Genomic DNA, 55958 nt, shown 5'->3' with positions numbered 1-55958 from the left:
CCAGCTCATCATGGACGAGGTCGCCGACTACTTCTCCCTCACCGTCGAGGACCTGTGCTCGCCGTCGCGCAGCCGCCAACTGGTCACCGCACGGCAGATCGCGATGTACCTCACGCGTGAACTGACGGACCTGTCGTTGCCCCGCATCGGCAAGGCCTTCGGTGGACGTGACCACACCACCGTGATGCACGCCAAGTCGAAGATCGCCGGCCTCATGCAGGAACGCCGGGCCATCTACGACCAGGTGCAGGAGCTCACCAACCGCATCAAGACGCGGGCGCGCCGCCCATGAGCCGTCCACAGTTTCCACAGGACGGTGTGGAAAACCCGTGGACGGCCCTCGGGACGAGCTGTGCACCGGGCGTGGACGACCGTGCCCGACGCGTGGACAGCGTGGGGGCGGTGGTCGCCAAGCACTGGGGACGACCGGTGGACCGTCGGTGGAGAATGCCGCGGCGCGGTGGAAGCACACGCCTGTCATTGCTCGACCTGGGGATGGACGTACCGGTCGTCCCCAGTGGAACCACAACCCGGAAACCGGGTCTGACCTGCACGAACAGCTCATCATCCACACTTTCCACACCCCCTACGACGGACACGAGATCTCTCTGTTCTCTCACGTCTTTCATCAGCGGTGTGCACAACTGCACGGGTAGAGAGGAAGCCACGTGAAGCTGCGTGCCGAGCGAGCCGAGTTCGCCGAGGCCGTGTCCTGGGCCACCCGCACCGTCGGGGCCAGGGTCACGCTGCCGGCGTTGTCGGGAGTCCTGCTCGAGGCCGCCGACGGACGCCTGACCTGTCGTGCCACCGACCTCGAGGTGGCGGCCGAGATCTCGATCCCCGTGCAGATCGACCAGCCGGGACGGGTGCTGCTCCCGGGGAGGTTGCTGTCGCAACTGGTGGCGCGCTTCCCGGACGCGCCGGTGCAGGTCACCGGTGAGCCCGACCGGGTCGAGATCACCTGCGGTCGTGCGACCTTCCGCGTGCGCGGGATGCAGGCCGAGGACTTCCCGACCCTGGCGCAGCCGGCCGAGGACGCACCTCAGGGCGTGGTCAAGGCCGATGCCTTCGCTCGTCTGGTCTCGCAGGTCGCCCGCGCCGCATCCTCCGACGAGGGTCGTCCGGTGCTCACCGGCGTCCACCTGCAGGCGGCCGGTGACACCCTCACCGCGGCGGCGACCGACAGCTATCGCCTTGCCGTGCGCTCGCTGGCGTGGGAGGAAGCGGTCGAGGGCACGGCACTGGTGCCGGCCCGGTCCCTGCAGGAGGCCGCGAAGGCCGCCAGCGAGGTGGGCGGTGCGGTCACGATCGTGATGGAGACCGGCCAGGTGTCGTTCCTGTTCGGCGACCGGCGGCTGACCACCAAGCTCATCGAGGGCACGTTCCCCAACTACCGCGCCCTGTTGCCCGACGCCCACGAGACCTCGGTCGTCGTGCAACGCGCGACCCTGGTCGAAGCCCTCCAGCGCGTGTCGATCGTCGCCATGGGCCAGGCGAACACGCCCGTGAGCCTCACGTTCGGTGACGGCAGCGTGGACCTGCAGGCGAGCAACCAGGAGATGGGCGACGCCGCCGAGGCGCTACCGGCCGAGATCGACGGTGACGGCCTGACCATCGCGTTCAACCCCGGATTCCTGCTGGCGGGCCTCGAAGCCACCGGGACCGAGCGGATCCGCGTGGAGTTGCGGGACGGGCTCAAGCCGGCCGTCCTGCGTCCGCACGCGGACGACGGCCAGGTCGACGACCTGACGTACCTGCTCATGCCCATGCGCGTCAGCTGAGTCGGTGCGGCTGTCGCGTCTCGAGCTCCAGGACGTGCGTTCCTACGAGCGCGTGACCCTGTCGCTGTCGCCCGGCGTGACGGTGCTGGTCGGGCCCAACGCGCAGGGCAAGACCAACCTGCTCGAGGCGGTGCACCGGGCGGCGACCGGCAACTCGCACCGCGTCGCCGGTGACGGCCCGCTGGTGCGGGCCGGCGCCGACATCGGCGTGATCCGGCTCGAGGCGCTCACCGACGAGGGACGTCGCCGCACGCTGGAGCTCGAGCTGGGCTCCTCGCGGCGCACGAGGACCCGGGTCGACGGGCACGACGTGCGACGCGCGGCGGACGCCCTCGGTGTGCTGCGGGTGGTGCTGTTCGCCCCGGAGGACGTCGCGGTCGTCCGAGGGGACCCGGCCGAGCGGCGCCGTTTCCTCGACGAGCTGTTGGCGCAGCGCCGCCCGGCGTTCGCCGCCGCCCGCAGCGAGTACGAGCGGGCGCTGCGCCAGCGGAACCAGCTGCTCAAGCAGTTGCGCTCGTTGCCGTCCACCGCACGGGAGTCGGCGGCGTCGACGCTGGCCGTGTGGACCGATCAGCTGGTGACGCACGGCACCGCCGTCGTGGCCGCACGCTTGGCGGCCGTGCGCACCCTGGCCAGGCCGGTCGACGCCTTCTACCGCGACCTCGCGGACCGACCGGAGCCGATCGGTCTGGCCTACCGCTGCTCGGCCGGCCCGATCGAGAGCGCGCCCGACGAGGTCGTGCCCGACCCTGCGCCCATCGCCGCGGCGATGCGCGACTCGCTCGCGGAGCTCGCCGGCGACGAACTGGCGCGGGGGGTGAGCCTCGTCGGTCCCCACCGCGACGACCTCGAGCTCACCATCGGCTCACTGCCGGCCCGTGGCTACTCCAGCCACGGCGAGGCGTGGTCGTTGGCGCTGGCGCTCAAGCTCGCGACCTTCGAGGTGCTCGCGGACGTGGGCGACCGTCCGGTCGTGTTGCTCGACGACGTGTTCGCCGAGCTCGACACCACCCGTCGCAAGCGCCTGGCCGCCGCCTGCGAGCGCTTCGACCAGGTGCTGGTGACGGCGGCGGTCGAGGAGGACGTCCCCCTGCAGGGTGCGAAGGTCGACGTGCGCCTCGAGGACGGTCGCTCATCGGCCCTCCCCCGGCCCCCGGAGGGGAGATGACCAGCCGCCGTTCACGGGACTCGCGGAGCCGGTCCTCACAGCCCCGTCGCGAGGATCCGACCGTCGCCTCGCGACGAGCCGGGTGGCAGGATCGCGACGAGCAGGTCTACGCCAAGAAGCGTGCCCGCCAGCAACGCCAGCGGGCCGACCGTGAGCGGCGCAGCTACGACCCGGGGCCGCCGACCGACGAGGACTGGACCGTCGCGGAACCGGAGACGGACGGCATCCGCCGCATCAGCCCGCCCACGCCGATCGGCGACAGCCTGCAGTCGTTCGTCCGCCGACGGGGCTGGGACGAACGGTTGCGCGGCGCCACGGCCTGGTCACGGTGGGACGAGATCGTCGGTCCCGAGCTGGCGAGCCGATGCGAGCCGGTGCGGCTCGCCGGGGGAACCCTCGTCGTTCGTGCCGAGTCGCAGGTCTGGGCGACCCAGCTGCGCTATCTGACCACCCAGCTGGTGACCAACGCGCGCGCGGTCCTGGGCACCGACGCCGTTCGGGACCTGCGGCTGACGGTTGGCCCACTCGAGGGGCGCGTCGAGCCCGACGTCTGAGTAGGAGCGGCGTCTGCCTACCCCGAGGCGCGTCGCACGCAGCCGGCTTCCCTGCCGCGTCGAGCGGCCGGGCCCCCCCGCGCCGCGTGCGCACGGCGGACGGTCCCGACCGTCGCCGAGCGGCGCGGACGGCGCCCGCCCGGTCCGGGAACCGGGCAGGCCACGACGACGACTGCATCGGTAGCGGCCGGTCGTGCGGTCGAAGGTCCTCCCGGTGCGGTCCGTTGTGCCCTCACGCGACCCGGGGTGACGGCCGACCCTCTCCACAGCGCGCCCGCCGTGCTCGTTGCGCCGGCTGCAGCTCGGGCCGGCCACTGCGCCCGTCCCCGACGTCCGATCCGTCCGATCCCTTCGCCAAGGAGCCGCCAGCCGTGTTGACCGCGGTGGTCGAGCGCTTCCTCGCGCTCCTCGCCCTGCTCGCCCTCGGCGTGTCGCTCGCCGGGGTCGTGGCGCTCGTGCGCGGTCGGGTGTCCGACCGGGCGCGGGAGGCCGCCCTGCCCCTGGCTGCCGCCGTGGCGGTGGTCTCGACCGGCGGTTCGCTGTACCTCTCGGAGGTCGCCGGCTACCTCCCCTGTGTCCTGTGCTGGTACCAGCGCATCGCGATGTATCCGTTGGTGGTCGTGCTCGGCGTCGCCGCCCTGCGCCGGGACGCGGCCGCGTGGCGCACCGTGCTCCCGATCACCGGCATCGGCACCGTGATCGCCGCCTGGCACGTCGCGGTCGAACGCCTGCCTGCGCTCGGGTCCGGCGTCTGCGACCCGACCGCGCCCTGCACGATCCGGTGGGTGGAGGAATTCGGCTTCCTGACCATCCCCACGATGGCCCTCATCGGCTTCATCACCATCTCCGTGCTCGTCCTCGTCGCCCGTGCGGGACACCGGCGGGCCTGAACCACCGCCCGCTGCTCGCGGCGTCCCCCTCCACCTCGGAGCAGATCATGCCCAGTACCGTCACCCGCAAGCGTCCGCCGGCGAGGACGTCGACCAAGCCCTCGCGGCTGCCGCTGGTCCTCGGCGCGCTCGCCGTGCTCGGCGTCGCCATTCTGATCGCCGTCTTCACCGCCAACGACGCCAGCTCCGCGGTCACGGTGGAGGACGTCGCCGGTTCACCGAGCGTCGTCACCGACCCGTTGCCCGACTTCGGCGGGGACACCGCCGCCGACCCCGCGCTGGGTCAGCGCGCCCCGCAGGTGGACGGCCAGGCGATCGAGGGCGGCGGCGCGGTCACCATCGGCGCCGGCAACGGGCCCGAGTTGCTGGTGTTCCTCGCCTCGTGGTGCCCGGCCTGCCAGGCCGAACTGCCCGAACTCGTCGGGTGGCTCGACGGCGGGAACCTGCCCGACGAGGTGGCGCTGACCGCGGTCGTCACCGGGCTGGACAACACGCGACCGAACTGGCCGCCGACCGACTGGCTCGAGCGCGAGGGCTACACCGGCGAGACCATCGTCGACGACGCCGAGGGCACCATCGCCGGGGCCTACGGCATGTCGGGTACCCCGTTCTGGGTCGCGCTGGACGCCGAAGGTCAGGTCGTTGCCCGCGCCTCGGGACGTCTCGAGATGCATCAGGTCCAGCAGATGGCCGACGTGCTCGCGCAGGGCTGAGTCCCACCGCACGACACCGGCAGCCGGTGCGCGACCGACCGGTTGCCCGCCGAACGCGCCGGGTCGACGGCGTTGCGCCGCCGACGTCGGCGCGCGAGGATGACCGGCGTGCCCGAACTCCCCGACATCGAGGACTACCTCGCGGCCCTGCGGCCACGGGTGCTCGGCGCGCGCCTCGAGCAGGTGCGCATCACCGGGTTCTCGCTGCTCAAGACCTTCGACCCCCCCGTCTCGGCGATCGAGGGCCAGCGCGTCACCGGGCTGCGGCGCCTCGGCAAGCGCCTGGTGTTCGTCTTCGACGACGCGGACGGCCCGCTGTTCGCCGTGCTGCACCTGATGATCGCCGGCCGCCTGCGGTGGCGCGACCCGGGCGCCAAGGTGCCGGGCAAGGTCGGGATGGCCGCCTTCGACTTCACCGGTGGCGAACGTGGCGACGGCACCCTGCTGCTGACCGAGGCCGGCACGAAGAAACGTGCCTCGCTGCACGTCGTCCGCGGTGAGGACGCGCTGGCCGAGCACGACCGCGGTGGGATCGATCCGCTGCGCGCGGACCGTGCCGACTTCGCCGCGCAACTGCAGCTCGAGAACCGCACGCTCAAGCGGGCGCTGACCGATCCGCGGCGCTTCTCCGGGATCGGCAACGCCTTCAGCGACGAGATCCTGCACGCGGCCCGGCTCTCCCCGGTCAAGCGCACCCGCCAGCTCACCGACGAGGAGCTCGACCGCCTGCACGCGGCCACGCACGAGGTGCTGCAGGCGTGGGTGACGCGCCTGCGCGAGCAGACCGGCGACGGCTTCCCGGAGGCGGTCACCGCGTTCCGAGCCGACTTCGCGACGCACGGCCGGTTCGGACAGCCGTGCCCGGTCTGCGGCACCGGGATCCAGCGCATCCGCTACGCCGACAACGAGACCAACTACTGCCCCCGGTGCCAGACCGAGGGCAAGCTGCTCGCCGACCGCAGCCTGTCCCGGCTGCTCAAGGACGACTGGCCGCGGACCGTCGACCAGCTCGAGGGCGCCTGAGGGGTTCCGACGACCCGAGCCCGGTGCCACCATGGGCGGTCCGGCCACCGTCCCGTGACGCTCGTAGACCGCCTCGGGGGCGTCGCGGGTGCTCCGCGTGGGAGGGTACGTGGGCGGGGTCCGGTCGCTGCACCGTCGTCCTGGATGCCGCTGGGGACGAGGGCCGGTCTGGTAGGCTGGTCGTTCCTGCCGTCGCCTGCGTTGGTGTACGGCGCCCTTGCCCAGAGAGGCTCCTGCGTTGGCTCCTGCCCCTGATTCCGGCCTGCCTGACTCCGGTGCGCCCGCCGGTACCCCGGTGACCGGGTCGTCGGACGCACCGATCGCCGGCAACGGGAACTACAGCGCGAAGAACATCACGGTGCTCGAAGGGCTCGAGGCGGTGCGCAAGCGCCCCGGGATGTACATCGGTTCCACCGGACCGCGGGGTCTGCACCACCTGGTGTGGGAGGTCGTCGACAACTCCGTCGACGAGGCGCTGGCCGGCCGCTGTTCGGCGATCGAGGTGACGCTGCTCGCCGATGGCGGTGTGCGTATCGCCGACGACGGTTCGGGCATCCCGGTCGACCTGCACGAGAAGGAGGGCCGCTCGGCGCTCGAGGTCGTGATGACCGTGCTGCACGCGGGCGGCAAGTTCGACTCGCAGGCCTACGCGGTGTCCGGTGGCCTGCACGGCGTGGGCATCTCGGTCGTCAACGCCCTCTCCCGACTGCTCGTGGCCGAGGTCCGCCGCGACGGAGGGCTGTACCGCCAGTCCTACGTCCGGGGCGTCCCGCAGGGTCAGGTCGAGCGGGTGGGCGACGCGTCCGCGGCCGAGCAGACGATCCAGGGCTCGACGACGGGGACCACGGTCACCTTCTGGCCCGATCCGGAGGTGTTCGAGGCGACCGAGTTCTCGATCGACACCATCTCGCGCCGCTTGCGCGACACGGCGTTCCTGACCGCGGGCCTGCGCATCACCCTGCGCGACGAGCGCGACCTCGAGGCGGCCGAGTTGCCCGAGGACGCCACGCCGGGCGAGCCGCGCGTGCTCGTCTTCCACGCACCCGGCGGACTGCGCGACTTCGTCGACCACATCCGTACCACCAAGGCCAAGGACGGGCTGCACCCCGTGATCCACTTCGAGGCCGAGGAGGAAGGCCCCAACGGCCCGCAGTCGGTCGAGCTGGCCTGCCAGTGGATCAACGACTACAACGACGCGATCCTGTCGTTCGCCAACACGATCAACACCCATGAGGGCGGCACCCACGAGGAGGGGTTCCGCACGGCGATCACCTCGGTGATCAACCGTTGGGCCAAGGACAAGGGCCTGCTGCGCTCCAAGGAGGTCGAGTCGCTGACCGGTGACGACCTGCGCAGCGGTCTGGTCGCGATCGTGTCGGTCAAGGTCGGCGACCCCCAGTTCGAGGGGCAGACCAAGACCAAGCTCGGCAACACCGAGGTCAAGTCGTTCGTGCAGACCACGACCTACGCCCGCATCGCCGAGTGGCTCGAGGAGCACCCCGGCGAGGGCAAGCTGATCGTGCAGAAGGCGGAGGGCGAGGCCCAGGCCCGCATCGCGGCCCGCAAGGCCCGCGACCTCACCCGCCGCAAGTCGCTGCTCGAGTCGACCTCGTTGCCGGGCAAGCTCGCCGACTGCCAGTCGCGTGACCCGGCCGTCTCCGAGCTCTACATCGTCGAGGGCGACTCGGCCGGCGGCTCGGCGAAGATGGCCCGCGACCGGGCGACGCAGGCGATCCTGCCGATCCGCGGCAAGATCATCAACGTCGAGAAGGCCCGACTGCCCAAGGTGCTGTCCAACACCGAGGTCCAGGCGCTGATCACGGCGATGGGGACCGGCTTCGCCGACGACTTCGACGTCGCCAAGGCCCGCTACCACAAGCTGGTGCTGATGGCCGACGCCGACGTCGACGGCGCCCACATCCGCACGCTGCTGCTGACCTTCCTGTTCCGGCACATGAAGCCGCTGATCGAGGCCGGCTACGTGTACCTGGCGCAGCCGCCGCTGTACCAGATCACGCATCCGACCCGGAAGAAGGACGTCTTCTACGCCTACTCCGATCCCGAGCGCGACGCGATCTTCGAGCGGCTCCCCAAGGACAAGAAGATCGACGTCCAGCGCTTCAAGGGGTTGGGCGAGATGGATGCCGACCAGCTCTGGGACACCACCATGAACCCGGAGAAGCGCACGCTGAAGGTGGTCACCATGGACGACGCGGCGGTCGCGGACGAGATGTTCTCCATCCTGATGGGTGACGACGTCGAGTCGCGCCGCAACTTCATCCAGACCAACGCCAAGTACGCGACACTGGACGTCTGAGTGCGGCGCGCCCTGTGGTGGCTGGGTGCCGGGGTGCTCGCCCTGGTCCTGCTCGTCGTGGGTACCGCCCCCGAGCTCGTGGGTGGGGACACCGCCGGCTTGGCCGGCATGGTCGGTGTCGTCGTCCTGGCCGGGACACCCGGGCTGCTCGTGCTGGGTGCCGTCGCCGTCCGACGCGCCCGCCACGGTGACCGCACCGACCCCGATCCGCACGGTGACCGTTCCTGGCGAAGGAGGCATTGATGGACCGCACGTCGCGTGCCGCGCTGCTGGCCGCGTTCCTCGGTTTCGCCACCGTCGCCGGCCTCGGCGCCTTCCTCGGCTTCGAGCTCGGCGGGGCGCTCGTCGCCGGTGCCGTGACCGGCCTGGTCGCAGGACTGCTGATCTGGGCTGCGGCCCGCCGGGCCGAGACCTTCCACGAGGCCACCCCGCCCTCACCCCGGTTCCCGGGGGCACCCGATCGTTCCGACGGCACGCCCTCGGACCCCACCGACCCCGCGGCCGGCGTCGACGACGCCCGCTGAGTGCCCCCCGGCACCCGGACCGCACGCTGACGTAGACGGAGCACCTCGTGTCCGACGGACCCACGCCGCCCTCCGGTGACGATCGCCGTCCCGACGGGGAAATCCCCGACGAGACGCCGATCGGTACGCCCGAACCGACGCCCGGCGACCCGGTCGCCCGCGCGGACGACGGCACGCCGCTCGACGAGACCGGCGGGGTGCTCGCGGCCCGCGTGGAGCCGGTGGTCATCGAGGACGAGATGCGCTCGTCCTACCTCGACTACGCGATGTCGGTGATCGTCGGACGCGCCCTGCCCGACGCGCGCGACGGACTCAAGCCGGTCCACCGTCGCATCCTGTACTCGATGGACGAGACCGGGCTGCGCCCCGACCGGCCCTACCGCAAGTGCGCGTCGGCGGTCGGCGACGTGATGAAGAAGTACCACCCTCACGGTGACTCGTCGATCTACGACGCGCTGGTCCGGATGGGGCAGGACTTCTCGATCCGCTACGAGCTGATCGACGGGCACGGCAACTTCGGTTCGGTCGACGGCGACCCCGCGGCGGCCATGCGCTACACCGAGGCCCGGCTGTCCCGGCTCGCGATGGAGCTGCTGCGCGACATCGACGAGGACACCGTCGACTTCGTGCCCAACTACGACGGCTACGAGGACGAGCCGGTCGTCCTGCCGGCCCGCTTCCCGAACCTGCTGGTCAACGGCAGCTCCGGCATCGCCGTCGGCATGGCGACCAACATCCCGCCGCACAACCTCGGTGAGGTGATCGACGCCACGATCGCGTTGATCGACGACCCGACGCTGACCGCCAGTGACCTGATGCGCTTCGTGCCGGCGCCGGACTTCCCGACCGGTGGGCTGATCCTGGGCAACCAGGGCATCATCGACGCCTACACCACGGGTCGCGGGTCGATCAAGGTTCGTGCCGTGTGCACGATCGAGGAACCGGAGAAGGGACGTGACCGCGAACGCATCGTGGTCACCGAGATCCCCTACATGGTCAACAAGGCGACGCTGCTCAAGAAGATCGCCGAACTGGTCAACAACAAGGTGCTGTCGGGCATCGCCGACCTGCGTGACGAGTCCTCGCGCGAGGGCATGCGCATCGTCATCGACCTCAAGCGCGACGCGAACGCGCAGGTCGTGCTCAACCAGCTCTTCAAGCACACGCAGTTGCAGGACACCTTCGGCGCGAACGTCCTCGCGCTCGTCGACGGGGTGCCGCGCACGATCACCCTCGACCAGGCGCTGAGCCACTACATCAGCCACCAGGTCGACGTGATCACCCGGCGCACCCGCTACCGGTTGCGCAAGGCCGAGGATCGGGCCCACGTCCTGCAGGGCCTGCTGATCGCGCTGGACCACATCGACGAGATCATCGAGCTGATCCGTCGCAGCGAGTCCGCGGACGCCGCCAAGCTGCAACTGATCGAGCGCTTCGAGCTCTCCGACGTGCAGGCGCAGGCGATCCTCGACATGCAGCTGCGTCGGCTGGCGGCGCTCGAACGGCAGCGCATCCAGGACGAGTACGACGAACTGCAGCGACTGATCGCCGAACTGCGCGACATCCTCGGCGACCCGGCCCGGGTACGGGCCATCATCAAGGACGAGCTCACCGAGGTCCGCAACCGGTTCGCCGACGCCCGCCGCTCGCGCATCGTCCCCGACGAGGGCGCGATGACGGTCGAGGACCTGATCCCGGTCGGTGACGTGGTGATCACCCTGACGCGGGCCGGCTATGTCAAGCGGACCCCGGTCGACGCCTTCCGGATCCAGAAGCGCGGTGGACGGGGCGTGCGGGGAGCGGAGATGAAGGAGGACGACATCGTCGCCTCCCTGCTGACCTGCTCGACGCACGACCACCTGCTGTTCTTCACCAACCGTGGCCGCGTCTACCGCATCAAGGGCTATCAGGTCCCGGAGAAGTCGCGCGCGTCCAAGGGCGTCTACGTCGCCAACGTTCCCGGGCTCGCGCTCGAGCAGGGCGAGACCGTGGCGGCCGTGCGTGCGCTCAAGGACTTCAGCGGTGACCGCCACCTGGTGTTCGCCACCAAGCAGGGCACGGTGAAGCGGACGCGGCTCGACGCGTTCGACTCGCCGCGCTCGGTGCTGATCGCCATCAACCTCAACGACGGTGACGAACTGATCGGTGTGGCCGTCACCGACGGTGATCAGGACGTCGTGCTGGTGAGCCGCAAGGGCTACGCGATCCGGTTCCCCGAGGACGACGCCCGCACGATGGGCCGCTCGGCCGCGGGTGTGCGTGGCATGCGCCTGAAGGGTGACGCCTCGGACGCGGGGTCCGAGGACGGGGACCAGGTGCTCGCGATGGGCGTGGTCGGCAGCCAGGACGCCGACGACGACACCTATCTGCTGGTGGTCACCGACGGCGGTTACGGCAAGCGCACGCCGATGGTCAACTACCCGACCCAGAAGCGTGGCGGGCAGGGCGTCCAGACCGTCAAGCTCAGCGAGGCACGTGGCGGCCTGGCCGGGGCGCTGGTGGTGCCCTTCGAGGCGGAGGTGCTGCTGGTGTCCGACACCGGCGTCATCATCCGTATGGACCTCGCCGACGTGCGACCGATGAGTCGGGCGACCCAGGGCGTGAGCCTGATGAAGCCCGGCGACGGGGCGAGCGTGGTCGCCGTGACCCTCGTGGTCGACCACGACGATGCCGCCGAACCGTCGCCGAGCGTCCCCGACGCGGACGGCGGCGCCGACACCAGCGAGCGTGCCGAGCGCGCCGACGAAGGTGCCCGAACCGCTGATGACGGGGCTGCACGCGCCGATGATGGTGTCGAGCGCACCGACGCGGACGGGGACGCCGAGTAGGCTTCCGCGAACTTTCGAGGAGCAGAACGTGGCGAGACGCCGCCTGACCGTCAAACGCATCGACCCGTGGTCGATGCTGAAGTTCGGTGTGGTCGTCAACCTGGCGCTGCTGGCCGTGGGGCTGTTGGTCGCCACGGTCGTGTGGATGGTCATCGACCGGCTGCAGTTGGTCGACCAGGCCTGCTCCATCGCGCTCGACGTCGGTTTCACCGCCTGCGGGGTCAACGCCGGCAACCTGTTCCGGGCGCTCATCCTGCTCGGCCTGCTCGGGGTCGTGGTGCAGACCGCGGTGTTCGTCTTCCTCGCGTTCCTCTACAACCTGATCGCGGACCTGACCGGCGGCCTGACCCTCGGGGTCGTCGACGAGGGGGCCGTCGCCTCGCGCACCACCGGACCGTCGGCCGGGGCCCGGCGCCGGCCCCGGCGCGAACCCGTGATGACCGAGGCCGCCCCCGAACGGCGCGCCGAACCGGAGGCCGACCCGCATCCTGCTCCCCAGCCCGCGCGGCGGTCGAGCGCGGTCTCGGAGACCGACGAGGACCTGTTCGGTCCGCGCTGAACGGGATCGGCGGGGCGGGCGTGCCCCGGTTCGCCTCCTCGCGAGCGGCTCGGTACGCTTCGCGACGCTGCGGGGCCGCGTCGGCGCCCCGCGTTCGTTCGGGCCAATAGCTCAGCTTGGTTAGAGCGCACCCCTGATAAGGGTGAGGTCGGAGGTTCAAGTCCTCCTTGGCCCACGACACACGAGCCCCCGCACCGTCCATGGTGCGGGGGCTCGCTCGTCTCCGAGCGACGAGCCCGTCGTGTCCGGTTCGCCGGACGTTCATCACCCGTCGACCGGCGCGTGGTGTGGTCGCTGGCGACGGCGCGGTCGACGCGCGCCGACACGACAGGGCTTGCCCGACGGTGGCCTGGCCGAAAGGATGCCGACGTTGCCTCCCGGCGGCCGCCGGGAGCAGTTTGGAGAGAGCAACGTGAGGACATTCGCCATGCAGCGCAGCAGGCGGCGCAGCCTGCTCGCCGGGGCGACGGGACTGGCCATGATGGCTGCACTGCTGCCCGCCACCACCGCCGATGCGCAGACGACGCCGACCACCGGCTTCTCGGACGTCAGCGCCACCGCCACCCATCGTCTGTCGATCGAACTGCTCGCGTCCGAGGGCGTGCTCGCCGGTTACGACGACGGCACGTTCCGTCCAGGTCAGCGGCTGACCCGCGGGCAGATGGCCGCGATCGTCACCCGCGCCTTCGGACTCGACAACGAGCGTGCGCCGCAGTTCACCGACGTGGCGGGGACCCACCACGCCGATGCCATCGCCGCCGCCGCCGAGGCCGGCATCATCTTCGGCTACCGCGACGACACCTTCCGGCCCAACGCCACGATCCGCCGTGACCAGGCCGCCGCGATGCTCGGGCGGGCCTTCGAGGTCGACGAGGTGACCACGGGTCCGTTCACCGACCTCGGTGGCAACGTGCACGCCGGGTACGTCAACGCGCTCGCCGAGCTCGGGATCGCCCGCGGTACCACCGCCACGACCTTCGGCCCCACCGGCCTGTTGCGTCGCGACCAGGCGGCCGCCTTCATCAACCGCGGCTTCCGCGTCGACGTGACCCTGGTCGCGACCAACGACATCCACGGTCGCCTCGCGCCCCCGTCGGTCAGCCTGACGCCCGAGGGTGCCTCGGCGTCCGTGCCCGTCGGTGGTGCGGCCTACCTGGCGACGCATCTCGCCAACGTGCGCGACCGCGCCCGCAACTCCCTCCACGTCGACGCCGGTGACCTCGTGGGCGCGACGCCGGTGCTCTCCAACCTGTTCTTCGACGACCCGACCGTCGAAGCCGCCAACCTCATGGGGATGGACGTCCAGACCGTCGGCAACCACGAGTTCGACCGTGGCGCGGACGACGTGCTCCGCCGGCTCGAGGGTGGCTGCTTCGGTGGCGACTGCGACTACCGCGGTGGCACCGAATTCGAGGGCCAGGAGTTCGAGACCCTGTCGGCCAACGTCGTCGACGAGGTCACCGGCGAGCCGTTGACCGAGAGCTGGGTCGCCTACGAGTTCGACGGCATCGAGGTCGGCTTCGTCGGCGTGACCACGCAGGACACCCCGACCGTGGTCAACCCGACCGGCATCGAGGGACTCGAGTTCCTCGCCGAGGCCGACGCGGTCAACGCGGCGGTCACGGAGATGCAGGACGAGGGCATCGAGGCCATCGTCGTGCTGATGCACGAGGGCGGCACCCAGGACGGCACCTACAACCAGTGCGAGAACTTCCGTGGCGCCGCCGCCACGGCGATCGCGGAGTTCGACGACGCCGTCGACGTGGTCGTGACCGCCCACACGCACCGTTCCTACGTGTGCGAGTACGAGGGCAAGCTGGTGACCAGCGCCGGCGAGTACGGCACGATCTTCACCAACATCGAGATGCACGTCGACCGTTCCACCGGTGACGTCGCCGCCGCCGCGGCGCGCAACACGCCCGTCACCCGCGACGTCGCACCGCACCCGGGCATCGTGGAGCTCATCGAGCGCTACGAGGAGCTCGCCGGCCCGGCGCTCGCCGAGGTCGTCGGTGTCAGCACCGTCGAGATCCCCCGCACCACCCGGTCCGCAGAGTCGGCGCAGGGCAACCTCGCGACCGACGCGCTCCGCCAGCAGTTCGAGGACGTCGACTTCGCGTTCCAGAACTCCGGCGGGCTGCGCGCCGACCTGACCAACGAGGAGCAGGTCGACGAGGACGGCAACTTCGAGATCACCCGGCGTGACGTGCTCGAGGTGTGGCCGTTCGGCAACACGGTCGCCGTGGCCGAGGTCGACGGTCCGACGCTGGAGGCGATCCTCGCCAACGGCGTGCGGGAGATCGGCGGAGGCCGCTTCATCCAGGTCTCGGGGCTGCGGATCGGCTACCGGATCGACAGCACCGTCCCCCTGGACCAGAACAACGGGTTCCCGCGCGGTGTGGTGACCAGCGTCGAGTACTGGCAGCACCCCGACGTCGAGGACGGCACGCCGGTCGACCTCAGCGCGGCCGCCACCCACCGCATCGCCATGAACGACTTCATGGCCGTCGGCGGTGACGGTTACCCGAACATCTCGGCGTCGGTCGTGCTGCTCGGTGACCCGCTCGAGAACTACATCATCGAGTACCTGCAGGACACCTCCCCGGTGAGCCCGCAGGTGCAGGGGCGCATCTTCCAGACCGACTCGGACTGATACGCCCCGTCGGCGGAGATCGCCGGCGTGTCGACGACGGGCCGTCGGGTGGTGGGACGACCATCACCCGGCGGCCCGTCCACGTCGTGTCGCGTGATGTCCACGCCAGTCAGCGACTCGGCCAGACGTCCGGCTCGGGCCGGCACGGCCGGGACCACGGTGGCTAGGCTCGGACGCAGACTGCCCGACGTGCCGCTGCCCGCGAGGAACTCACGATGGCCAAGACGAAGAAGTTGAGCAAGAAGGTCGCCAAGCTCGAGAAGAAGGCCGACGCGCTGCGCAAGCAGGCGGAGAAGAAGGGCAAGACCCTCACTTCCCAGGCGGCGAAGAAGGGCAAGGACCTCACCGAGCAGGCCGTGGACACCTACGGCGCCCTGAGCAAGGACGACGGCAAGAAGAAGAAGAAGAGCAAGGACGAGGAGTCGGGCGGCAAGGGCAAGTTCGCGCTGCTGCTCGCCGTACTCGCCGGCGTCGCCGTCGCGATGAAGCGCAAGCGTGACCAGGAACTCGACGAGGCCCTCTGGGAAGAGCCCCGTTCGGTCTGACGGCGTGACGGGTCCGTACGTGTGCGCACGTCCGGGCCATCGACCCGGCCCGGGGCGCTTCGGCGCCGCCGGGCCGACGTGCGTCGCGTGCCGGACGGCGTCCGCACGCCACAGCGGGCCGTTCTCGTCCTCCGGTCGGCACCGCCCACGCCCCGTCGATCCGCCGCGTGTCACGGCGCGGTCTGCTCCGGTGGCGTCTCGAGCGAGGCCACCAGGCGGAGCAGGAAGGCCTCGAGCACGGCCTGCTCCGACGGACTGAACTCCTCCACGATGGCCTCGATGCGTCGGGCGAGTTCACCGAAGTAGCTGCCGGCGGTCGCGCGCGCGTCGGGACTGATGCCGATGCGTCGTCGTCGTCGGTCGTGCCGATCGGGGTGACGCCGCACGTGGCCGACGCGCTCGAGTCGATCCACGAGTCGGGTGGTGGCCCCGGTCGAGAGCTGCAGGGCATCGGCGAGCTGCCCCGCGGTCAACGACTCGTCCGCCTGGGCCAGCAGGGACAACGCCTGCAGATCCGTCGGGTGCAGGTCCTCCCGGGCGGCGAACCGGCTGCCGATGGCGTGCATCTGCGTACCGAAGGTGTGCAGGAGGGCGACGATCGCCGTCGACGAGGCAGCGTCGGCACTGTCTGCCTCGTGCAGCGGTTGTCCCATGGCGGGAGGCTACCGGTACGCGGACGTCGCGAACGCCGTTGGCCGGTCGACACCGTCGACGGCCGACGCCGTTCGAGGGTGCCTTCACGCGCGGGATCCCGAACGTGCGTGCGACTTCCACAGGTGTGACCACAGGTGTGGAAGTCCGGGCCCACGGGCATCCACATCCCCACAGGTTTGTCCACAGGTGCCGGGTGGCCGGTGGTGCGCCTTCTGGTCGAACGGTCGGGGGCCGTTGGAGCGGGAAGCTTCCTAGGGTCGTCGTGGACGCCGGAAGTGAGGGACCTCGTGCGCCTGCGTACTCGTGTAGTGGCCGTAACCGCCGCCTCCGGGCTGCTGCTCACCGCCTGTGGTGACGGCGGGGGTGGTGTGGACCTCGACGACCCGACGGCACAGGACACCGAGGACCCCGGCACCGACGATCCGGGGACCGACGGGGACACCGACGCGGGCGAGGCCACCGCCGACGGAACCGAGGGCGGCACCCTGGTCGCCGCGATCGGCGGCGAGCCCGATCAGCTCAATCCACTGACGACCACCTCGTCGTTCGCGTTCACCGTGCTCGAGAACGTCTACGACACCCTGGTCCAACCCGGGGACGATCTCACGCCCGAGCCGGCGTTGGCCGAGTCCTGGGAGACGTCCGACGACCTGTTGACCTGGGTGTTCACGCTGCGTGAGGGCGTGACCTTCCACGACGGGTCGGACTTCACGGCCGACGACGTGGTCGCCTCCATGGAGTACATCCGCGACGAGGGCGCCAACGGCTGGCGCCTCGAAGCGGTCGACGCCTTCGAGGCCACCGACGACTACACCGTCACGGTCAACCTCAACCGCCCGGCGCCGAACCTGCTCGACCAGCTGGGACCGTTCAAGGGCATGGCGATCGTCCCGTCCGAGCAGATCGACGCGGGCACCCTGGGCGATGAGGTGATCGGCACCGGCCCCTTCCAACTCACCTCCGCCTCGGCCGACGTGCTCGAGCTCGAGGCGTACGCCGACTACTGGGGTGAGGGCCCGTACCTCGACGGCATCGAGTTCCGCATCATCCCCGACGAGGGCGTGAAGCTCACCAACCTCGAGACCGGGGAGGTCGACTGGATCGACTCCGTCCCGCCCGAACAGGTGACCGATCTCGAGCAGATGGGCGAGGTGGAGGTCGGGCGCGTCGCCGGCAACGACTACTGGTACATGGCGCTCAACAACGAGCGTGAGCCCTTCGACGACCCCGACGTCCGTCGCGCGATCGCCTTCGCGCTCGACCCCGTCGCCATCGCCGAGGCCACGAACTTCGACGCGGCCACGCCCAACGAGACCGCCATCCCCGAGGGCAGCTTCTGGTACCTCGACTACGCCCCCTTCGGCCACGATCCCGACCAGGCGCAGTCGCTGCTCGACGAGGCCGGCGTCGACGGGTTGTCGATCGACCTCATGGTGACCAACGAGTTCCCGGAGACCGTCACCGCGGCGCAGGTGATCGCCAGCCAGCTCGGCGAGGTCGGCGTCGACGTGCAGATCCGCACCGAGGACTTCACCACCTGGCTCGCCGAGCAGGGTGAGGGCAACTTCGACGCCTTCGCGCTCGGTTGGCTCGGCAACATCGACCCGGACGACTTCTACTACGCGCAGCACCACTCCGAGGGTGTCAACAACTTCCAGGGCTTCGACGATGCCGAGGTCGACCAGTTGCTCGACGACGCGCGGGTGGAGGTGGACGAGGAGGCGCGCAAGGAGCTCTACGACCAGGCCGCACAGCGCATCGTCGACCAGGCGTCCTACATCTACTTCTACAACCCCGACATCGTCGAGGCCTGGTCCCCGGACGTGTCCGGGTACGTGACCCGCGCCGATTCGGCGACACGATTCGTCGACACCCGTCTCGAGGAGTGACCGCCGGCCGACCGGACGGGGCGCTCGCTCCGCTCCGGTCGGCCGCGCGCTCGACAAGGAGTCCGGTTGGCCCGCTACGTCGTCGTCCGCACCGGGCAGGCGCTGCTCGCGCTGCTCGGCGTGTCCATCGTGGTGTTCGCCCTGATGCACCTGGTGCCGGGTGACCCGGTCCGGGCCGCGCTGGGCACCCGTTTCACGCCCGAGCTCTACGACGCGCTGGTGCAGCGCGCCGGGCTCGACCGGCCGCTGGTCGTGCAGTACGTCGACTGGCTGGGTCGTGCCGTCACCGGCGACCTCGGCGTTAGCTTCCGTACCGGCGACCCGGTCGCGACGATGCTGGCCGAGCGCATCCCGAGGACGGCGCTGCTGGCGTTCGGGGCCCTGCTCATCGGCCTGGCGATCGCGTTGCCCGCCGGCATCCTGTCCGCGGTGCGCCAGGGCAAGCCGGTCGACTACGCGGCCAACACCTTCGCGCAGATCGGGGTCTCGATCCCCGACTTCTGGTTCGGGATCCTGGGGATCCTGGTGTTTGCCCGGGTGCTGGGCTGGTTGCCGCCGGGCGGGTACCGACCGCTGACGGAGGCGCCGCTGGAGTCGCTGCGCTACCTGCTGCTGCCGGCCGCGACGGCAGGCGTCGTGACCGGTGCGATCCTGACCCGGTTCGTGCGTTCGTCCGTGCTCGAGGCGATGAACGCCGAGCACGTGCGGCTCGCCCGCGCGAAGGGGTTGCCCTCGCGGTACGTGTTGCGCCACCACGTGCTGCGCAACGCCTGGATCCCGATCGTGACGGTCACGGGCCTGCAGTTGGGCACCCTGCTCGGCGGCATCGTGGTGGTCGAGATCGTCTTCTCGTGGCCGGGCATCGGTCTGCTGGCCCTCAGCGCGGTGGAGACCCGTGACTACCCGGTCCTGCAGGGTGCGGTGCTGTTCATCGCCGCGGTGTTCCTGGTGCTCAATCTGCTGGTCGACCTGCTGTACGCGCGGCTCGACCCGCGCATCCGGGTGGGAGCCGACGCATGAGCAACCTCGACGCGGGAGCCGACCGGCAGCAGCTCGAGGCGCCGACCAGCCGCCAGGTGCCCCGCTGGCGCGAGACCCTGACGGTCCTGCTCGCCAACCGTCTGGCGGCGCTCGGCCTCGTCCTGCTGTTGGCGTTGCTGTTGACCGCACTCTTCGCCGACCAGCTGGTCCGCTATCCGATCAACGCGCAGGACCTGACCGTCCGTTTCCAGGGACCGTCGGCCGACCACTGGTTCGGGACCGACGACCTCGGCCGCGACGTCTACAGCCGGGTCGTGATGGGTTCGCGGGTGTCGTTGCAGGTCGGGGCGGTCGCGGTCGGGATCAGCCTCGTCGCCGGCACCCTGATCGGACTGTTGTCGGGCTACCGTGGCGGCTGGCTCGACAGCATCAGCATGCGGGCCATGGACGTGCTGTTCTCCTTCCCGGTGATCCTGCTGGCGATCGCGCTGGTGGCCGTGCTCGGTCCGTCGCTCCGCAACACCATGATCGCCGTCGGGATCGTGTTCACGCCGATCTTCGCCCGCGTCGTACGCGGCAGCGTCCTCAGCGTCCGTGAGGAGCTGCACGTCCGTGCCGTGCGGTCGTTGGGTGCCAGCGACTGGCGCATCGTGACCCGCCACGTCCTGCCCAACGTCGCCGGACCGATCATCGTCCAGGCCTCGCTGAGCTTCGCGTTCGCGATCCTCACCGAGGCGGCACTGAGCTACATCGGCGTGGGTGTCCAGCCCCCCGACCCGGCGTGGGGCTACATGCTCTCCGACGCCCAGCGGTTCCAACAGCAGGGGTGGTGGCTCTCGGTGTTCCCCGGACTGGCGATCTTCCTGACCGTCATGGCCTTCAACGTGCTCGGGGACGGCCTGCGCGACGCGCTCGACCCCCGACAGCGCAGCGTCATCCAGTCGCGGGGCGTGGAGTGAGCAACCCGTCCGCGCCCGACCGCGAGGTCGTCCTGTCCGTCCGCGACCTCGAGGTGTCCTTCGCGAGCAAGCGTGGTCGCGCGTCGGTCGTGCGCGGCCTCGACTACGACGTGCACCGCGGGGAGACGCTGGCCATCGTCGGGGAGTCCGGCTCGGGCAAGTCGGTCTCCACGCTGGCGTTGACCAAGCTGATCCCGATGCCGCCCGGCCGGGTCACCGGCACGGCGCACCTCGGCGGCGAGGACCTGCTCGCGATGAGCGAACGCGAGCTGCTGCGGGTGCGCGGGCGTCGGGTGGGCTTCGTCTTCCAGGACCCGATGACCTCGCTCAACCCGGTGCACCCCATCGGTCGCCAGCTGGTGGAGGGCATGCGCCACCACCTCGGCCTGTCGGAGGCACAGGGGCGGGACCGGGCGGTCGAGCTGTTGCGGTTGGTCGGGATCCCTGCCGCGGAGAAGCGCCTCGACGACTATCCCCACCAGTTCAGCGGGGGCATGCGTCAGCGGGTCGTGATCGCCATCGGCCTGTCGTGTGATCCACAGGTACTGATCGCCGACGAGGCCACGACCGCCCTCGACGTCACCACGCAGGCACAGATCACCGAGCTCGTCGGCCGACTCCAACAGGAGCTCGGCATGGCGGTGATCTGGATCACCCACGACCTCGGGGTCGTGGCCGGGATCGCCGACCGGGTGCTGGTGATGTATGCCGGGGAGATCGTCGAGGAGGCCCGCGTCGACGAACTGTTCGCCGACCCGAGGCATCCCTACACGGTGGGGTTGTTGCGCTCGCTGCCGGTGCTCGGTGCCTTCGACCGCGACGAGTTGGCCGCGATCCCCGGCCTGCCGCCTGCTCCCACCGACCTGCCGGCGGGTTGTGCGTTCCACCCGCGCTGCGGGTTCCGGCACGACGACCGCTGCGCCACCGAGCGACCCCCGCTGCGCGAGGTGGCGCCGGGCCATCGCATACGCAGCTTCTACGAGGTGGCCGAGGACGAGCGTCGTGCGGCCGCCACGGCCGGGGACGACGAGCAGGCGCCCACCTCCGCGGGCAGGGACTCGGAGGGGGTGGCGTGAGCGACCCGGTGCTGCAGGTCGACGGCCTCGAGGTGCACTTCCCGGCCGGTCGCGGTGGCGGCCGGGGACGCGGGAGCTCCGACGTGGTGCGGGCCGTCGACGGGATCAGCTTCGCGATCGAGCGGGGCACCACGTTGGGGCTGGTCGGCGAGTCCGGGTGTGGGAAGTCCACCACCGGGCTGGCCATCCTGCGCCTGGTGGAACCGACCGGGGGACGCGTCCAGTTCGACGGCACCGACCTGTCCACCCTCGGCCGCGGCGAGCTCCGGCGGTGGCGTCGACGGGCCGCGATGGTCTTCCAGGACCCCTACGCGTCGCTCGACCCGCGCCGGTCGATCGGTGAGGCGATCGGTGAGGCACTCGACATCCACGAGCTGCACCAGGGCAAGCAGGCCCGGCCGCAGCGGATCGCCGAGCTGCTCGAACGGGTCGGTCTGCACCCCGACACGGCCGGCCGGTATCCCCACGAGTTCTCCGGCGGTCAGCGACAACGGGTGGGCATCGCCCGGGCGCTGGCGGTCGAACCGGAGTTCCTGGTGTGCGACGAGCCCATCGCGGCGCTCGACGTGTCCATCCAGGCGCAGGTCCTCAACCTGCTGGCCGACCTGCAGGCGGAGCTCGGACTGACCTATCTGTTCATCGCCCACGACCTCGCCGCGGTGCAGCACGTCTCGGACCGCATCGCCGTGATGTACCTCGGTCGGATCGTCGAGGAGGGTGATCGTCGCCAGGTGATCACCCGTCCGCAGCATCCCTACACGCGCGCGCTGCTGTCCGCGGTCCCGGTCCCCGACCCGGTCCGGGAGCGCGCGCGCCGACGGGTGTCGCTCGCCGGCGACGTGCCGAGCCCGATGGATCCGCCGTCGGGTTGCCGGTTCCGGACCCGCTGCCCGGAGGTGTTCGAGGCCTGCGGACGGGTGGACCCCGACCTGCAGGCCGTCGGCTCGGACGGTGACCGCGACGGCCATCGGGCCGCCTGTCTGCTGCACGGTGAGGTCGGTCAGCCGGTCGAGCGGTCGGACCACCCCGACGCGGACCAGCGGGAAGCGGGATTGGATGACGCCCTGTCGATCTGAAAGGCGCAACATGAGCGACCAGGACGCCGACCGCCTCGAGCACGGTGCCTCGCACGAGACCGATCGGCTGACCGACGATCAGCCACCGCGTGAGGACATCATCCCGGTCGAGGAACTACGGGAACTCGAGGACACCGAGGCCGACCCGCTGATCAGCGAGGACGACGCGGCGCTCCCCCGGCCGACCGCCGACGACCTGCCCGAGTCGCAGGGCCACGACGTCAGCCTGGGGGCCAAGATCAGCGAGGACTACGCCGAGCGGCCGCGTCTGTCCGACGAGGAGCTCGGGACCGACGACTTCTCGGCAGCCGCGGACGACCTCGCCCTCGACGACGGCGAGCAACCGGGCGTCTAGCCGCTCGGCACGGGCCGGGGCCCGTCGGAGAACCCCGCGCACCTGGGCGGCGCGACACCCGGCATCTCGACATGACCAGCTCAACTGGACCCGGTCACCCGCCCTCCGGCCTCGCCTTCAGAGGGATTTCAGGTCCGTCCGACCTAGGGTCATCCGTCCAGGGGACGAAGGTGCGGGATTGCGGACGAGGGACGCCGGGCCTGAGGCGGACGACGGGAACGAGGACGCGGCCGGCGAGTCGTCGTCGAGGTTGAGCCGTCGGTCCTTCCTGGCCGTCACGGGCACGCTGGCAACCGCCGCCGTGGTCCCCGGGTGCACCACCGACCGCGGCGCGGTCGACCAGGTGCCCCGGGAGGGTCCGTCCGCGGTGCCACAACCGGGCGTGCAGGTGCCCGAGGCCACGGGCGCGGCCACCCGCTTCCTCAATCCGGACCAGTACGCGATCCTCGAGGCCATCGCCGCCCGCATCATCCCGGGGGACGAGGACGATCCCGGTGCGGTGCAGGCGGGCTGTGTCGACTACATCGACCGACTGCTCGCCACCCACGAGGGCTATCCCGAACGCACCTACACGATGGGGCCGTTCGCGCGCGGGTACGAGGGCGACGAGGAACCTCCGGCCGAGGACGGCATCATCTGGGTGCCCGCGGACGAGCTCGAGCGCTACGGCTGGCAGGCGGGTCAGACGCCGCGTGACCTCTACCGCATGGGTCTGGCCCGGTTCCAGGAGCTGGTCGCCGCTCGCCACGCAGGAGCGAGCTTCGTCGACCTGAGCGAGGACGAGCAGGACGCCATCCTCGAAGCGATCGAGGACAACGAGGACGACGACGTCGACGAGATCTTCGATCCGTTGCCCGCGGACACGTTCTTCGACCTGGTCCATGGGCACGTCGTCGAAGGCTTCCTCGCCGACCCGATGTACGGCGGCAACCAGGACATGGTCGGGTGGCGACTGGTCGGCTTCCCCGGCGCGCAGCGGGCCTACTCCCCCGAGGAGATGCTCGACCCGAACTTCAACCGGCCTCCGCAGTCCCTGGCCATGCTGCCGATGTTGCACGGTGCGCACCGCGACGACACGCAGGCGCTGGGCTCGGTCCGGCGGCGTCATCCCAACGGGCCCATCGACTGATGGAGGCGGCGTGATCGAGCATCCCGAGGTCGACGTGGTGACGGTCGGTGCCGGCTGGACCGCCGGTATCGCCGCGCAGCAACTGACCGCGCAGGGCCTGGACGTGGTGTCGTTGGAGAAGGGTCGGGCGCAGTGGACCTGGCCGGACTTCGCCCACAACCACGACGAGCTGCGGTTCTCCGAGCGTGGCGAGATGCTGCACGAGATCGAGCGTGAGTCGTGGACCTGGCGTCCGAATGCGACGCTGCCGTCGTTGCCGATGCGCCAGTACGGCTCGTTCCACCCGGGTTCCAACCTCGGTGGCGCAGGGGCGCACTGGTCGGGGGTGACCTGGCGGTTCCTGCCGACCGACTTCGACTACGTCTCGCACCACACCGACCGCTACGGCGCGAACGCGTTCCCGGAGGGGCACAGCAACCAGGACTGGCCGGTCAGCTACATGGACCTCGAACCGCACTACACGCAGTTCGAGATCGACACCGGGATCTCCGGTCAGACCGGCAACCTCAACGGTGAGATCCTCGAGGGCGGCAACCCGTTCGAGGGTCCGCGCAGCCGTCCCTACCCCCTGCCCCCGCTGGCTCCCACCCGCGGCGGCCTGAAGTTCGCCGAGGCGGCAGGACAGCTGGGCTACTCGGCGTTCCGCAATCCGTCGGGCATCCTGTCCGAGGGCTACACCGACATGTCCGGCGAGCCGCGGGCGGGCTGCGTGTACTGCGGGTTCTGCACCCGCTACGGCTGTCACGTCGACGCCAAGTCCTCGGCGCTCACGGCCCACATCCCGATGGCGCTCGACACGGGTCGCTACGAGATCCGCACCCGCTGCTACGTCAAGCACATCGCCGTGGACAACACCGGTCTGGCCACCGGCCTGGTCTACCTCGGTGCCGACGGCCGCGAGCACTTCCAGCCGGCCCGCACCGTCCTGGTGTGCGGCTACACCCTGTCCAACACCCGCGTGCTGCTGCTGTCGGTCTCCGACGCGCATCCCAACGGGATCGGCAACGACCGTCAGCAGGTCGGGCGCAACTACACCTACCAGGTGCTCGGACCCATGACGGTCGGGCTGTTCGAGGGCGAACGCTTCAACACCTACATGGGCAACACCTCGACCGGGCATGCCGCCTACGACCTCGCCGGCGACGCGTTCGACCATGCCGGGCTGGGATTCATCGGTGGGGGGCAGCTGATGTCCGGCGGCGGCGAGCGACTTCCCATCGGTGGCGTCCAGGGCGTGCCCGCTCCCGGCGGCGACAGCCCCGAAGAGGCTCGCGCATGGGGGCAGGCGTTCAAGGACCGCATGCGCGACTGGGACTCGTACCTCGACATCGCCATCCAGGGCGAGAGTCCCGCCTACGAGTTCAACCGCCTCGACCTCGACCCGAACTACACCGACTTCCTCGGCCGGCCGCTGCTGCGCATCACGTTCGATTTCACCGAGAACGAGCGCCGGATGTACGCCTACATCGCGCAGCGGGCGATCGAGATCATGGACGTGATGAACCCGACGGCCCGGCAGGACACCCCGGAGTTGTGGGACTACAACATCGCCGACTACCAGTCGACCCACAACCAGGGCGGGACGATCTTCGGTACCGACCCGTCCAACTCGGTGACCAACCGCTACGGCCAGGTGTGGGACACGCCGAACGTGTTCTGCATGGGCGCGTCGCTGTTCCCGCAGAACCCGGGGGCCAACCCCACGCAGACGGTGGCGGCGCTGGCGTACTGGGCGCTGGCCGGCATGCGTGAGCACCGCTACTTCGACGCGCCGACGGAGCTGATCGGATGATCGAGCACCCCGAGGTCGACGTGGTGACGGTCGGTGCCGGCTGGACCGCCGGTATCGCCGCGCAGCAACTGACCGCGCAGGGCCTGGACGTGGTGTCGTTGGAGAAGGGTCGGGCGCAGTGGACCTGGCCGGACTTCGCCCACAACCACGACGAGCTGCGCTTCACCCACCGCGGCGAGATGCTGCACGAGATCGAGCGCGAGACCTGGACCTGGCGTCCGAACGACCGGCTGCCGTCGTTGCCGATGCGCCAGTACGGCTCGTTCCACCCCGGTTCCAATCTCGGTGGCGCAGGGGTGCACTGGTCGGCGGTCACCTGGCGGTTCCTGCCGACCGACTTCGACTACGTCTCGCACCACACCGACCGCTACGGCGCGAACGCGTTCCCGGAGGGGCACAGCAACCAGGACTGGCCGGTCAGCTACACGGACCTCGAACCGCACTACACGCAGTTCGAGATCGACACCGGGATGTCGGGGCGGACCGGCAACCTCAACGGTGAGATCCTCGAGGGCGGCAACCCGTTCGAGGGTCCGCGCAGCCGTCCCTACCCCCTGCCCCCGCTGGCGGCGACCCGCGCGGGGACGCGCTTCGCCGAGGCGGCCGAGCAGTTGGGCTACACGCCGTTCCGCCAGCCCTCCTCGATCCTGTCCGAGGGCTACACCGACATGACGGGCGAGCCGCGGGCGGGCTGCGTGTACTGCGGGTTCTGCACCCGCTACGGCTGTCACGTCGACGCCAAGGCCAGTGCCCTCACGGCCCACATCCCGATGGCGCTCGACACGGGTCGCTACGAGATCCGCACCCGCTGCTACGTCAAGCACATCGCCGTGGACAACACCGGTCTGGCCACCGGCCTGGTCTACCTCGGTGCCGACGGCCGCGAACACTTCCAGCCGGCCCGCACCGTGCTGCTCAGCGGCTACACGCTGTCCAACGTGCGGCTGCTGCTGCTGTCACGCTCGGACGCGCACCCCGACGGGCTGGGCAACGCCCGTCAGCAGGTCGGGCGCAACTACACCTACCAGATCTGGCAGGCGCCCACGATCGGTCTGTTCGAGGGCGAACGCTTCAACACCTACATGGGCAACACCTCGACCTCCCACGCGATCTACGACTTCGCCGGGGACGCGTTCGACCATGCCGGGCTGGGCTTCCTCGGTGGGGGGCAACTGTTCGCCGACGCCGGCGAACGGCTGCCGATCGGCAACGCGGAGGGCATCCCCGCCGCCCAAGGGGAGGCGGCGGCCAACGGCAACGGCGAACCCCGGGAATGGGGAGCGGCGTTCAAGCAGCGCATGCGCCACTGGGACAGCTTCATCCCGATCACGATGCAGGCCGAGAGCCCCGCCTACGAGTTCAACCGCCTCGACCTCGACCCGAACTACACCGACTTCCTCGGCCGGCCGCTGCTTCGTCTGACGTTCGACTTCACGGAGAACGAGGCCCGGATGTACGCCTACATCGCGCAGCGGGCGTCGGAGATCATGGACGTGATGAACCCTTCGCAGCGGACCGACAACCCCGACATCCAGCCGTACCGGATCGACGACTACCAGTCGACCCACAACCAGGGTGGCGCGATCATGGGCACGGATCCGTCGAATTCGGTGACCAACCGCTACGGACAGGTCTGGGACGCCCCCAACGTCTTCGTCACCGGTGCGGCGCTGTTCCCGCAGAATCCGGGCGCGAACCCGACGGCGACGGTCAACGCGCTGATGTACTACACGCTCGCGGCGATGCGGGACCAGAACTACTTCCAGCGACCCGGGGAGCTGCTGGCATGAGGACCATGCTCGTCGTCCTCGGGATCCTTGCCGCCGGCACCGCCGGCTGCAGTGGCACGGGCGCGACCGACGCTCACGTGATGATGTCCGGTGAGCTGCGGTTCGAGCCGACGACCATGGAGATCCCGGCGGGGGGCACGGTCACGTGGCGAAACGACGGACAACGCCCACACACGGTCACCGCGATCGACCGGGAGCGCGACGCGACCGGCGCGTTCGACTCCGGCGAGATCATCGGCACCGGCACCTTCAGTCACACGTTCGACACGCCCGGGACCTACGTCTACCACTGCGAGTTCCACGGACGCTCCGAGATGGTCGGCATCATCGAGGTGACGCCATGAGCACGCGTGGTCCCCGTCTCGCTCCGCTCGCCGTGCTGGCCGCGGCGCTCGCGGGTTGCGCCGGCCCCGAGGCCCTGCTCGACGCGCGCGGGCCGTCGGCCGCGAACACCGCCACCCTGTGGTGGATCATGTTCGCGATGGGCGCCGCGGTCTACGTGGTCGTGATGGTGCTGATCGGGCTCGCGTTCTGGCGCGGGCGACGGCGCGACATCGACGATCCGGCCCTGAAGGTCCGCGACGAGGACACCTCACCGGCGGTGCGGCGGCTGGTGATCTTCGGCGGCATCGTCGGCCCCGCCCTCGTGTTGCTCGTCCTCAACCTCGTCAGCGTCCCGATGGGCCAGGCGGTGGGCGACCGTGGTGCCTCCGCCGAGGGCGTGGAGGGCTACGCCGAGGAGGACGTGGTCGTCAACGTGACGGCCGAGGTGTTCTGGTGGCGCGTGGAGTACCCGGGGCGTGACGTGATCACCGCCAACGAGATCCACATCCCGGTCGGCGAGGAGGTGCGGATCCGGCTCACCAGCGAGGACGTCATCCACAGCTTCTGGGTGCCCAAGCTCGCCGGGAAGATCGACGCGACGCCGGGACACACCACCGAACTCGTGCTCGAGGCGGACGAACCGGGCCGCTATCGCGGACGTTGCACGGAGTACTGCGGCATCGCCCACGCGCAGATGATCATCCACGTGGTCGCCCAGGAACGCGACGAGTTCGACACGTGGGTCGAACAGCAGCAGCAGCCCCAGCCCCAGCCGGCGACCGAGCGGATCGAGGAGGGCCGGCAGGTCTTCTTCGGCTCGTCGTGCGTCTACTGCCACACCGTCGACGGCCACGGGCCGCCCAACCAGATCGGACCGGACCTGACGCACCTGGCCTCCCGCGAGACGATCGGCGCCGGGATCATGCCCAACACGCGAGGCAACCTCGCCGGGTGGATCGTGGACCCGCAGGCGCAGAAACCGGGCAACCTCATGCCCGGTACGCAGATCGCCGGGGACGAACTCGACGCCCTGCTCGACTACCTGGAGTCGCTCGAATGAGCGGAGTATCGACCGCACGCGGCGACGGCGACGCAAGCGGCGGCCCGGCTCACGAGCCATGGCTGCACGAGGCGGACACCGCGCTGCTGGACCGGACCTGGGACCAGAAGCCCGGCGTGCTCGGGTGGCTCGGACAGTGCAACCACAAGACGGTGGGTCTGCGGTTCATCGTCACGTCGCTGTTCATGTTCCTGGTGGCCGGTGCGCTCGCACTGGTCATGCGGGCGCAGCTGACCGTGCCCGAGGCGAACGTCACCACGCCAGAGGTCTACAACCAGCTGTTCACCATGCACGGCACCCTGATGATGTTCATGTTCGTGGTGCCGATGTTCGAGGGCATGGCGATCTACTTCCTTCCCCTGCAGCTGGGGGCCAGGGACATGCCGTTGCCGCGCATCAACGCGTTCGGCTTCTGGGCCTACGTCGGTGGTGCACTCCTGCTGCTCAGCAGCATCTTCTTCGGCGCCGTTCCCGACGGTGGCTGGTACGCCTACGTCCCCCTGACCACCGCGGAGTTCTCTCCCGGGCTCAACCTCGACTTCTGGCTGCTCGGGGTCACGTTCGTGGAGATCTCCGCGATCGTCGCCTCCATCGAGATCCTCGTCCTGATCTTCCGCTCGCGGGCGCCGGGGATGACGCTGGCGCGGATGCCGATCTTCGCCTGGGCGAACCTGGTGACCGCCGGGATGATCCTGGCGGCCTTCCCGCCACTGGTCGCCGCCAGCCTGCTGCTCGAGGTCGAGCGCAAGCTCGGTACCGCGTTCTTCGACGCCTTCCGCGGCGGTGACCCGCTGTTGTGGCAGCACCTGTTCTGGTGGTTCGGTCACCCGGAGGTCTACATCCAGCTGCTGCCGGGTCTCGGCATCCTGGCGACGGTCATCCCGACCATGACCCGCCGACGGTTGCCGCTGCGCTGGTTGGTCGTCGGGTCGTTCATCGCCATCGGCATCGTCAGCTTCGCGTTGTGGGTGCACCACATGTACGCGACGGGCATCCCGACCCAGGCGCTGCAGTTCTTCGGCGCCGCCAGCTTCATGATCACGATCCCGACCGCGGTGATCATCTTCGCCTACGTCGGGGCGGTGTGGACCGGGCACGTGCGCTGGACCGTGCCGATGCTGCACGCGGTCGCCTTCCTGGTCGTGTTCATCCTCGGTGGCATCACCGGCGTGATGGTCGCCGTGGTCGCCTTCAACTGGCAGATCCACGACACCTACTTCGTGGTCGCCCACTTCCACTACGTGCTCTTCGGTGGCTCGGTCTTCCCGATCTTCGCCGGGCTGTACTACTGGTTCCCGAAGCTCACCGGCCGCCAGCCCAGCCGGGCCGCCGGGCTGTGGTCGTTCTGGCTGATGTTCATCGGCTTCAACGTCACGTTCATGCCTCAGCACATCGTCGGCTTCCTCGGCATGACCCGGCGCCTGTGGACCTACGAGCAGGGTCTGGGCTGGACGATCTGGAACATCATCTCCTCCGCCGGTTCGGGCCTGCTCGGCCTGGGCGTGCTCATCAGTGTGGTCTCCTTCGCGACCGCCTGGAAGGGCGGCCGGCCCGTGAGCGACGACCCCTGGGGTGCCCCGTCGCTGGAGTGGTCGCTGCCCTCGCCACCGCCGAACGAGAACTTCGCGCACCTGCCGATCGTGACCGATGCGGAGCCGCGCTGGGACGCCGGGTCCCGACCGCACCCCTACGAGGTCACCGCCTGGTACCAGCAGATGGGATCGCCGCCCGAGCAGCAACGCGAGGCCGTGGTCACGACCGTGGTCGAGGCGGAACCGCAGGCGATCGTGATCCTGCCGGGTCACTCACTGTGGCCACTGTGGCTGACGGGTGCCATCCTCGTCGGTCTGGTCGGGGTGCTGTTCGACGTGTACTGGTTGGCGCTGCTCGGACTGGCCGGCATCGCGGTCTCCCTGGTGGCCTGGTTGCTGCCCGACAGCCTGGTCGATGCGCGGGATCCGGACGATCCGGGATCGGACCCCGGCAGGTCGCGTCCACCGGGCGACGACCACGCCGGCGGGAGGGGGGCGTCGTGAGCCTGCGAACCGCACGCAACGTCCGGGTCATCGGCGAGGCCGAGGGCCGCACCATCGGCTGGTGGGGCACGGTGATCGGCCTGATCGCCCTGGCCCACCTCGTGGCCGCCGTCAACGTCGCGGCCGTCTACCTGCGCTCGGTGAGTGGCACGTGGCCGCCGGGCGCGACCGAGCCGCCCGAGGTCTGGATGGGGCTGCTCGCCGTCGGCCTCGCCGTCCTGGCCGCCGTCGCGACCGGCGTCGCGGCGGCGATCCACGGTCGTGGAGGGGGACCGCTCGGCATGCCGATGCTGTTCGTCGCCGCGTTGCTGGCACTGGGTGCGGCAGGCGTGCGGGGGGCGGGAACCATCTTCTCCGACCACCCGGTGACCGAGCACGCCTACTGGTCGATGCGCTGGTTCATGGGCGGGTTGGACGTCACCCTGCTCGGTGCCACCGGCATCGCGTTGCTGACGGCCGCGGTGCACGCCGTCCGTGGCTGGCTGCGTCCTGGTGCCCACGCCGAACTGGCCTCGATCACGCTGTGGACGGCGATCGTGGCCGTGTTCGTCGGGGTGAACTGGCTCGTGCTGACCGGGGTCACACTGTGGTGGGGAGGCTGACATGTCCGTGGCGGCGCAACGGCAACGCACCCGCGACCCTGCCTGGTGGGGCATCGTGCTGGTCAGCTTCGGGGCGACCATCATCTGGGCGATCCGGTTCGGTCTGAGCTACCTGTTCGTCCCGGCCGCGTGCGAGGTCGGTGACTGGCTGCTGCACGCGATCAGCGCGACGGCGCTGCTCGGTGGCGCGGCCGCGACGTTGCTCAACGTGGTCTGGCTGCGGCGACCGCTGGGAACCCAGGCACGCTTCACCCTGCTGTTCGGGTTGTCGCTCAACGTGTTCTTCGTGTTGGTCACGGCCCTGGAGGGGACCACCGTCTTCTTCGTCGACTCGTGTGCGAAGGGGGCCATCCCGTGAGACGTCCGACCCCGTTGCTGCCCGCACTGCTCGTCGCTGTCCTGATGGTGGTGTTGCAAGCCTGTGACGACGGTGGTCAGGAGGTGCTGGCCCTGGGCGACGTCGACCACGGGCGTGAGCTGTTCGTCGGCTACGGCTGCGGTGCCTGTCACCAGGTCGGCGGCATCCGTCAGGCCCGGGGGCGCGTCGGCCCGGACCTCGACGGTCTCGCCGATCAGCGCATGATCGCCGGATCCCTGCCCAACACGCCGGAGCAACTGGCCGCCTTCATCCAGAACCCGCAGCAGCACGCGCCCGGCACGGGCATGCCCGACGTGGGGGTCACGCCCGACGACGCCGAGGACCTCGTGGCGTTCCTGCTCGACCAGGGCTGAGCGGCATGGTGCCCGCCGCGCTGCTGCCGCTGGCCGCGATCGCCGCGGTGCACTGGCGTGGTGCGAGTCACCGCGACCTGCCGTCCTGGCGGCGGTGGGCGTTCCTCGCCGGCGTCGCGGCGGTGGCGCTGGCCCTGGGGCCACTCGTGGAACCCCGCGCCGACACCAGCTTCGCCTGGCACATGGTCCAGCACCAGCTGCTGACGCTGGTCGCTGCCCCGACGCTGGCCGCCGGACAGCCGGTCCGCACCCTGTTCGCCGGGATCGGACGCCCGCTGCCCGACGCCTGGCGCCTGCCGGGCGACCCGGGTCTGCGCGTGGTCGCCGCGGCGGTCTGCGGGGTCGCCGTGATGCTCGCCTGGCACGTCCCCGCCTTCTACGAAGCGGCACTGGCCGACGTCCGACTGCACGCGGTCGAGCACCTGACGCTGCTCGGCTCGGCGGTCGTGCTCTGGTCGGCGATCCTGGCCGCGGCGGAGACGTCCCGGACCGTGCTGGCCGCCGTCCTGGGCGCAGCCGTCAGCGCGATCGGTGGAGCGGCGCTCGGCATCCTGCTGCTGGGCTCGTCGGAGCTGCTCTATCCCTGGTACGCCGGGCAACCCGACGCGCTGTCGTCGCAACGCATCGGTGGGGCGCTGATGAAGGTCACCGCGCTGGTCGTCTACGTGGGGACGGCGGTCACCCTCATCGTGCGCTGGCTCGCCCGTCAACAGCGGACCCCGCAGCCGTCAGGGTTGCCTCGGTGACGTCGATGACGACACCACGAATCGGGGCGAGCAGGTCGTCGGCTCCCGGCGCGACTCCGATGGGCAGCACCGATCCGAGCTCGCGGAGCACGTCGCAGCCGACGTCGCGCAGACGCAGCAGCGGCCGTCGCTGACCGCTGTCGACCGTCTCCAGACGGCACTGCATGCGGGTCGGGATCCGCACCATCAGCGTCGTGTACAGCCGACCGAGCTCGCGCAGTTCCCGGCGCTGCACCACGTGACGCAGGTACGGGAAGACCTCGAGCTCCTCGCGATCGGTGTGCTCGACCAGATGGCGGTGCACCAGCTGGAACCGGTGACGGAACTGCTCCGACGCCAGCGGCTGGTCCAGCGCGTCGAGCAGCAACCGCTCGAGCAGGTCCTCCTCCTCGAGCCGCGCAGTGGCCAACAGGTGACCACGCGGCAGCCGGTCGGCGACCAGCGGGTGCAGCAGCAACTGCTCGGCTGCCTCGTGCGCCAGCACGTCGACCGCGAGTCCCCGCAACAGGCGCTCACCGCGGCGGGTGGGCGCGTCGAGGAAGGTCCGACACCGCTCGTCGAAGCGGCGGTGGTCCCGGGCGAGCACGTGCAACAGGTCGTGGGCGCTGCCGGTGCCGGTCGTCATCGCTTCCCCCGCCTTCTCCCGGTATGGCGATATCCTGACGATGCACTGAAGGGTCCGCGCCGCGCCGCTGCGGCAGTCGGATGGTGACCGCAGCGCGACTTGGTCCAACGACCAAAGCATGAGGTGTACGGCGTCCGACGGCAACCGGCCGCGCGTCCCTGGGTGCGCGCGCCCGCCGCTCGCACGTCAGTCGCGATGGTCACCCGTGCTCGGACCGTGCCCGGGGCTGGCGGGGCGCTCGCCGGGGCCGCGCCCGACCTTGGGGTTCCTCGAGTCGAGCAGCGTGGCACCCTGCTTGCGGAGCAGGTCGACGACGCCCTCGCGGTCGCGGTCGACGGTCACCGTCAGCAGCCGCAGGTGCGCCGCGTCGGCCGCATCCACGTGATGGATGTCCTCGCCGAGGTCGTCCTCGCGCTTGGAGGTCTGGATGCCGCGCGCCGTGGCCGCGATCCCACCGCCCCAGGCACCACCGAAGAGCAGGATGAGGCTGAAGGGCAGCCAGTCGCGCAGCGGGGGGATCACCAGGACCACGAGCAGTGCGAGCAGGGCACCGGCCAGGGCCCCGAGCACGGCCCGGCGGCTGCCCACCTGGAACATGCGGTGGATCTCCTGGTCGGGCGCTTCGTCGCGGTAGTCGGCCGGCTCCGCGGCGGTGACCGCGATGTGGTCGGCGGGGAGCTGGAGCTCGTCCATCAGCTCCCGGCGCAGGCGGGGTGCGTCGTCCTGGGCCACCAGGGCCCGTACCACGTGTTGATCGGCCATCGAGGCAACTCCTGAGTTCGACTTCGGCCACCGGCGAGCGTCAGCCGCCGGCCCGGGCAGACTCCAACGTGGAGCCGTACAGATCGGTTCGCCACCCGCAGCCCGGCCGGTTGTCCAGCCAGTGCCGGATGATCGGTCGCGCCCACAGCGGGGTGCGACCGCGGGTGGCCTGTGGCGCCGGGAGGTACCCGCGATAGCGGTAGCTGTCGATCGTGGCCTTGGAGACGCCGGCGAGCTGGCCGATGTCGGCGACCGTCAGCATGGTCAGCACGTGCAGTTCCGGCGCCTGCATGCCCACGACGAGATCACCCACGCCGGCGGACCGACCGTTGCGTGACGGACGCAGCAGCACGTTCTCGAGGTCGGCCGCCTCGCCCTTGACCCAGGACACCTCGTCGGGACTGAGTTGTCGCATCGGCACGGAGTCGTTGGGTCCGAGGTGGATGGCGAACACGTCGGCGAGGGTGAGATCGACCGCGCCGGGGACCGGTTCGCTCCAGCGGTACCGCCACACGGCGTCGGTGCCCCGGACGTAGGTGTCGTTGCAGCACGTCAGTTCCCGGCTCATGCTGAAACTCCGTTCAGGGTGGTCTCGTGACCGTCACCTTGACCCACGTCGACAGGCAGGGTCACCCGGTCGCGTGTCCAATAGACCACGACTTCGCCGGTCGAGGGGACCAACCGGCCCGAACGGCCGGATCCCGACGGCCGGGGCCCCGGGCAGCGTCGGGACGCCGGCGCCGCTGAGGTGGAGGTGACGGCCACCGGGGGCCGGTGCAGCAACCCGCCCCGGTTGCTGGCGAAGGCGACCAGGAACGCGATCGGGCCCGGAGGCAGGCATGGAATCACGCGACCACGACCGCAGTTACTGGCGCGACACGGCCGACGTCGCCGCAGCCCTGACGTCGATCGAGGGGCTCGCCGATGCCGACCTGACGGTCGTCGGTGGTGGCATCCTGGGGCTCACCACGGCGCTGCTGGCCGCGGAGGCGGGACTGCGGGTGGTGGTGCTCGAGGCCCGCGGGCTCGCGAGCGGGACGACCGGTGGCACGACCGGCAAGGTGACCGCCCAGAACGAGACCCGGCTCGCCACGTTGCGGTCGTCGATCGGTGCGGATGCCGCCCGGCGCTACGCCCGTGCCAACCAGCGGGGGATCGAGTTGTTCGACCGGCTCACCACCGACTACGGCATCGCGTGCGACGCCGAGCAGGTGCCGGCCTCGCTCGTGGCGCTGACCGACGACACCGTCGGGTCGCTCGAACAGGAGGCGGCCGCCGCACGTGAGGCGGGGCTCGAGGTCGAGGTCGGGCCCGCGCCCGACGAGGTGCCCTTCGCCGGCCGGCCGTGTCTCACCGTGCCCGACCAGCGCCAGATGCACGCGGTGCGCTACTGCCAGGGCCTGGCAGCAGCGGTCCTGGCGCTCGGCGGGGCGGTTCACGAGCACGCCCGGGTCGTCGACGTGGTCCGCGAGCGCAAGGGCTCCCGGCGTTGGCGGGTCCTGACCGATCGGGCCGAGGTGCGCAGCGACGACGTCGTGCTCGCCACGCGGCTGCCGACGCACCACGATGCGAAGCTGCTGTTCGGTCGGAGCAAGCCGATGTCGGCCGTCGGGGTGTCCGCCAGGCTCGACGGGCCCGCGCCCCGCGGCATGTACCTGTTCCAGGAGCAGCGCACCTGGTCGATCCGCTCGAGCCGCACACCCCGCACCGGTGAACACCTCATCGCCGTCGGGATGAGCGAACCCACGGCCGGCAGCGGTGCCCTGCAGGGTCGTACCGATCAGCTGGCCGACTGGGTGCGCGAGCACTTCGCCGTGACCTCCGTGGACCACCGGTGGATGGCGCAGGACCAGATGCCCTCCGACGGCCGCCCGTACGTCGGGCCGTTGCCGGGCGAAGGGTTGTGGACGGCGACGGGTTTCGGCAAGTGGGGCCTGGCCTTCGGCACGGCCGCCGCCGAGGCGCTGGTCACGCGCATGCAGGGCGGACCCGACCCGTTCGAAGGGGCGTTCGACACCCAACGGATCGAGCCTCCCACCGGCTGGAAGCAGATCCTGCGGGCCAACCTGCGTGTCGGCGGTCTCTTCGTCGGCGATCGTCTCCGGGCGCTGCCCGGTGATCCGGAGCTCGCACCGGGGGAAGGTCGGCTGGTGCGCCGTGGCCGGACCCCGGTCGCCGTGGCCCGTACGCTCGACGGCGAGTTGCACACGGTGTCGGCGACCTGCACCCACCTCGGCTGTCTGGTGCGCTGGAACGCCGACGAACAGACCTGGGACTGCGGCTGCCACGGTTCGCGCTTCGCCCCCGACGGCGAGGTCCTCGAGGCACCGGCGACGTCGCCGCTGCGGCCCCTGTAGGTGCGCTCGACCCGCAGGCCACACGCTCGACGACGCCCACCGTGTCCGCCGGAGGCGCTCAGGGCTGGCCACGCCGCGCGGCCCGACGGGCCTGGGCCTGTGCGCGCAGGCGGGCGTCGGCCTCCTCGGGTGTCGGCGCGGTCCCGCCGAGGTGTGCGGGCAGCCACCACCGGTCGCGCTCGTCGCGAGGCTGCTGGGGGTAGGTGGCCTGTTCCCGCGCCAACAGGTCACGGATGCGTCGCATCAGCTCGGCCGTGGCGCGGGCCGGTGCCGCGTCGGCGGGCGGGTGCCAGGGCTCGCCGTACCGGACGCTGACGCAGATGCCACTGCGCAGCCGCGTGGGCTGCCACTTCGTGAGCAGTCGTTGGCTGCCCCACACCGCGACGGGCACGATCGGGGCGCCGGTCGTCTGCGCGAGCCGGACGGTGCCGGTGCGTCCCCGACGTGGCACGAACGACGGGCTGATGGTGCCCTCGGGATGGACGCCGACGACGTCGCCGCGGGCCAACGCCGCCTCGGCGTGCACGAAGGCGGTGGTGGGGTCGCCGTGGGTGTCGACCGGGATCTGCCGCATGGCCCGCATGGCCGTGCCGACCACCCGACGGTCGAAGATGTCGTGTCGGGCCAGGAAACGCACGCGACGTCGGGGGCGAGGTGGCGCCAGGGCCACGAAGCAGAAGTCGAGGTAGCCGATGTGGTTGCTGGCGAGGATGGCCGGCCCCGTCGACGGGACCTGGTCGTGGTCGACGGTCCGGATGTCGAGGCGCAGGGCACGCCAGGCGCCGCGGAAGCCGGCAGCGATGCCTTCGTAGGGGTCCATGCGCCTGCTCTCGTCGCTCGGACGGCGTGCACGGCGCCGGTTCCGTCGTGGTGTGTCGTGTGTCGCGGTCGCGCCGGCACCACGACGCGCCGGCGCATCCTGCCGCGCCGGCGCGTCGAAACCAACGTCAGGTGCTCAGCCGCCGCGGGTGCGCTCGGCGGTCTCGATGCCTTCGATGGCGGCGCGGAGGTCACCGTCCTCGCGGATGCGCTGCAGGGGGCCGGGCCGGTCCTCGGCCGTCTCGACCTCGTCCATGGCCGGCAGGACGGCGGCGTCGACCTCGCCGAACCAGGCGATGCGAGGCTCCTCGCCGTCGTCGATCTCCCCGACCTCGACCAGGTCACCGGCGCGGCGGACGACGAAGTCCCCCGGCTGGGTCTGGTCGGACACCGCCACCGCGTGCTCGTCGCCGTCCAGCATCCACAGGTTCTGCGCCATGCGGTCCTCCGTCTCGCTCGTGGGCCCGTTGTGGGCGGACGACCACGATGACGGCGTGGCAGCCGAGAACCGCAGGTACGTCCCGGCCGGCGTGTCACCATCGCCGCCGGCCACCCCGCCCGCGCGGTCCGCTCGACCCGCCCACCGGTCGGGTGCCCACCCGGCCGAACCCCGTTGCGGAGCACCGCGGTCCCTCCGGCGTCGCGACGACTCAGCCGAGCAGCAGCGGCGTCACCGTGTTCCGAACGACGGTCGGGACCGGCGCCGGGCGGCCCGAGCTCTGCTCGACGTAGACGTGGGTGAAGCGCCCGAGTGCGACCGCCTCGTCGCGTCCGTCGGCGAAGACGGCCAACCGGTAGGTGATGCTCGTGTCGCCCAGACGCTCGACCCCGAGCCCGATCTCGAGGTGTTGCGGGAAGGACACCGGATGCAGGTACCGGCACCCCGTCTCCACCACCAGTCCGACCGCCGCGAGCTCCCGGGTGTCGACACCGGCGTGGTCGAGCAGGTAGCCGTTGACCGTGGTGTCGAACCAGGCGTAGTAGACGACGTTGTTGACGTGCCCGTAGTGGTCGTTGTCCTGCCAACGGGTCGGCATCGGTCGCCGGTGCGGGAACCGATCACGGGTGGGCACGGGAAGGTCTCGCAGGGCAGTCACGACGGCTCCTCGCAGGCGGCCGCGCCAGGCTAGGCCACGGGCCCTTGCGGTCCTCGGGTGGCTCAACGGGCAGGGTCGGGCGGGGCGCCGGGCCGGCGCGGCCGAGTACCAACACGTCGCAGGCGCGCACGACGAGACGAGGTGGGCGCCGTGTCGTCGACCGCGGAGGTACTGCCGGTGACCTACTCGATCGTGGCCCGTGATCCCCGCACGGGGCAGATGGGCGTCGCGACGCAGACCCAGGCGCTGGCGGTCGGAGCCAGCGTGCCGTGGGCGTTGCCCGGTTACGGCGTGATCGCGACCCAGTCGATGGGCGAGCCGATGTACGGCGAGCTCGGGCTCGACATGCTGCGCGGCGGGCTCACCGCACCCGAGGTCCTCGCCGCGCTGCGCAGCATCGACTCGCACCCCGAGCGGCGACAGGTGGCGATGGTCGACGCCGAGGGCGGCATCGACGTGTGGACCGGGGAGGACTGCGTCTCCTCGGCCGGGCACGTGTTCGGGGAGAGCAGCGTGGCGCTGGCGAACATGGTCGCCTCACCGACGGTCTGGGAGTCGATGATCGAGGCGTACGAGGCAGCGGGTGGGCCCCTCGCGCGTCGGCTGATGAAGGCGTTGCACGCCGCCGAGGACGCCGGTGGGGACTTCCGCGGGCGGCGTTCGGCGGCCGTGCTGGTCGTGCGCGCCGAACGGACCGGTCGTCCCTGGCGCGACCAGGTCAACAACCTGCGCGTCGACGACCACGAGGACCCGCTCGGCGAACTGGACCGGCTGCTGGACCAGAGCGCCCGCTACCACCGCGTCGTGAGCGCGTTCGAGCGGGCCCTCGACGGCGAGGCGGAACAGGCCGTCGTCGACCTCGACCGCATGCGCGAGGAGGACCCGCACTCGGAGCCGGACCTGTTGTTGTGGCGGGCCATCGTCCTGGCACTCGCCGGTCGCGAGGACGACGCCCGCGCCATCTTCGCGGAGCTGGCGGAGTGTGCGCCGCCGTTCGTCGAGGCCGCGCGCCGCTTCGGTCCGGCCGGCCTGGTGCCCGACCGCCACCTGCTCGAGCGCCTGCTCCCCACCCGTACCTGAGCCCGGCCCTCTCGAGGTTCGGCTCGGCTCGGCCGGGTCCCGACGCCACGTCGAGACGTGGCGGTCGGGGGACACCACCGGCATGGTGTGGCGTCCCGGCGGTGCGTTGCGTGGACCCGATCGGAATCGAACCGACGACATCTGCCTTGCAAAGGCAGCGCTCTGCCAACTGAGCTACGGGCCCGGGGAGCGCGCAGGGTAGCGGTCAGCGCGGGTCGGGCGGACGCGGCGGGACGACGCCCGCGAGGCGGGCACGCACGCGGGTGCCGGCCGGACCGCCGGTCACCTCGAGGGCGTCGACCAGGCGATCCACCAGGGCGAGCCCGCGGCCACGCGTCGCGGTCGGCGCCGGCATGCGCCGCGGGGACCCGCCACGGACGTGCGGCGCGGTACCGCCGCCGTCGTCGGCGACCTCGACCAGCAGGTCGCGCGCCACCGGTGTCAGCGCGAGCCGGATCGTCGGGCCGCCGTGCTCGACGGCGTTGGCCACCAGTTCCGACACCACGAGCACGACGTCCTCGCTGCGCTGGACGCCGGCCTGCGTCAGCCAGGTACGTACCAGGTTCCGCACGCGTGGCACCTCGAACGGCCGTCCGTCGAGGTCGACGACCAGTGCTGCCGGCGGGACGCCGTCGTCCGACACGTCGCTCACCGGCCCGGTTCAGGCACGGTCCGGCCGCGTGCGTGCCACCCAGTCGGCGAACCCCGGGACCGTGAACGCCAACCGACCCCGTGCCGGGGCCCAGCACAACCCGCGCTCGACCAGTTCGCGACGCGCGGGCGAGAGCGCCTGGTGGGTGAGGTCGAGAACCTCGGTCAGGTCACCCATCTCCGCGTCGCCGCCCTGCTCGGCGAGCGCGACGGTGAGCAGCGCGCCCCGCCCGGTGGGCACCCGACGCCAGCGGTCGGCGAAGAACGCCTGCACCCGCTCGTGCACCTCGACGCCGGCGACCCGGGCGTCGACGAGATCGACCCGGGAGGCGTCGCGCGCCGAGTCCCACAACGCGGCGCCCCACAACTGCACGAACCACGGATAGCCGCCGGACTCGTCGTGGACGTGGTCGAGTACGTGCTCGTCGACGAGCACGTCGGCCTCCCGCTCGAAGGGGCGTCGGATGGCCTCCACGGTGCCGGCACGGTCGAGCAGGCCGAGTTCGAGCCGCTCGAGCCGCTCGGTGTAGGTCTGCCCCTCGTCGAACAGCGTCTCGGCCGCGGACGGCAGTCCCGACAGCAGCACCCCCAGCGGTCGGTCCTCCTGCGACGCGAGGTGGGCGGCCCGCAGCAGCGGCTTGAGCAGCGTCTGCTCGGCCTCCTGCACCTCGTCGACGGTGAGCAGAATCCCTTGTCCGAGCTGTGCGGCCAGGAAACCGAGGTCGGCGATCAGCCGCTCCACCGTCGCGGCCGACGTGCCGGTCTTCGCCGCCTCGACCTGGCCGTTGCGGCCGAGGCGCAGGCTGCCGCAACGTCGCAGGACGGCCTCGTCGGCCCGTTCGACCAGCGGGGCGGCGCCACGTCGCAGCGTCTCGCGGGCGGCGACGAGATCCGTGTCGCCCCGGTCCGCCTCCAGTGCGAGGGTCAGCACCCCCCGACGCTCGGCCTGCTGGCGCACGTAGGCGAGCAGTGCGGTCTTGCCGACCCCGCGAACGCCGCGGTAGAGCACCAGCTGCGGTGCTGCGGGACGCGAGAGGCGGTCGACCACCACCTTCGCCCGTCGCAGCGCCGGTTCGCGGCCGCCGAAGTCGGGGGGCACACGCCCCATCCCCGGCCGGAAGGGATTCGCGGCAGGATCGAGCGCTCCGCCCTCGGTGACGTCCTCGAACGGGTTGGGCATCGCGGACCTCGGATCCTCGGTTCGACGGCGCGAACCGTGCGAGTGCTTGCGAGTGGAGTATAGGAAAGCTAGCGCATTCGTCCCGGAAACCGCGGGAAGGACGGTTGGGCCCGAGGGGACGGCGGGAGGATCGCACGACCTCGCCGGTGCGGTCGGTCGGTCCTGGCAGCGCCGGATCGCCGGACCGCGTGGCAGGCTGCCGCCGCTCCCACGCACGAGAGGACGGCCGATCGGCGCACCACGGACGCCACCACGGGGTGTGGTGGCCGCCGGACACGAGCAGACCGTGGCTGCCGCGGCACGCGTGCTCGAGGCGGGCGGCAACGCCTTCGACGCCGCCGTCGCCGCCGGCTTCGCGGCAGCCGTCGTCGAGCCGTGTCTGAGCAGCCTCGGCGGCGGCGGGTTCCTGCTCGCCCGCACCGCGGCGGGTGACGAGACGCTGTTCGATTTCTTCGTCGACACCCCGGGCCGCGGTGTCCCCGACGAGGTCGAGCCGCGACTCGACGCGGTGACCCTGCGGTTCGGTGCCGCCGACCAGGTGTTCCACGTCGGGCACGGCTCGGTCGCCGTACCCGGCTGTCTGCCGGGCTACCTGCACGTCCAGCGCCGCCTCGGACGGTTGCCGCTGGCCGAGGTCGTCGAGCCCGCCCGCCGCCTGGCGGCCGACGGCGTGGTGCTCGGCCCCCACCAGGCCGCGGTGGTGCACCTGCTCGAACCGATCCTCGGCCGCTCCGCCGAGGGCCGGGAGCGGTTCCTGCCGGGCGGCCGACGCCTGGCCGTGGACGCCGCGGTCCGCAACCGGCCGCTGGCCGACTTCCTCGCCGCGGTCGCCGACGCCACGGTGGCGGGGTTCGACGACCCCGGGATCGCCGGCGCGATCGCGCGGGACATGGCCGCGAACGGCGGGCTGCTCAGCGTCGACGACCTCGCGGCCTACCGGGTGGTCGAACGCGAGCCGTTGCGGGTGGACTATCGCGACGCGACGTTGATCACCAATCCGGGCCCGTCGCTCGGCGGGCGACTCCTCGCCCGCGGCCTGCAGCAGTTGGCGGCGCGCGTACCGGCCGCGTTCGGCAGCGGCGAGCGGCTGCGACAGCTCGTCGACGCCTTCGACGAGGTCTGGCGTCACCACACCGGCTCGGGTGACGCGGGCACGGACGCGGGCGACGATCCGGACGCCGACGCCGTGCTGCAGAGCCGGCGCGGGACCACCCATGTCAGCGTCTGCGACGACGCGGGCAACCTGGCGTCGATGACCACCTCCAACGGCAGCTGCAGCGGGGTGATCCTCGGCGACACCGGGGTCATGGCGAACAACATCATGGGCGAGTCCGACCTCAACCCGGCGCTGCGTCCGGGCGCGACGGCGCGTCGGTTGCGCCACGACGCGGGTCGTCGCGTCGGCTCGATGATGGCGCCCTCGGTCCTGCTGCGTCAGGGTGCGGCACCGGTCGTGCTCGGTAGCGGCGGTTCCGAGCGGATCCGCACGGCCATGACGCAGGTCGTCGTCGCGCTCGTGGACCACGGCATGGACGTCGCGGCGGCGGTCCGGGCGCCGCGCGTCCACTTCGACGGCGCCACCGTGCAGGTCGAGCCGGGCTTCGCCCCCGACGCCGTCGCCGCCCTCGCGCGCGAGCGTCGCGTCAACCTCTGGGACGTCACGGACCTGTACTTCGGCGGCACCAACGTCGTGACTCCCGACGGCGCCGCCGCCGGCGACCCGCGACGCGGCGGAGCGGCCGCCGTCGTCGAGGGGGAACGGAATGCGCCCTGACGTTCCGTTCGCCGTCCCGGTCGGGGTAGCCTCGGCGCCGGAGCGGCGGGTCGTCGGGCGCGACCCACGACAGGGAGGCGCGGCATGCGTGAGGCAGTGATCGTCGAAGCGGTACGCACCCCGGTCGGGCGTGGCAAGCCCGGTGGGGCCCTGTCCGGCTGGCACCCGGTCGACCTGCTGGCCCACACGCTGCAGGGGCTGGTCGAGCGGGCGGGGATCGACGCCGGCGAGATCGACGACGTCATCGCGGGCTGCGTCTCGCAGGCCGGTGCGCAAGCCTTCAACGTCGCGCGCAACGCCGTGCTGGCCGCCGGGTTCCCGGAGTCGGTGCCCGCCACCACCATCGACCGCCAGTGCGGCTCGTCGCAGCAGGCGCTGCACTTCGCCGCCCAGGGCGTGATCGCCGGCAGCTACGACGTCGCGGTCGCCTGCGGGGTCGAGCTCATGTCGCGCGTGCCGATGTTCTCCTCCACGATGGGGCAGGACCCGTTCGGTACCCGCATCCTCGCGCGCTATCCCGACGGCCTGGTCAACCAGGGCATCTCCGCGGAGCTGATCGCGGCCAAGTGGGGGCTCGACCGCGGGCAGCTCGACGCCTTCAGTGCACGGTCGCACCAGCGCGCCGCCGCCGCGACCGCCGACGGACGCTTCGCGGCCGAGCTGCTGCCCACGCCCGTCGACCGCGGTGACGGGTCGACCGGCGAGACGATGCGCGCCGACGAGGGCATCCGTCCCGATTCGACCCCCGAGACCCTGGCCGGACTGCGCCCCGCCTTCGAGGACGAGGCACTCGCGCAGCGCTTCCCGCAGATCCAGTGGGTGGTCACCGCCGGTGGCGCGTCGCAGATCTCCGACGGTGCCGCCGCCGTCCTGGTGATGGAACGGTCGAAGGCCGAGGCGCTCGGGCTGCGCCCGCGGGCCCGCGTGCACACCATGGCGGTCGCCGGTGACGACCCGATCTTCATGCTCACCGGCGTCATCCCCGCCACCGCGCAGGTGTTGCGTCGCGCCGGTCTGGACATCGGTGACATCGACGCCTTCGAGGTCAACGAGGCGTTCGCCCCGGTGGTGCTCGCCTGGGCCCAGGAGACCGGTGCCGAGCTCGACAAGGTCAACGTCAACGGGGGCGCAATCGCCAACGGCCACCCGCTCGGGGCGTCCGGGGCGAAGCTGACCACCACCCTGCTGCACGTGCTCGAGCAGACCGGTGGGCGCTACGGGTTGCAGACCATGTGCGAGGGCGGGGGCATGGCCAACGCCACCGTCCTGGAGCGACTGGGCTGATGTCCGCCTCCGACGTGCCAGTGCCCGACCACCCCGGGAACGGTGCCGGGATCCCCGGTGCCGACGTCGACGTGCCCGCGGACGACGTCGGCGGCGTCGAGGTGCCCAACACCGAGGCGCTCGACGCCATCTGGCGCGGGGACGAGTACGCCGGCCACCTCGGTGCGGAGGTCGAGGCCTGGGGCGGTGGCTGGTCGCGGATCGGGCTCACCGTCACCGACCGGCACCGCAACTTCGCCGGACTGCTGCACGGCGGGGTCGGCTTCGGTCTCGGCGACGTCGCGTTCGCGGTCGCCTCCAACTCCTGGGGACGGCTGGCGGTCGCGTTGTCGGTCGACGTGCAGTTCCTGGCCAGTGCCGCGCCGGGTGCGCGCCTGGTGGCGACGGGACGCGAACGGCACCGCACCAAGCGCACCGGCGCCTATCTCATCGAGGTGACCGACGACGGGGCGCTGGTCGCGAGCCTGCACGCGCTCGTGCACCGCACCGACCGGTGGCACCTGGGCGAGGACGCCTGGAGCGGCGACTGGCGTGCCACGCACTGACCGACGTCGGGCACACTGGGGTCCGTCGTCCCTGCCGCCGAGGTGGCCACCGTGGTGCTGCTGCTGATCCCCGCCGCCGGTCTGGCGGTCGCCGTCGGCGTGCTGTTCGGTTGGCGGTGGGTCCTCGCCCCGCTGCTGGGCTGGGCGATGCTGACCTGGCTGCTCGCGTCGCTGCGTGTGCTCGGGCGCGACGCGAAGGCACCCGGGATGCCCGACGAGGACGAGCTCGAGGTCGCCCCCGTCGGCTCCGGCGAGCGCACCCTGTTCTGGTGCGAGGAGTGCGGCACCGAGGTCCTGCTGCTCGTGCGCGGGACCTCCCGCGCGCCCAGCCACTGCGGCCAGCGCATGCACGAGCGCACCGAGATCCTCAACTGAGTCGAGGTGTGCCGGCGGTCGTTCAGCTCCCGCCGTCGGCGATGCGCTCCGCGCGCTCGCTCACGGTCCTGAACTCCCCACGGCCGGGACGATCGGGCACGAAGCCGTCCGTGCGCGAGAACCCCCAACCGTTGAGGCGCACGCCGACGCGGCTGTAGCGGCGCTGGAGCGTGCCGGCACAGTCCGGACAGGGGCCGGGCGTGGCGGCCCGGGCGTGTGGCAGCAGCCGCTCGGTCCGCTGTCCACAGTCCTGGCACGCGTACTCGTACACCGGCATCGGCCCGCTCCTCGTCCAGCCTCGCCGTTCTGCGGTTCCCCGCCGGCGGCGGCACCGACCGTAGCGGCCCGGACGCCCCCCGGTTGTCCACGGGTCTGTGGACAGACCCTGTGGAGGAATGGGGATGCCGGGGCGAACTTATCCACAGTATGTGGACCTGAGGACAGGGGGAAACTGGGGATATCCCCCGGTTCTGGCCCGTGACCTGGGGAAACGTCCCCGGGAAACGCCCAGGAGCGGGCCGGACCCTCCCGTGGACGGACCCGGGTGGTCAGCGCCAGCGAGTGAGGAAGACGAAGCCCGCCAGCAGCGACACGAAGCCCAGGACCAGGCCCCAGTTGCCTCCGAACGGCGGCACGCTGGCCAGCCAGTCCTGGATGCCGGGCAGGTACGCCAGCAGGATGATCGCGACGCCCAGGACGAGCAGACCGACACCGACCGCAGGTACCCACGGTGCCGAGGGCGTGGGGTTCTTCTCCGGAGGTGCCGTCTGGTACGCCCGCGGGCGGTTCTGTCCCTTGCGGCGGTGCTTGGACTGCGGCATCGACGGCCTCGGCTGGTGCTGCGGCGACGGCGGGGAGTGCGACGGCGCGCCCGGTCGCTGAGGAACCGGCATCGCGCTGCCGAACCAGACTACCGGTCGAGGCCGTTACCCTCGACTCGGCGTCGTCGACCGAGACGGGGTCGCCGCCCGGAAGGGGTCGCCGAGGTGACACGTGTGCTGCGAGGGGTCGGCTGGACCCTGATCACGACCGGCGCGGTCGTGCTGCTCTACGTCGTCTACCTGCTGTGGTTCACGGACCTGTCGACGAACTCGGCGCAACGCGACCTGGCGCAGCGGTGGGAGGCCGGGCTCGGCGTGGAGGAGCCGCTGGTCGACGGCGACTGGGGTGCCGCGGCGTCGGCGACCGCGGGCGACCCCGGAGCGGGTGACGGCGCGATCGACGGCGCGATCGACGGCGCGATCGACGGCACGGACGAAGGCACGGACGAAGGCACGGCCGAGGACGGACCGGGCGCCGAGGTGTCCGTCGGGACCGGCGAGGCGGTCGCCGCGCTGTGGTTCGAGCGCGACGGCCGGCGCATCGTCGGCGACGAGGTCCTCTACGTCGTCGACGGTGTCACCCCCGATCACCTGCGGCGGGGGCCGGGGCACTATCCCGGCTCGGCCGCACCCGGCGACGACGGCAATCTCGCCATCGCCGGACACCGCACGACCTACGGGCGGCCCTTCTGGGCGCTCGACGAGTTGCGCGAGGGCGACACGATCCACGTGGTCGACCGCGCCGGCGACGAGTGGGTGTACGCGTATCGTTCGCAGCGCGTGGTCACCCCCGCTGACGTCTGGGTGGTCCAGGACGATCCGCTGGACACGGGCCTTCCGACGATCACGCTGACCACCTGTCATCCCCGCTTCAGCGCCGCCCAGCGCCTGATCGCGTTCGGCGAGCTCGTCGGCCCGCCGGCGAGCGCCTGATGGGCGGGCAGGAGGCGCGGGTGCCGCGGTGGCTTCGCCGGCTGCTGCTGGCGGTGCTGATCGCCGTGGTGGTCGTGGTGCTGTTCACGACCGTGTTCCCGTGGGTCGAGCGCCAGCTCGAGGACCCGACCCTCGGGGCGGTGGGTCAACTGCTGCGCGTGCCGAGGTAGCCGGCCAGGTCACGCAACGCCTCGCCGACCTCCCGTGGGAGCGACAGGGTGTCGAGCACCGCCAGGGCCGTGTCCACCTCCTCGGCGACGTAGGCCTCGGCCGCATCGCGTGCCCCGCAGTCGACGAGCAGTTCGCGCGCGAGCGCGGCCTGTCCGGCGTCGAGTTCGGGAGCTCCCAGGGTCGCCTCGAGTCGCTTCCAGTCGGCTGGTGCCAGCCGCTCGGCCGCCTCGGCGATCAGCAGGGTGCGCTTGCCCTCGGCCAGGTCGCCCCAGGTGGACTTCCCCGTCTCGTCCTCCTCACCGAACATCCCGAGCAGGTCGTCACGGACCTGGAACGCCCGTCCGAGGGGGTCGCCGAACCGGCCCAGGCCCGCCACCAGCTCGGGGTCCCCGCCGGCCAGCAGGGCGCCGACCTCCAGCGGCCTGGCGACGGAGTACCACCCGGACTTCATCGCGGCGATGCGCTCGCTCAGTGCCCGGTCGGTGGTCCGGCTGGTCGCGGCCCACAGGTCGAGGTACTGACCGGCCATGACCTCCTCGCGCAGGCGCGTGAAGTGGGACAGCCCCGACAGCAACCGGACCGGGGAGACCGCGGCGGTGAGGAACAGCTCGTCGGCGAACACGAAGGCGAGGTCACCGAGCAGGATCGCGACCGCCTCGCCGTAGGCCGCCGCGTCCCCGTCCCAGCCCGCCTCGCGGTGACCGGCCTCGAACACCCGGTGGACGCTCGGGGCGCCGCGCCGGGTGTCGGCCCGATCGATCACGTCGTCGTGCGCGAGCGCGAAGGTGTGCAGCAGCTCGAGGGCGAGCGCAGGCCCCATGACGTCGTCGGGATCCCCGTCGGCGGCGGCGTGGCCGAGCAGCAGCAGGACCGGACGGATCCGCTTGCCGCCCGCGACGAAGGCGCACAGCTGGTCCGCCACCGGCGACAACGCCGGGTGGTGGCCGGCCAATCGTGGCAACCGGCGGTCGAGCGCCACCTCCAGCGCACGATCCACCTCGTCGCGCAGGCGGGACAGCGCAGAGGGGGCGACGGTCACGGAGGTCCTCACGGCGGGCAGGGCGACACGCTATCCGAGGGCCACCGGCCGCCGGGGCGTTCGGTGTCCCCGCCACGGCTACACTCGGGAGCTTGCCCGTCAGTTCCCTTGCCCGTCGACGTCGGAGGAGTGCCGGTGGCCGGACCGCCGGACCCGGCGTCGCTCGAGCGTCCCTGGCTCGCGTCGTACCCGCCGGGCGTGCCGCCGACCTACCGGCTGCCGGAGGTCGCGCTCCCGCGGCTGCTCGAGGACGCCGCACGGGACTTCCCCGGGACGCCGGCGTTGGTCGCCGACGGCGCGAGTGTCGACCACGCCGGGCTGCTCGCCCGCGTCGAGGACGTCGCCCGCCGGTTGGCGTCGCTCGGCATCGGTCGGGGCGAGCGCGTCCTGGTCGGCCTGCGCAACACCGCCGCGGCCCCCGTGGTGCTCCTGGCGTCGTGGCGGGTGGGCGCGACGGTCGTTCCCGTCGCTGCCGACCTGCCCGCCGAGCGACTGCGTGCCATCGCGGTCGAGGCCACGGTCGGTGCCGTCGTCGGGACGCCGCGGGTCCTGCACGAGCTGCGCCAGCACGTCGCCCTGCCGCCGCTGGCCGTGTCCGTGTCCGGGAACGAGTGGCCGGCCCGTCGGCGTCGGCTGCGTCTGCCGCGGCGCGCCCCCCGTCGCGACGGCAGTGACCACGTGGTGCTCGCCGACCTGCTCGCCGAGGAGGCCGATGGCCCGCTGCCCGCGGGTCCGGCCGCCGACGACGTCGCCGCCCTGGTGTTCCGCGCCCGTGGCGACGAACTGCTCGGCGTCGAGCTCAGCCACCGCAACCTGGTCGCCAACGCCTTCCAGGCCCGGCTGTGGGTGCCTGACGTGCAGGCCGGTCGGGAACGGGTGCTGGTCGCCGACCCGCTCGGCGAGGTGCTGCCGCTGACGCTGGGCGTGCTGGCGGGTCTGCTCTCGGCGGGCACGCTGATCCTGCTCGACCGCCCGTCCCCGGACGAGCTCGCCCGGACGATCGAGCGGGAGCGCCCGACCCTGTTTCCCACCGTGCCGGCCCGTCTGGCGGCGATGCTGGCCGATCGCGACGCGGCCCGGCGGGACCTGACCTCCCTGCGCGTGTGCGTGGCCGGCGGCGCGCCACTCGACCCGGGCCTGGCCGCCGAGGTGGAGCGCCGCACCGGCGGGGCACGGGTCCGGGAGGGCTACGGGCTGGTCGAGGCCGCCCCACTCACCCACGCCCAGCCCGTGTACGGACGCGCCGGCTTCGGCACGATCGGCCTGCCCGTTCCCGACACCGTCGCGGTGGTCGTCGACCCCGACGACCTCGGTCGGGTGCTGCCCCCCGACACCCCCGGGATGCTGCTGGTGCACGGGCCCCAGGTCGCGCGCGGCTACCTCGACCGCGACGAGCTCACCGCGCGCACGTTCGTGGACGGCTGGCTGGTCACCGGCGACCTCGCCACGGTGGACGCCGACGGGGTGTTCACCCACGTGGGCCGTATCGACGAGGTCGTCAAGCGCGACGGTCGCTTCGTCTCGCCCCGCCACGTCGAGTCCGCGCTGCTGCAGCATCCGGCCGTCGAGACGGCCGGGGTGGTGTCCTCCGGCGAGCTGCTGCTGGGAGCGGTCGTGACCCGCCGGCGCGCACGGGCCGACGGGGACACCCTGCTCGCGCACTGCCGGAATCTTCTCGACGCGCCCGCCGTTCCCGACCGTGTGACGGTCGTCAACCGGCTCCCACGGACGGCGGCCGGCGATCTCGACCGCGAGCGACTCCGCCGTGAGCTGGCAGGAAGGTGAGCGACGTGTCCGACCACCACGATGCGCCTCCGCGCGTGCTGATCGTCGACAACTACGACTCGTTCACCTACAACCTGGCGCAGGAGCTCGGCGAGCTGGGCGCTGCGGTGGAGGTGGTCCGCAACGACGCCTTCACGCTGGACGAGCTCGACGCCGAGCTGCCCGACGGTGTGGTGATCTCCCCGGGTCCGGGCGATCCGACCGACGCGGGCCTGTCCAACGACGTGATCCGCCTCGTGGCCGGTCGGCGCCCGCTGCTGGGCGTGTGCCTGGGCCATCAGTGCATCGGCGAGGTCTACGGGGGTCGCGTCGTACGGGCACCGGTGCTGGTGCACGGCAAGACGAGTCCGATCTACCACCGGCGCGAGGGCGTGCTCGCGGACCTGCCGGTGCCCTTCGACGCCACCCGCTACCACTCGTTGGTCGTCGAGCGGGCGTCGCTGCCCTCGACCCTGAAGGTCACGGCCGAGACCTCCGACGGGCTGGTCATGGCCATGCGTCACCGGGAGGTCGACGTCGAGGGTGTCCAGTTCCATCCCGAGTCGGTGCTCACCAGCGCGGGGATGCAGCTGCTGGGAACCTTCGTGACGCGCTGCCGGACGGCGACGCGCGACACCACCCCGGTCTGAGCCGGGGACGCCGCGCGGTCCCGCCGCCGGCCCGTCGCGTCAGTCCTGCAGTGCGTCGATGGCCTCGTCGATGGTGGCCACCCCGATCACGTCGAGACCGTCCGGTGCGGTGGTGAGGGCGTCCTCGAGTTGCGAGGCGGGTACCAGCACCACGTCCGCACCGTGGGCCGCGGCCGCCAGCATCTTCTCCGGCACACCGCCGACCGGCCCGACCCGACCGTCCGCGTCGACCGTCCCGGTGCCCAGCACGGCCCGACCGCGCAGCAGGTCCTCGTCGGTGAGCAGGTCGTAGACGGTCACCGCGACCATCATCCCGGCGCTGGGCCCACCGATGCGGGTGGTGCCGGCCAGGCCCACCTCGAACGGCAGCTCGAGGTCGTAGACGGCCGTCTCCAACGAGATGCCCAGGCCGGGATGCTCCACCCCGGGCAGCTCCCCGAGCGTCACGGTGGTGCGGATCGTCTCCTCGCCACGACGGATGGTCAGCGGCAGGGCCTCGCCGATGCTGCCCGCGCGGGTCCGCGCCTGCACCTCCTCGGCGGCCACGACCGGCTCGTCGTCCACCTCGAGCAGCACGTCGCGGGGCTGGAGCACCCCGTCGGCCGGGCTACCGGGCAGGACGTTCACGATCACCGGTTCGGACAGGATCGTGGTCTCGACGCCCGCCGCCTGCGCGCCCACGACGGCGGCGATCTCGAACTGCCGGCCGAAGACCTCGCGCTCGTGGGCGTAGAACGCGTCCCGGTCGACGTCGGGCGGGAAGATCTGCGACAGCGGCAGCAGGCGCCGCTGGTCGGAGACGAGCGCCCGCAGGGCCGGCAGGGCGGGTTGCTGGCGCAGGACCACGGTCAACAGCGCCGTCTCGCCGTCGAGCGCGGTCGTCTCGGCGCCCTCGATCTCGATCAGCGGCTCGATCGAGGTGGGCGTGCCCGGCAGGTACTCGACGTAGGGCAGCGGCACGAGCACCGCCGCCCACAGCACCACGGCCACGGTGGCGAGGTAGAACGTCCGCCGCCACAGCGAGCGCCGCGGCCGGTCGTCGTCGGGTGGACCGGACGCGGCGAGCGGTTCGGTGCCGTCGGGGGTGGAGACGTCGGAGGAGGTCACGACGCGGCCCTCGTCGTCGCCGTCGCCGTCCGACCGGTGCGGCGCAGGGCGGTCAGGGCACGGGCCACCTCGCGCTCGGTGACCACGGCCAGGTCCGCACCACCGTCGTGGACCCGGACCGCGTCCGACGACCCGGAGAACGCCGCGATCAGCTCGCGCACGTCGTCGTCGAGTCCGACGCGGGGCAGGTGGTCGACGTGCTGGAGCAGGTCGCGGGCCGAGCGGGCGGCGCGGTCGGTGGGGTGCAGGTCGTCGAGTTCGCGGACGGCGACGACCCCGGCGAGCGCGCCGTCGTCGCCGACGACCGGGACGAGCGAGCGTCCGTCGGCCGCCTCCTGCGGGTCGAACACGTCGAGCGGCTGGTCCAGGGCGACCGCGCGCGGCAGGGCGCCGATCAGGTCCCGGGCGCGACGACCCTCGAGCAGCGCGTCGATGGCGCTCTGTCGCAGCTCGGCGCGTGCCGCCGACCACAGGAACAGACCGACGGCGAGCCACAACAGGCCGCCGAACAGCCCGTCGAGGCCGGCGACCTGCACGGCGCGCACGCCCAGCAGCACCAGGCCCGCCGCGAGCACCTGGCCGCAGCGCGCCGCGATGCGCAGCGCCCGACGGCGGTCGTCGAGCAGCCACCACAGCCCGGCCCGCAACACGCGGCCGCCGTCCAGCGGAGCACCTGGTACGAGGTTGAACACGGCCAGCACGATGTTGACCCAGGCGAGCAGCCCGGCGACCTCGCTGACCGGTGCCGCGGTGCCGGCGGGCAGGGTCCACGTCGCGAACGTCGACACCAGTCCGAACAGCGCCCCGCACACCAGACTGATCCACGGCCCGACCGCGGCGACGACGAACTCGTCGCGCGGCGAGTCGGAGGTCGCGTGCATCTCGGTGACGCCGCCGAACAGGAACAACGTGATGCGCTGCACGTCGAGGCCGCGATGACGGGCCTCGAGGGCGTGACCGAGCTCGTGGGCCAGGATGGAGGCGAAGAACAGCACGCAGCCGACGGCGGCCATGGTGAGCGCGGTCGGCCAGGCGTGCCCGAGCTGGAACCGGTCGGCGAAGAACCAGGCGACCAGGGCCGCGAACGGCAGCAGCGACACGTCGAGGCGCACGTCGACACCGCGGATGCGGGTCAGCCTCACGGCCCGGGAGAACATTCGTGGTCGCCTCCGTCGAGGCGCCGACGGTACCGCTCCCCGGCGCGGGCGACCGCCCGCTCGCCGCCCATGTCCCGAGGTCCGTCGGCGGAGTGGTCCACCCGCCGTCCGGCCGTGCCGGAGCCCTCCGCACCCCCCGAGGTGCGGGGTTAGGGTCGTCCCATGAATCTCGCTGACTCCCTCATCAACGACCTCATCGACTTCACGGACGAGCAGGGTGTGCTCTCGTTCTACGTGGGGCACACACCGGCTCAGGCCGCCGATCCACAGCCGACCCAGCCGATCGAGATCCGCAACCAGATCAAGGATCTCAAGGCCCGGCTCGCCGAGGCCGACCGCGATCTCGCGACCGCGGTCGAGCAGCGGATCGACGCCATCAACGGCGAACTCGACCGCCTCCTCGATCCCAAGGCACACGGCCAGGGCCGCGCCCTGTTCGTCGGTGTCGCCTCGGGCCGTACGGCGTCGGTCGCGCTGCAGATCCCGTTCCGGGAACGGGTGGTGCACCACGAACGCCCCTTCGTGCGCCCACTGGTCGCCGCCGTCGACGAAGGCCGGCCGGCCGGCGTCCTGGTGCTCTCACGCAGTGGCTCGCGGCTGTTGAGCTGGAAGGTCGGCGAGGCCGAGGAGCTCGCCACCGACGCCTTCGAGCTCGGTGACGCGCAGACCGCCGACCGCAAGAGCGGACCCTCGCCGGCCGCCCCGCAGATCCAGGGCCACGGCGTGGACCACAAGGAGATGTTCGAGCAACGCGTCGACGAGAACCGCAACCGCTGGATGCGCTCGCTCGTCGATGACGTCACCGGTGCCGCCAAGGAACACGGATGGGACCGGCTGGTCGTCTCCGGCAGCGCCCAGCTGCGCGAGTTCTTCGCCAACCTCGTCGGTGAGGACGACGGCCTGCGGGTGATCCACGCCGAGCAGGACTGGGAGCACCACACGACGGCGGCCGTCGCGGCCAACGCCTGGCCGCTGCTGCGGTCGGTGCACGAGCAGCGCGAGCACGAGCTCGTCGACCGGGTCCTGGACCGGGCGTTGTCGGGCAACGCCGGTGCGCTGGGCCTCGGTGACGTGTGTGACGCGCTCAACGAGGGCCGGGTCGCCCATCTGCTGTTCGACGACCGTCTGCAGCTGACGGGCTACCGCTCCTCGCAGGACACCCTGCACCCGGAGGTCGACGGCGAGCTCGCGCAGTCCGACGGCGTCGAGTTCACCGAGGAGCCGCTGTTCGTGGAGCGCCTGATCGAGAAGGCCGTCGCCACCGGCGCCGCGGTGACGCCGGTCGCCCAGGCCCCGTCCGCGCCCTTGGGCGAGCACGGGGGCGTCGCGGCACTGCTTCGGTGGTGACCGCCGCGACGGCCGCGGCCGTCAGGGCGACGGCGGCGAGCTGACATGGACGGCGCCGCCTCCTGGCTGCGCGCCGAGGCCGACCGGGTGCTCGAACTGCACGAGTCCGGTCGGCGCTCGGCTGCCCGGGAGACCTGCGAGTCCCTGCGCGACGCGGCAGCAGCGGCCGCCGCGCTGGACCCGGACGATCCCGTCGTTCGCGAGACGGTGTTCTTCGCCGACTTCGAGCTCGCGTTGCTGTTGACCGAGGAAGGCGAGCTCGAGGCGGCCGCCCAGGCGTACCAGCGGGCCGCCTCGGCCCCCGACCGCCGGTAGGACGCGCTGCCGACCGGAAACCGGTCTGGCGTCAGCGTGCCGAGTCCGGGGAGGGGTCCAGCGCCTGGTCTCGCGCCGGGTCGAGCCGGGCCAGCAGGTCCTGCCGCGCCCGCGCCACACGCGAGCGGATCGTGCCGATCGGAACCCCGCAGATCTCGGCCGCCTCGGCGTACCCCAGCTCGAGCAGTTGCGTGAGCACGAACGCGGTGCGTCGATCCGGGTCGAGGTGGGCCACCAGTTCGCGCAGCTCGACATCACCCGCGTGGTCGGGGGCGAACGCTTCGGTCACCGGCGGCAGCCGGCGTCGCCGCTGCCGGCGCCGGATCTCGTCCGCGGCGGTGTTGCGGGCGATGGTCAACAGCCACGTGCGGGCGGACGCGTCCCCGCGGAAGCGCTCCGCCGAACGCATCGCCCGCAGGTAGACCTCCTGTGTCAGGTCGTCGGCCGACTCCCGGTCGACCAGGTGCGCACAGAAGCGCCACACGTCGTCCTGCGTGCGGCGGATGAAGGAAGCGAGCGACGAGCGGTCGCCCTCCCCGGCGGCCCGCAACAGTCGTGTGAGGTCGTCCATCGGTTCCCGGACCGGCGTACGTCGTCCGGCCAGCGTACGCCGTCGCCTGCCTCGCGTGCGGCGGGGAACCGCCGTGGGGCACGGCACGACTGCCCGCTCGATGCCGCCACCGGCACGACCACCCCCCAACGGAGAGCTGCCCATGCGCCGTCGTCTCGCGTCCGTCCTGCTTCCCGGCACCGCCCTCGCGGTGCTGGTCGCGTCCCCCGCCACCGCCCACGTCACCGCCAGCCCGAACGTCGCGCCGGCCGAGGGCGACACCGCCTTCGCCCTGCGGGTCCCGCACGGGTGCGGTGAGGCGGCGACCACGGCCGTCGCCGCCCAGATGCCGGCAGGTGTGCAGTCGGCGACGCCCGAGCAGCTGCCCGGCTGGACGGTCGAGATCGTGATCGGCGAACTCGACGAGCCCTACGAGGCCCACGGCGAGACCGTCACCGAGGGCGTCCGCGAGGTGGTGTGGACGGCCGAGCCGGGCAACGAACTGCCGGGGGACCAGTTCCGCGACTTCGGCCTCTCGGTGCGACTGGCGGGCGAGGCCGGACAGACGCTGTACTTCCCGACCGTCCAGACCTGCACCGAGGGCGAGTCCGCCTGGATCGAGATCCCCGAGTCCGTCGAAGGCTGGGGCGAGCTCGACAAGCCGGCGCCGTACGTGACCCTCGAGGCCGCCGCCGGGGGACACGGCGCCGCCACACCGGTCGACGCCGAACTGGCCAGCGCGAACAGCGCCGCCAGTGCGACCGCGGCCGCAGGCGCGCTGACCTGGGCGGCGCTCGCC

Annotated in this window: 58 protein-coding genes and 2 tRNA genes (2 of these 60 only partly in view); 44 read left to right on the top strand and 16 right to left on the bottom strand. The window is 71.7% G+C overall.

Annotated features, from left to right (window positions below):
- The 15 genes from dnaA to ELR47_RS01535 all read left to right on the top strand — a co-directional run.
- Positions 1-292 carry the final stretch of a chromosomal replication initiator protein DnaA gene (gene dnaA, locus ELR47_RS01605; protein WP_276319917.1) on the top strand. The gene continues 1304 nt to the left of window position 1, outside the view, so 292 of the gene's 1596 nt are visible here — the last part of the coding sequence; its start codon lies beyond the left edge, outside the window; the stop codon is at positions 290-292.
- 376 nt (positions 293-668) lie between these two features.
- Positions 669-1781 carry a DNA polymerase III subunit beta gene (gene dnaN, locus ELR47_RS01600; protein ID WP_130648298.1) on the top strand — a complete coding sequence of 371 codons (1113 nt, stop codon included), beginning with the start codon at positions 669-671 and terminating at the stop codon, positions 1779-1781.
- 4 nt (positions 1782-1785) lie between these two features.
- Positions 1786-2949 carry a DNA replication/repair protein RecF gene (recF, locus tag ELR47_RS01595; protein ID WP_130648297.1) on the top strand — a complete coding sequence of 388 codons (1164 nt, stop codon included), beginning with the start codon at positions 1786-1788 and terminating at the stop codon, positions 2947-2949.
- Positions 2946-3503, top strand: coding sequence for a DciA family protein (locus ELR47_RS01590; protein ID WP_130648296.1), 558 nt, complete (start codon positions 2946-2948; stop codon positions 3501-3503). Before recF ends, ELR47_RS01590 begins: the two co-directional genes overlap by 4 nt.
- Before the next feature lie 371 nt (positions 3504-3874).
- The gene (locus ELR47_RS01585; protein WP_205745385.1) at positions 3875-4393 is read left to right on the top strand and encodes a disulfide oxidoreductase; all 519 of its coding nucleotides are present in this window, start codon (positions 3875-3877) and stop codon (positions 4391-4393) included.
- Positions 4394-4440: 47 nt separating this feature from the next.
- Positions 4441-5106, top strand: coding sequence for a TlpA family protein disulfide reductase (locus tag ELR47_RS01580; protein ID WP_130648295.1), 666 nt, complete (start codon positions 4441-4443; stop codon positions 5104-5106).
- A gap of 99 nt (positions 5107-5205) precedes the next feature.
- Positions 5206-6129, top strand: coding sequence for an Fpg/Nei family DNA glycosylase (locus tag ELR47_RS01575; RefSeq protein WP_370469399.1), 924 nt, complete (start codon positions 5206-5208; stop codon positions 6127-6129).
- Positions 6130-6424: 295 nt separating this feature from the next.
- The gene (gyrB, locus tag ELR47_RS01570) at positions 6425-8446 is read left to right on the top strand and encodes a DNA topoisomerase (ATP-hydrolyzing) subunit B (RefSeq protein ID WP_130648293.1); all 2022 of its coding nucleotides are present in this window, start codon (positions 6425-6427) and stop codon (positions 8444-8446) included.
- Positions 8447-8689 (top strand): hypothetical protein, encoded by a 243-nt coding sequence (locus tag ELR47_RS01565; RefSeq protein ID WP_130648292.1) that lies wholly within the window; start codon positions 8447-8449, stop codon positions 8687-8689.
- Positions 8689-8970 (top strand): hypothetical protein, encoded by a 282-nt coding sequence (locus tag ELR47_RS01560; RefSeq protein ID WP_130648291.1) that lies wholly within the window; start codon positions 8689-8691, stop codon positions 8968-8970. The genes ELR47_RS01565 and ELR47_RS01560 overlap by 1 nt, the downstream gene beginning before the upstream one ends.
- Positions 8971-9167: 197 nt before the next feature.
- Positions 9168-11798 carry a DNA gyrase subunit A gene (gyrA, locus tag ELR47_RS01555; protein WP_370469401.1) on the top strand — a complete coding sequence of 877 codons (2631 nt, stop codon included), beginning with the start codon at positions 9168-9170 and terminating at the stop codon, positions 11796-11798.
- Positions 11799-11826: 28 nt separating this feature from the next.
- Complete coding sequence (locus ELR47_RS01550; RefSeq protein ID WP_165403780.1) at positions 11827-12357, top strand: DUF3566 domain-containing protein; 531 nt, start codon at positions 11827-11829, stop codon at positions 12355-12357.
- Between the two features lie 100 nt (positions 12358-12457).
- Positions 12458-12532, top strand: a tRNA-Ile gene (locus ELR47_RS01545).
- Between the two features lie 252 nt (positions 12533-12784).
- Entirely contained in the window at positions 12785-15010 is a 2226-nt protein-coding gene (locus ELR47_RS01540) for an S-layer homology domain-containing protein (protein WP_165403779.1), read from the top strand.
- A 215-nt stretch (positions 15011-15225) separates the two neighbouring features.
- The gene (locus ELR47_RS01535) at positions 15226-15555 is read left to right on the top strand and encodes a hypothetical protein (RefSeq protein ID WP_130648288.1); all 330 of its coding nucleotides are present in this window, start codon (positions 15226-15228) and stop codon (positions 15553-15555) included.
- A 170-nt stretch (positions 15556-15725) separates the two neighbouring features.
- On the opposite strand, the gene ELR47_RS01530 is transcribed toward ELR47_RS01535, so the two are convergent.
- Positions 15726-16208 carry a MarR family winged helix-turn-helix transcriptional regulator gene (locus ELR47_RS01530; protein WP_130648287.1) on the bottom strand — a complete coding sequence of 161 codons (483 nt, stop codon included), beginning with the start codon at positions 16206-16208 and terminating at the stop codon, positions 15726-15728.
- Positions 16209-16517: 309 nt separating this feature from the next.
- On the opposite strand from ELR47_RS01530, the gene ELR47_RS01525 reads away from it, so the two are divergent.
- The 16 genes from ELR47_RS01525 to ELR47_RS01450 all read left to right on the top strand — a co-directional run bounded on the left by ELR47_RS01525 (position 16518) and on the right by ELR47_RS01450 (position 32756).
- Positions 16518-18098: an ABC transporter substrate-binding protein gene (locus tag ELR47_RS01525; RefSeq protein WP_205745383.1), complete on the top strand. Its 1581-nt coding sequence runs from the start codon at positions 16518-16520 to the stop codon at positions 18096-18098.
- A 66-nt stretch (positions 18099-18164) separates the two neighbouring features.
- A complete protein-coding gene (locus ELR47_RS01520) occupies positions 18165-19118 on the top strand; it encodes an ABC transporter permease (protein WP_130648286.1) in 954 nt (317 codons plus the stop codon).
- Positions 19115-20038, top strand: coding sequence for an ABC transporter permease (locus ELR47_RS01515; RefSeq protein WP_130648285.1), 924 nt, complete (start codon positions 19115-19117; stop codon positions 20036-20038). Before ELR47_RS01520 ends, ELR47_RS01515 begins: the two co-directional genes overlap by 4 nt.
- Positions 20035-21114 (top strand): ABC transporter ATP-binding protein, encoded by a 1080-nt coding sequence (locus ELR47_RS01510; RefSeq protein WP_130648284.1) that lies wholly within the window; start codon positions 20035-20037, stop codon positions 21112-21114. Before ELR47_RS01515 ends, ELR47_RS01510 begins: the two co-directional genes overlap by 4 nt.
- A complete protein-coding gene (locus ELR47_RS01505) occupies positions 21111-22190 on the top strand; it encodes an ABC transporter ATP-binding protein (RefSeq protein ID WP_130648283.1) in 1080 nt (359 codons plus the stop codon). The genes ELR47_RS01510 and ELR47_RS01505 overlap by 4 nt, the downstream gene beginning before the upstream one ends.
- Positions 22191-22200: 10 nt before the next feature.
- Positions 22201-22545 (top strand): hypothetical protein, encoded by a 345-nt coding sequence (locus ELR47_RS01500; protein WP_130648282.1) that lies wholly within the window; start codon positions 22201-22203, stop codon positions 22543-22545.
- A gap of 250 nt (positions 22546-22795) precedes the next feature.
- Positions 22796-23674 carry a gluconate 2-dehydrogenase subunit 3 family protein gene (locus ELR47_RS01495; protein ID WP_165403778.1) on the top strand — a complete coding sequence of 293 codons (879 nt, stop codon included), beginning with the start codon at positions 22796-22798 and terminating at the stop codon, positions 23672-23674.
- A 10-nt stretch (positions 23675-23684) separates the two neighbouring features.
- A complete protein-coding gene (locus ELR47_RS01490; protein WP_165403777.1) occupies positions 23685-25466 on the top strand; it encodes a GMC family oxidoreductase in 1782 nt (593 codons plus the stop codon).
- A complete protein-coding gene (locus ELR47_RS01485; protein ID WP_130648279.1) occupies positions 25463-27256 on the top strand; it encodes a GMC family oxidoreductase in 1794 nt (597 codons plus the stop codon). Before ELR47_RS01490 ends, ELR47_RS01485 begins: the two co-directional genes overlap by 4 nt.
- Positions 27253-27600 (top strand): cupredoxin domain-containing protein, encoded by a 348-nt coding sequence (locus tag ELR47_RS01480; protein WP_130648278.1) that lies wholly within the window; start codon positions 27253-27255, stop codon positions 27598-27600. Before ELR47_RS01485 ends, ELR47_RS01480 begins: the two co-directional genes overlap by 4 nt.
- Complete coding sequence (gene coxB, locus ELR47_RS01475) at positions 27597-28640, top strand: cytochrome c oxidase subunit II (protein WP_130648277.1); 1044 nt, start codon at positions 27597-27599, stop codon at positions 28638-28640. The genes ELR47_RS01480 and coxB overlap by 4 nt, the downstream gene beginning before the upstream one ends.
- Positions 28637-30676: a cytochrome c oxidase subunit I gene (locus ELR47_RS01470; protein WP_130648276.1), complete on the top strand. Its 2040-nt coding sequence runs from the start codon at positions 28637-28639 to the stop codon at positions 30674-30676. Before coxB ends, ELR47_RS01470 begins: the two co-directional genes overlap by 4 nt.
- On the top strand, positions 30673-31278 hold the full coding sequence (locus tag ELR47_RS01465) for a hypothetical protein (protein ID WP_130648275.1): 606 nt from the start codon (positions 30673-30675) through the stop codon (positions 31276-31278). Before ELR47_RS01470 ends, ELR47_RS01465 begins: the two co-directional genes overlap by 4 nt.
- Before the next feature lies 1 nt (position 31279).
- Entirely contained in the window at positions 31280-31636 is a 357-nt protein-coding gene (locus ELR47_RS01460) for a hypothetical protein (RefSeq protein WP_130648274.1), read from the top strand.
- Complete coding sequence (locus tag ELR47_RS01455) at positions 31633-32010, top strand: c-type cytochrome (RefSeq protein ID WP_130648273.1); 378 nt, start codon at positions 31633-31635, stop codon at positions 32008-32010. The genes ELR47_RS01460 and ELR47_RS01455 overlap by 4 nt, the downstream gene beginning before the upstream one ends.
- 5 nt (positions 32011-32015) lie before the next feature.
- On the top strand, positions 32016-32756 hold the full coding sequence (locus ELR47_RS01450) for a cytochrome c oxidase assembly protein (protein WP_130648272.1): 741 nt from the start codon (positions 32016-32018) through the stop codon (positions 32754-32756).
- Here the strand turns inward: ELR47_RS01450 and ELR47_RS01445 are convergent.
- The 3 genes from ELR47_RS01445 to ELR47_RS01435 form a co-directional block, all read right to left on the bottom strand.
- Positions 32695-33381: a hemerythrin domain-containing protein gene (locus ELR47_RS01445; protein WP_130648271.1), complete on the bottom strand. Its 687-nt coding sequence runs from the start codon at positions 33379-33381 to the stop codon at positions 32695-32697. The genes ELR47_RS01450 and ELR47_RS01445 overlap by 62 nt on opposite strands.
- A gap of 186 nt (positions 33382-33567) precedes the next feature.
- The gene (locus ELR47_RS01440) at positions 33568-34143 is read right to left on the bottom strand and encodes a hypothetical protein (protein ID WP_130648270.1); all 576 of its coding nucleotides are present in this window, start codon (positions 34141-34143) and stop codon (positions 33568-33570) included.
- A 40-nt stretch (positions 34144-34183) separates the two neighbouring features.
- Positions 34184-34711 carry a helix-turn-helix transcriptional regulator gene (locus tag ELR47_RS01435; RefSeq protein WP_130648269.1) on the bottom strand — a complete coding sequence of 176 codons (528 nt, stop codon included), beginning with the start codon at positions 34709-34711 and terminating at the stop codon, positions 34184-34186.
- 271 nt (positions 34712-34982) lie between these two features.
- Here ELR47_RS01435 and ELR47_RS01430 point away from each other — a divergent pair, with 271 nt between their 5' ends.
- Positions 34983-36500 carry an FAD-dependent oxidoreductase gene (locus ELR47_RS01430; RefSeq protein WP_130648268.1) on the top strand — a complete coding sequence of 506 codons (1518 nt, stop codon included), beginning with the start codon at positions 34983-34985 and terminating at the stop codon, positions 36498-36500.
- 58 nt (positions 36501-36558) lie between these two features.
- Here ELR47_RS01430 and ELR47_RS01425 read toward each other — a convergent pair whose 3' ends face one another.
- From ELR47_RS01425 to ELR47_RS01415, 3 genes are all read right to left on the bottom strand, one after another.
- Positions 36559-37320 carry a lysophospholipid acyltransferase family protein gene (locus tag ELR47_RS01425; protein WP_130648267.1) on the bottom strand — a complete coding sequence of 254 codons (762 nt, stop codon included), beginning with the start codon at positions 37318-37320 and terminating at the stop codon, positions 36559-36561.
- 135 nt (positions 37321-37455) lie between these two features.
- Complete coding sequence (locus tag ELR47_RS01420) at positions 37456-37758, bottom strand: hypothetical protein (RefSeq protein ID WP_130648266.1); 303 nt, start codon at positions 37756-37758, stop codon at positions 37456-37458.
- 211 nt (positions 37759-37969) lie between these two features.
- Positions 37970-38356, bottom strand: a complete 387-nt coding sequence (locus ELR47_RS01415) for an acyl-CoA thioesterase (RefSeq protein ID WP_165404189.1) — start codon at positions 38354-38356, stop codon at positions 37970-37972.
- 210 nt (positions 38357-38566) lie between these two features.
- On the opposite strand from ELR47_RS01415, the gene ELR47_RS01410 reads away from it, so the two are divergent.
- The gene (locus ELR47_RS01410; RefSeq protein WP_205745381.1) at positions 38567-39496 is read left to right on the top strand and encodes a DUF1028 domain-containing protein; all 930 of its coding nucleotides are present in this window, start codon (positions 38567-38569) and stop codon (positions 39494-39496) included.
- A gap of 111 nt (positions 39497-39607) precedes the next feature.
- Here the strand turns inward: ELR47_RS01410 and ELR47_RS01405 are convergent.
- From ELR47_RS01405 to ELR47_RS01395, 3 genes are all read right to left on the bottom strand, one after another.
- A tRNA-Ala gene (locus tag ELR47_RS01405) sits at positions 39608-39680 on the bottom strand.
- A 21-nt stretch (positions 39681-39701) separates the two neighbouring features.
- Positions 39702-40148 carry an ATP-binding protein gene (locus ELR47_RS01400; RefSeq protein WP_130648265.1) on the bottom strand — a complete coding sequence of 149 codons (447 nt, stop codon included), beginning with the start codon at positions 40146-40148 and terminating at the stop codon, positions 39702-39704.
- A 9-nt stretch (positions 40149-40157) separates the two neighbouring features.
- Positions 40158-41327, bottom strand: a complete 1170-nt coding sequence (locus tag ELR47_RS01395) for an ATP-binding protein (protein ID WP_130648264.1) — start codon at positions 41325-41327, stop codon at positions 40158-40160.
- Between the two features lie 286 nt (positions 41328-41613).
- Between ELR47_RS01395 and ELR47_RS01390 the strand changes: the two genes are divergently transcribed.
- The 4 genes from ELR47_RS01390 to ELR47_RS01375 all read left to right on the top strand — a co-directional run bounded on the left by ELR47_RS01390 (position 41614) and on the right by ELR47_RS01375 (position 45305).
- Complete coding sequence (locus tag ELR47_RS01390; protein ID WP_130648263.1) at positions 41614-43101, top strand: gamma-glutamyltransferase; 1488 nt, start codon at positions 41614-41616, stop codon at positions 43099-43101.
- Between the two features lie 84 nt (positions 43102-43185).
- Complete coding sequence (locus tag ELR47_RS01385; protein WP_130648262.1) at positions 43186-44385, top strand: thiolase family protein; 1200 nt, start codon at positions 43186-43188, stop codon at positions 44383-44385.
- Positions 44385-44930 (top strand): PaaI family thioesterase, encoded by a 546-nt coding sequence (locus ELR47_RS01380; RefSeq protein WP_130648261.1) that lies wholly within the window; start codon positions 44385-44387, stop codon positions 44928-44930. The genes ELR47_RS01385 and ELR47_RS01380 overlap by 1 nt, the downstream gene beginning before the upstream one ends.
- Positions 44931-44981: 51 nt before the next feature.
- Entirely contained in the window at positions 44982-45305 is a 324-nt protein-coding gene (locus ELR47_RS01375) for a hypothetical protein (protein ID WP_130648260.1), read from the top strand.
- A gap of 22 nt (positions 45306-45327) precedes the next feature.
- Here the strand turns inward: ELR47_RS01375 and ELR47_RS01370 are convergent, their stop codons facing one another.
- Positions 45328-45582 (bottom strand): FmdB family zinc ribbon protein, encoded by a 255-nt coding sequence (locus ELR47_RS01370; RefSeq protein WP_130648259.1) that lies wholly within the window; start codon positions 45580-45582, stop codon positions 45328-45330.
- Between the two features lie 271 nt (positions 45583-45853).
- Positions 45854-46126 carry a cell division protein CrgA gene (locus tag ELR47_RS01365; RefSeq protein ID WP_165403776.1) on the bottom strand — a complete coding sequence of 91 codons (273 nt, stop codon included), beginning with the start codon at positions 46124-46126 and terminating at the stop codon, positions 45854-45856.
- Between the two features lie 174 nt (positions 46127-46300).
- Here ELR47_RS01365 and ELR47_RS18575 point away from each other — a divergent pair, with 174 nt between their 5' ends.
- On the top strand, positions 46301-47059 hold the full coding sequence (locus tag ELR47_RS18575) for a class E sortase (protein WP_188584342.1): 759 nt from the start codon (positions 46301-46303) through the stop codon (positions 47057-47059).
- Positions 47059-47229 (top strand): hypothetical protein, encoded by a 171-nt coding sequence (locus ELR47_RS18085; protein WP_165403775.1) that lies wholly within the window; start codon positions 47059-47061, stop codon positions 47227-47229. The genes ELR47_RS18575 and ELR47_RS18085 overlap by 1 nt, the downstream gene beginning before the upstream one ends.
- On the opposite strand, the gene ELR47_RS01355 is transcribed toward ELR47_RS18085, so the two are convergent.
- Positions 47205-48269, bottom strand: coding sequence for a polyprenyl synthetase family protein (locus ELR47_RS01355; RefSeq protein ID WP_165403774.1), 1065 nt, complete (start codon positions 48267-48269; stop codon positions 47205-47207). The two genes, ELR47_RS18085 and ELR47_RS01355, sit on opposite strands and share 25 nt — an antisense overlap.
- Before the next feature lie 135 nt (positions 48270-48404).
- On the opposite strand from ELR47_RS01355, the gene ELR47_RS01350 reads away from it, so the two are divergent.
- Together ELR47_RS01350 and ELR47_RS01345 are read left to right on the top strand one after the other, a co-directional pair.
- Complete coding sequence (locus ELR47_RS01350; RefSeq protein ID WP_165403773.1) at positions 48405-50054, top strand: AMP-binding protein; 1650 nt, start codon at positions 48405-48407, stop codon at positions 50052-50054.
- 5 nt (positions 50055-50059) lie between these two features.
- The gene (locus ELR47_RS01345; protein ID WP_165403772.1) at positions 50060-50683 is read left to right on the top strand and encodes an anthranilate synthase component II; all 624 of its coding nucleotides are present in this window, start codon (positions 50060-50062) and stop codon (positions 50681-50683) included.
- A 39-nt stretch (positions 50684-50722) separates the two neighbouring features.
- Here the strand turns inward: ELR47_RS01345 and ELR47_RS18080 are convergent, their stop codons facing one another.
- Both ELR47_RS18080 and ELR47_RS01335 read right to left on the bottom strand, forming a co-directional pair.
- Positions 50723-51790 (bottom strand): S16 family serine protease, encoded by a 1068-nt coding sequence (locus ELR47_RS18080; RefSeq protein ID WP_165403771.1) that lies wholly within the window; start codon positions 51788-51790, stop codon positions 50723-50725.
- Positions 51787-52947, bottom strand: coding sequence for a site-2 protease family protein (locus ELR47_RS01335; RefSeq protein ID WP_130648254.1), 1161 nt, complete (start codon positions 52945-52947; stop codon positions 51787-51789). The genes ELR47_RS18080 and ELR47_RS01335 overlap by 4 nt, the downstream gene beginning before the upstream one ends.
- A 162-nt stretch (positions 52948-53109) precedes the next feature.
- Between ELR47_RS01335 and ELR47_RS01330 the strand changes: the two genes are divergently transcribed.
- Positions 53110-54294, top strand: a complete 1185-nt coding sequence (locus ELR47_RS01330; RefSeq protein WP_130648253.1) for an MSMEG_1130 family ribosome hibernation factor — start codon at positions 53110-53112, stop codon at positions 54292-54294.
- Between the two features lie 45 nt (positions 54295-54339).
- Entirely contained in the window at positions 54340-54609 is a 270-nt protein-coding gene (locus ELR47_RS01325) for a hypothetical protein (protein ID WP_130648252.1), read from the top strand.
- Between the two features lie 31 nt (positions 54610-54640).
- On the opposite strand, the gene ELR47_RS01320 is transcribed toward ELR47_RS01325, so the two are convergent.
- Complete coding sequence (locus ELR47_RS01320; protein WP_130648251.1) at positions 54641-55180, bottom strand: sigma-70 family RNA polymerase sigma factor; 540 nt, start codon at positions 55178-55180, stop codon at positions 54641-54643.
- Positions 55181-55322: 142 nt separating this feature from the next.
- On the opposite strand from ELR47_RS01320, the gene ELR47_RS01315 reads away from it, so the two are divergent.
- Positions 55323-55958, top strand: the 5' portion of a protein-coding gene (locus ELR47_RS01315) for a YcnI family copper-binding membrane protein (protein WP_165403770.1). 60 nt of this gene lie beyond the right edge of the window; 636 of the gene's 696 nt are visible here — the first part of the coding sequence; its start codon is at positions 55323-55325; the stop codon falls past the right edge of the window.

This window comes from Egicoccus halophilus (genome assembly GCF_004300825.1).
GTDB classification, from domain to species: domain Bacteria; phylum Actinomycetota; class Nitriliruptoria; order Nitriliruptorales; family Nitriliruptoraceae; genus Egicoccus; species Egicoccus halophilus.
This window is presented reverse-complemented; position numbering and strand designations above follow the sequence as displayed.

What these genes read in the sequence shown, in the direction of transcription:
- ELR47_RS01335 (WP_130648254.1), bottom strand. Translation starts at nt 52,947, where the DNA reads ATGTTCTCCCGGGCCGTGAGGCTGACCCGCATCCGCGGTGTCGACGTG.
- ELR47_RS01560 (WP_130648291.1), top strand. Translation starts at nt 8,689, where the DNA reads ATGGACCGCACGTCGCGTGCCGCGCTGCTGGCCGCGTTCCTCGGTTTC.
- ELR47_RS01370 (WP_130648259.1), bottom strand. Translation starts at nt 45,582, where the DNA reads ATGCCGGTGTACGAGTACGCGTGCCAGGACTGTGGACAGCGGACCGAG.
- ELR47_RS01580 (WP_130648295.1), top strand. Translation starts at nt 4,441, where the DNA reads ATGCCCAGTACCGTCACCCGCAAGCGTCCGCCGGCGAGGACGTCGACC.
- ELR47_RS01325 (WP_130648252.1), top strand. Translation starts at nt 54,340, where the DNA reads ATGGACGGCGCCGCCTCCTGGCTGCGCGCCGAGGCCGACCGGGTGCTC.
- ELR47_RS01590 (WP_130648296.1), top strand. Translation starts at nt 2,946, where the DNA reads ATGACCAGCCGCCGTTCACGGGACTCGCGGAGCCGGTCCTCACAGCCC.
- ELR47_RS01420 (WP_130648266.1), bottom strand. Translation starts at nt 37,758, where the DNA reads ATGGCGCAGAACCTGTGGATGCTGGACGGCGACGAGCACGCGGTGGCG.
- ELR47_RS01535 (WP_130648288.1), top strand. Translation starts at nt 15,226, where the DNA reads ATGGCCAAGACGAAGAAGTTGAGCAAGAAGGTCGCCAAGCTCGAGAAG.
- ELR47_RS01385 (WP_130648262.1), top strand. Translation starts at nt 43,186, where the DNA reads ATGCGTGAGGCAGTGATCGTCGAAGCGGTACGCACCCCGGTCGGGCGT.
- ELR47_RS01435 (WP_130648269.1), bottom strand. Translation starts at nt 34,711, where the DNA reads ATGAGCCGGGAACTGACGTGCTGCAACGACACCTACGTCCGGGGCACC.
- ELR47_RS01480 (WP_130648278.1), top strand. Translation starts at nt 27,253, where the DNA reads ATGAGGACCATGCTCGTCGTCCTCGGGATCCTTGCCGCCGGCACCGCC.
- ELR47_RS01470 (WP_130648276.1), top strand. Translation starts at nt 28,637, where the DNA reads ATGAGCGGAGTATCGACCGCACGCGGCGACGGCGACGCAAGCGGCGGC.
- ELR47_RS01460 (WP_130648274.1), top strand. Translation starts at nt 31,280, where the DNA reads ATGTCCGTGGCGGCGCAACGGCAACGCACCCGCGACCCTGCCTGGTGG.
- ELR47_RS01450 (WP_130648272.1), top strand. Translation starts at nt 32,016, where the DNA reads ATGGTGCCCGCCGCGCTGCTGCCGCTGGCCGCGATCGCCGCGGTGCAC.
- ELR47_RS01320 (WP_130648251.1), bottom strand. Translation starts at nt 55,180, where the DNA reads ATGGACGACCTCACACGACTGTTGCGGGCCGCCGGGGAGGGCGACCGC.
- ELR47_RS18085 (WP_165403775.1), top strand. Translation starts at nt 47,059, where the DNA reads ATGGGCGGGCAGGAGGCGCGGGTGCCGCGGTGGCTTCGCCGGCTGCTG.
- ELR47_RS01365 (WP_165403776.1), bottom strand. Translation starts at nt 46,126, where the DNA reads ATGCCGCAGTCCAAGCACCGCCGCAAGGGACAGAACCGCCCGCGGGCG.
- ELR47_RS01485 (WP_130648279.1), top strand. Translation starts at nt 25,463, where the DNA reads ATGATCGAGCACCCCGAGGTCGACGTGGTGACGGTCGGTGCCGGCTGG.
- ELR47_RS01500 (WP_130648282.1), top strand. Translation starts at nt 22,201, where the DNA reads ATGAGCGACCAGGACGCCGACCGCCTCGAGCACGGTGCCTCGCACGAG.
- ELR47_RS01515 (WP_130648285.1), top strand. Translation starts at nt 19,115, where the DNA reads ATGAGCAACCTCGACGCGGGAGCCGACCGGCAGCAGCTCGAGGCGCCG.
- coxB (WP_130648277.1), top strand. Translation starts at nt 27,597, where the DNA reads ATGAGCACGCGTGGTCCCCGTCTCGCTCCGCTCGCCGTGCTGGCCGCG.
- ELR47_RS01440 (WP_130648270.1), bottom strand. Translation starts at nt 34,143, where the DNA reads ATGGCCGATCAACACGTGGTACGGGCCCTGGTGGCCCAGGACGACGCA.
- ELR47_RS01425 (WP_130648267.1), bottom strand. Translation starts at nt 37,320, where the DNA reads ATGGACCCCTACGAAGGCATCGCTGCCGGCTTCCGCGGCGCCTGGCGT.
- ELR47_RS01445 (WP_130648271.1), bottom strand. Translation starts at nt 33,381, where the DNA reads ATGACGACCGGCACCGGCAGCGCCCACGACCTGTTGCACGTGCTCGCC.
- ELR47_RS01415 (WP_165404189.1), bottom strand. Translation starts at nt 38,356, where the DNA reads ATGCCGACCCGTTGGCAGGACAACGACCACTACGGGCACGTCAACAAC.
- ELR47_RS01575 (WP_370469399.1), top strand. Translation starts at nt 5,206, where the DNA reads ATGACCGGCGTGCCCGAACTCCCCGACATCGAGGACTACCTCGCGGCC.
- ELR47_RS01430 (WP_130648268.1), top strand. Translation starts at nt 34,983, where the DNA reads ATGGAATCACGCGACCACGACCGCAGTTACTGGCGCGACACGGCCGAC.
- ELR47_RS01380 (WP_130648261.1), top strand. Translation starts at nt 44,385, where the DNA reads ATGTCCGCCTCCGACGTGCCAGTGCCCGACCACCCCGGGAACGGTGCC.
- ELR47_RS01395 (WP_130648264.1), bottom strand. Translation starts at nt 41,327, where the DNA reads ATGCCCAACCCGTTCGAGGACGTCACCGAGGGCGGAGCGCTCGATCCT.
- ELR47_RS01540 (WP_165403779.1), top strand. Translation starts at nt 12,785, where the DNA reads ATGCAGCGCAGCAGGCGGCGCAGCCTGCTCGCCGGGGCGACGGGACTG.
- ELR47_RS01530 (WP_130648287.1), bottom strand. Translation starts at nt 16,208, where the DNA reads ATGGGACAACCGCTGCACGAGGCAGACAGTGCCGACGCTGCCTCGTCG.
- ELR47_RS01330 (WP_130648253.1), top strand. Translation starts at nt 53,110, where the DNA reads ATGAATCTCGCTGACTCCCTCATCAACGACCTCATCGACTTCACGGAC.